The 55,916-nt window shown below is 64.9% G+C and carries 55 protein-coding genes (2 of these 55 only partly in view); 20 read left to right on the top strand and 35 right to left on the bottom strand.

Annotated elements, in window-relative coordinates; genetic code table 11:
* Together cydB and cydX are read left to right on the top strand one after the other, a co-directional pair.
* On the top strand, positions 1-321 hold the 3' end of the coding sequence (gene cydB / locus ALVIN_RS12485; RefSeq protein ID WP_012971682.1) for a cytochrome d ubiquinol oxidase subunit II. The gene continues 822 nt to the left of window position 1, outside the view; 321 of the gene's 1,143 nt are visible here — the last part of the coding sequence; its start codon lies beyond the left edge, outside the window; it ends in the stop codon at positions 319-321.
* Positions 322-402: 81 nt separating this feature from the next.
* On the top strand, positions 403-522 hold the full coding sequence (gene cydX / locus ALVIN_RS17190) for a cytochrome bd-I oxidase subunit CydX (protein ID WP_012971683.1): 120 nt from the start codon (positions 403-405) through the stop codon (positions 520-522).
* Positions 523-574: 52 nt separating this feature from the next.
* Here the strand turns inward: cydX and ALVIN_RS12495 are convergent, their stop codons facing one another.
* Genes ALVIN_RS12495 through ALVIN_RS12505 form a run of 3 tightly spaced genes read right to left on the bottom strand, consistent with a single transcriptional unit; the run spans position 575 to position 2,523 of the window.
* Positions 575-1,252, bottom strand: coding sequence for an OmpA family protein (locus tag ALVIN_RS12495; protein WP_012971684.1), 678 nt, complete (start codon positions 1,250-1,252; stop codon positions 575-577).
* A 17-nt stretch (positions 1,253-1,269) separates the two neighbouring features.
* A complete protein-coding gene (locus ALVIN_RS12500) occupies positions 1,270-1,716 on the bottom strand; it encodes a hypothetical protein (RefSeq protein WP_012971685.1) in 447 nt (148 codons plus the stop codon).
* 18 nt (positions 1,717-1,734) lie between these two features.
* A complete protein-coding gene (locus tag ALVIN_RS12505) occupies positions 1,735-2,523 on the bottom strand; it encodes a lytic transglycosylase domain-containing protein (RefSeq protein WP_012971686.1) in 789 nt (262 codons plus the stop codon).
* Between the two features lie 108 nt (positions 2,524-2,631).
* Here ALVIN_RS12505 and nth point away from each other — a divergent pair, with 108 nt between their 5' ends.
* The 4 genes from nth (at position 2,632) to sthA (ending at position 5,827) form a co-directional block, all read left to right on the top strand.
* Positions 2,632-3,270: an endonuclease III gene (gene nth, locus ALVIN_RS12510; RefSeq protein ID WP_012971687.1), complete on the top strand. Its 639-nt coding sequence runs from the start codon at positions 2,632-2,634 to the stop codon at positions 3,268-3,270.
* A 22-nt stretch (positions 3,271-3,292) separates the two neighbouring features.
* Complete coding sequence (locus ALVIN_RS12515; protein ID WP_012971688.1) at positions 3,293-3,727, top strand: DUF1841 family protein; 435 nt, start codon at positions 3,293-3,295, stop codon at positions 3,725-3,727.
* Between the two features lie 191 nt (positions 3,728-3,918).
* Positions 3,919-4,350 carry a host attachment protein gene (locus ALVIN_RS12520; protein ID WP_012971689.1) on the top strand — a complete coding sequence of 144 codons (432 nt, stop codon included), beginning with the start codon at positions 3,919-3,921 and terminating at the stop codon, positions 4,348-4,350.
* A 79-nt stretch (positions 4,351-4,429) separates the two neighbouring features.
* Complete coding sequence (gene sthA, locus ALVIN_RS12525) at positions 4,430-5,827, top strand: Si-specific NAD(P)(+) transhydrogenase (protein WP_012971690.1); 1,398 nt, start codon at positions 4,430-4,432, stop codon at positions 5,825-5,827.
* A gap of 69 nt (positions 5,828-5,896) precedes the next feature.
* On the opposite strand, the gene ALVIN_RS12530 is transcribed toward sthA, so the two are convergent.
* The 4 genes from ALVIN_RS12530 to ALVIN_RS12540 form a co-directional block, all read right to left on the bottom strand.
* On the bottom strand, positions 5,897-6,964 hold the full coding sequence (locus ALVIN_RS12530) for an HD domain-containing phosphohydrolase (RefSeq protein ID WP_012971691.1): 1,068 nt from the start codon (positions 6,962-6,964) through the stop codon (positions 5,897-5,899).
* Positions 6,965-7,120: 156 nt separating this feature from the next.
* Positions 7,121-7,282 carry a transporter substrate-binding domain-containing protein gene (locus tag ALVIN_RS17650; protein WP_263053323.1) on the bottom strand — a complete coding sequence of 54 codons (162 nt, stop codon included), beginning with the start codon at positions 7,280-7,282 and terminating at the stop codon, positions 7,121-7,123.
* A 137-nt stretch (positions 7,283-7,419) separates the two neighbouring features.
* Positions 7,420-8,268: a sensor histidine kinase gene (locus ALVIN_RS12535; protein WP_043795660.1), complete on the bottom strand. Its 849-nt coding sequence runs from the start codon at positions 8,266-8,268 to the stop codon at positions 7,420-7,422.
* 16 nt (positions 8,269-8,284) lie between these two features.
* Positions 8,285-8,947: a response regulator gene (locus ALVIN_RS12540; protein WP_012971692.1), complete on the bottom strand. Its 663-nt coding sequence runs from the start codon at positions 8,945-8,947 to the stop codon at positions 8,285-8,287.
* Between the two features lie 156 nt (positions 8,948-9,103).
* Between ALVIN_RS12540 and ALVIN_RS16680 the strand changes: the two genes are divergently transcribed.
* The 5 genes from ALVIN_RS16680 (at position 9,104) to ALVIN_RS12565 (ending at position 17,226) form a co-directional block, all read left to right on the top strand.
* Complete coding sequence (locus ALVIN_RS16680; protein WP_012971693.1) at positions 9,104-11,380, top strand: response regulator; 2,277 nt, start codon at positions 9,104-9,106, stop codon at positions 11,378-11,380.
* Positions 11,359-12,012 carry a response regulator gene (locus ALVIN_RS16685; RefSeq protein ID WP_012971694.1) on the top strand — a complete coding sequence of 218 codons (654 nt, stop codon included), beginning with the start codon at positions 11,359-11,361 and terminating at the stop codon, positions 12,010-12,012. The genes ALVIN_RS16680 and ALVIN_RS16685 overlap by 22 nt, the downstream gene beginning before the upstream one ends.
* Before the next feature lie 172 nt (positions 12,013-12,184).
* Positions 12,185-12,793, top strand: a complete 609-nt coding sequence (locus tag ALVIN_RS12555) for a hypothetical protein (protein WP_012971695.1) — start codon at positions 12,185-12,187, stop codon at positions 12,791-12,793.
* A 216-nt stretch (positions 12,794-13,009) separates the two neighbouring features.
* Positions 13,010-14,113, top strand: a complete 1,104-nt coding sequence (locus ALVIN_RS12560) for an efflux RND transporter periplasmic adaptor subunit (protein ID WP_012971696.1) — start codon at positions 13,010-13,012, stop codon at positions 14,111-14,113.
* Positions 14,110-17,226, top strand: a complete 3,117-nt coding sequence (locus ALVIN_RS12565) for an efflux RND transporter permease subunit (RefSeq protein WP_012971697.1) — start codon at positions 14,110-14,112, stop codon at positions 17,224-17,226. The genes ALVIN_RS12560 and ALVIN_RS12565 overlap by 4 nt, the downstream gene beginning before the upstream one ends.
* On the opposite strand, the gene serB is transcribed toward ALVIN_RS12565, so the two are convergent.
* From serB to rlmH, 8 genes are all read right to left on the bottom strand, one after another.
* Positions 17,227-18,447, bottom strand: a complete 1,221-nt coding sequence (gene serB, locus ALVIN_RS12570) for a phosphoserine phosphatase SerB (protein ID WP_012971698.1) — start codon at positions 18,445-18,447, stop codon at positions 17,227-17,229.
* Between the two features lie 7 nt (positions 18,448-18,454).
* The gene (gene pmbA / locus ALVIN_RS12575; protein WP_012971699.1) at positions 18,455-19,804 is read right to left on the bottom strand and encodes a metalloprotease PmbA; all 1,350 of its coding nucleotides are present in this window, start codon (positions 19,802-19,804) and stop codon (positions 18,455-18,457) included.
* An 83-nt stretch (positions 19,805-19,887) separates the two neighbouring features.
* Complete coding sequence (tldD, locus tag ALVIN_RS12580; RefSeq protein WP_012971700.1) at positions 19,888-21,330, bottom strand: metalloprotease TldD; 1,443 nt, start codon at positions 21,328-21,330, stop codon at positions 19,888-19,890.
* A gap of 78 nt (positions 21,331-21,408) precedes the next feature.
* Entirely contained in the window at positions 21,409-22,239 is an 831-nt protein-coding gene (locus ALVIN_RS12585; RefSeq protein ID WP_012971701.1) for a carbon-nitrogen hydrolase family protein, read from the bottom strand.
* A 146-nt stretch (positions 22,240-22,385) separates the two neighbouring features.
* Entirely contained in the window at positions 22,386-25,997 is a 3,612-nt protein-coding gene (locus ALVIN_RS12590; protein ID WP_012971702.1) for a YhdP family phospholipid transporter, read from the bottom strand.
* A 124-nt stretch (positions 25,998-26,121) separates the two neighbouring features.
* Positions 26,122-27,576, bottom strand: coding sequence for a ribonuclease G (gene rng / locus ALVIN_RS12595; protein WP_012971703.1), 1,455 nt, complete (start codon positions 27,574-27,576; stop codon positions 26,122-26,124).
* 115 nt (positions 27,577-27,691) lie between these two features.
* Entirely contained in the window at positions 27,692-28,300 is a 609-nt protein-coding gene (locus ALVIN_RS12600) for a Maf family protein (protein WP_012971704.1), read from the bottom strand.
* 8 nt (positions 28,301-28,308) lie between these two features.
* Positions 28,309-28,782, bottom strand: coding sequence for a 23S rRNA (pseudouridine(1915)-N(3))-methyltransferase RlmH (gene rlmH / locus ALVIN_RS12605; protein WP_012971705.1), 474 nt, complete (start codon positions 28,780-28,782; stop codon positions 28,309-28,311).
* Positions 28,783-29,011: 229 nt separating this feature from the next.
* On the opposite strand from rlmH, the gene tatA reads away from it, so the two are divergent.
* The 4 genes from tatA (at position 29,012) to ALVIN_RS12625 (ending at position 34,154) form a co-directional block, all read left to right on the top strand.
* Positions 29,012-29,287, top strand: a complete 276-nt coding sequence (tatA, locus tag ALVIN_RS12610) for a twin-arginine translocase TatA/TatE family subunit (RefSeq protein WP_012971706.1) — start codon at positions 29,012-29,014, stop codon at positions 29,285-29,287.
* A 47-nt stretch (positions 29,288-29,334) separates the two neighbouring features.
* The gene (tatB, locus tag ALVIN_RS12615; RefSeq protein WP_012971707.1) at positions 29,335-29,661 is read left to right on the top strand and encodes a Sec-independent protein translocase protein TatB; all 327 of its coding nucleotides are present in this window, start codon (positions 29,335-29,337) and stop codon (positions 29,659-29,661) included.
* A 135-nt stretch (positions 29,662-29,796) separates the two neighbouring features.
* Positions 29,797-30,975 carry an efflux RND transporter periplasmic adaptor subunit gene (locus tag ALVIN_RS12620; protein WP_012971708.1) on the top strand — a complete coding sequence of 393 codons (1,179 nt, stop codon included), beginning with the start codon at positions 29,797-29,799 and terminating at the stop codon, positions 30,973-30,975.
* Positions 30,972-34,154: an efflux RND transporter permease subunit gene (locus ALVIN_RS12625; protein WP_012971709.1), complete on the top strand. Its 3,183-nt coding sequence runs from the start codon at positions 30,972-30,974 to the stop codon at positions 34,152-34,154. Before ALVIN_RS12620 ends, ALVIN_RS12625 begins: the two co-directional genes overlap by 4 nt.
* 28 nt (positions 34,155-34,182) lie before the next feature.
* Here ALVIN_RS12625 and ALVIN_RS18335 read toward each other — a convergent pair whose 3' ends face one another.
* The 8 genes from ALVIN_RS18335 to ALVIN_RS12655 form a co-directional block, all read right to left on the bottom strand.
* Positions 34,183-34,275 (bottom strand): hypothetical protein, encoded by a 93-nt coding sequence (locus ALVIN_RS18335; RefSeq protein ID WP_176976571.1) that lies wholly within the window; start codon positions 34,273-34,275, stop codon positions 34,183-34,185.
* A complete protein-coding gene (locus tag ALVIN_RS12630) occupies positions 34,272-34,550 on the bottom strand; it encodes a UPF0175 family protein (RefSeq protein ID WP_012971710.1) in 279 nt (92 codons plus the stop codon). Before ALVIN_RS12630 ends, ALVIN_RS18335 begins: the two co-directional genes overlap by 4 nt.
* Before the next feature lie 950 nt (positions 34,551-35,500).
* Positions 35,501-36,832, bottom strand: a complete 1,332-nt coding sequence (locus tag ALVIN_RS12635; RefSeq protein WP_012969763.1) for an IS4 family transposase — start codon at positions 36,830-36,832, stop codon at positions 35,501-35,503.
* A 131-nt stretch (positions 36,833-36,963) separates the two neighbouring features.
* Positions 36,964-37,431, bottom strand: a complete 468-nt coding sequence (locus ALVIN_RS17655; protein WP_012971712.1) for a hypothetical protein — start codon at positions 37,429-37,431, stop codon at positions 36,964-36,966.
* A 183-nt stretch (positions 37,432-37,614) separates the two neighbouring features.
* On the bottom strand, positions 37,615-39,768 hold the full coding sequence (gene recG, locus ALVIN_RS12640; protein ID WP_012971713.1) for an ATP-dependent DNA helicase RecG: 2,154 nt from the start codon (positions 39,766-39,768) through the stop codon (positions 37,615-37,617).
* Positions 39,761-40,342, bottom strand: coding sequence for a Uma2 family endonuclease (locus tag ALVIN_RS12645; protein ID WP_012971714.1), 582 nt, complete (start codon positions 40,340-40,342; stop codon positions 39,761-39,763). The genes recG and ALVIN_RS12645 overlap by 8 nt, the downstream gene beginning before the upstream one ends.
* 56 nt (positions 40,343-40,398) lie before the next feature.
* Positions 40,399-41,475, bottom strand: a complete 1,077-nt coding sequence (gene mltB, locus ALVIN_RS12650) for a lytic murein transglycosylase B (RefSeq protein ID WP_012971715.1) — start codon at positions 41,473-41,475, stop codon at positions 40,399-40,401.
* A gap of 12 nt (positions 41,476-41,487) precedes the next feature.
* A complete protein-coding gene (locus ALVIN_RS12655; RefSeq protein WP_012971716.1) occupies positions 41,488-41,871 on the bottom strand; it encodes a RidA family protein in 384 nt (127 codons plus the stop codon).
* Between the two features lie 124 nt (positions 41,872-41,995).
* Between ALVIN_RS12655 and ALVIN_RS12660 the strand changes: the two genes are divergently transcribed.
* The 5 genes from ALVIN_RS12660 to ALVIN_RS12680 all read left to right on the top strand — a co-directional run bounded on the left by ALVIN_RS12660 (position 41,996) and on the right by ALVIN_RS12680 (position 47,990).
* On the top strand, positions 41,996-42,877 hold the full coding sequence (locus ALVIN_RS12660) for a phosphoribosylaminoimidazolesuccinocarboxamide synthase (protein WP_012971717.1): 882 nt from the start codon (positions 41,996-41,998) through the stop codon (positions 42,875-42,877).
* Positions 42,878-42,957: 80 nt separating this feature from the next.
* A complete protein-coding gene (locus ALVIN_RS12665; RefSeq protein WP_148217514.1) occupies positions 42,958-44,784 on the top strand; it encodes a SulP family inorganic anion transporter in 1,827 nt (608 codons plus the stop codon).
* Positions 44,781-45,458, top strand: coding sequence for an N-acetylmuramate alpha-1-phosphate uridylyltransferase MurU (gene murU / locus ALVIN_RS12670; RefSeq protein WP_012971719.1), 678 nt, complete (start codon positions 44,781-44,783; stop codon positions 45,456-45,458). Before ALVIN_RS12665 ends, murU begins: the two co-directional genes overlap by 4 nt.
* 74 nt (positions 45,459-45,532) lie before the next feature.
* A complete protein-coding gene (locus ALVIN_RS12675; RefSeq protein ID WP_012971720.1) occupies positions 45,533-46,951 on the top strand; it encodes a glutamate-cysteine ligase family protein in 1,419 nt (472 codons plus the stop codon).
* A 7-nt stretch (positions 46,952-46,958) separates the two neighbouring features.
* Positions 46,959-47,990, top strand: a complete 1,032-nt coding sequence (locus ALVIN_RS12680) for a M14 family metallopeptidase (RefSeq protein ID WP_012971721.1) — start codon at positions 46,959-46,961, stop codon at positions 47,988-47,990.
* 23 nt (positions 47,991-48,013) lie between these two features.
* Here ALVIN_RS12680 and lipA read toward each other — a convergent pair whose 3' ends face one another.
* The 12 genes from lipA to pufA (ALVIN_RS12735) form a co-directional block, all read right to left on the bottom strand.
* Entirely contained in the window at positions 48,014-48,988 is a 975-nt protein-coding gene (lipA, locus tag ALVIN_RS12685) for a lipoyl synthase (protein WP_012971722.1), read from the bottom strand.
* 43 nt (positions 48,989-49,031) lie between these two features.
* Complete coding sequence (gene idi, locus ALVIN_RS12690) at positions 49,032-49,604, bottom strand: isopentenyl-diphosphate Delta-isomerase (protein WP_043795663.1); 573 nt, start codon at positions 49,602-49,604, stop codon at positions 49,032-49,034.
* Positions 49,601-50,974 (bottom strand): RuBisCO large subunit C-terminal-like domain-containing protein, encoded by a 1,374-nt coding sequence (locus tag ALVIN_RS12695; RefSeq protein ID WP_012971724.1) that lies wholly within the window; start codon positions 50,972-50,974, stop codon positions 49,601-49,603. The genes idi and ALVIN_RS12695 overlap by 4 nt, the downstream gene beginning before the upstream one ends.
* Positions 50,975-51,030: 56 nt before the next feature.
* Positions 51,031-51,462: a secondary thiamine-phosphate synthase enzyme YjbQ gene (locus tag ALVIN_RS12700; protein WP_012971725.1), complete on the bottom strand. Its 432-nt coding sequence runs from the start codon at positions 51,460-51,462 to the stop codon at positions 51,031-51,033.
* Positions 51,463-51,547: 85 nt separating this feature from the next.
* Entirely contained in the window at positions 51,548-51,748 is a 201-nt protein-coding gene (gene pufA, locus ALVIN_RS12705) for a light-harvesting antenna LH1, alpha subunit (RefSeq protein WP_012971726.1), read from the bottom strand.
* Between the two features lie 89 nt (positions 51,749-51,837).
* Positions 51,838-51,981 (bottom strand): light-harvesting antenna LH1, beta subunit, encoded by a 144-nt coding sequence (pufB, locus tag ALVIN_RS12710; protein ID WP_012971727.1) that lies wholly within the window; start codon positions 51,979-51,981, stop codon positions 51,838-51,840.
* Positions 51,982-52,116: 135 nt separating this feature from the next.
* On the bottom strand, positions 52,117-52,251 hold the full coding sequence (gene pufA, locus ALVIN_RS17200) for a light-harvesting antenna LH1, alpha subunit (RefSeq protein ID WP_012971728.1): 135 nt from the start codon (positions 52,249-52,251) through the stop codon (positions 52,117-52,119).
* 83 nt (positions 52,252-52,334) lie between these two features.
* On the bottom strand, positions 52,335-52,481 hold the full coding sequence (gene pufB / locus ALVIN_RS12715) for a light-harvesting antenna LH1, beta subunit (RefSeq protein WP_012971729.1): 147 nt from the start codon (positions 52,479-52,481) through the stop codon (positions 52,335-52,337).
* Positions 52,482-52,656: 175 nt separating this feature from the next.
* Positions 52,657-53,808: a photosynthetic reaction center cytochrome PufC gene (gene pufC / locus ALVIN_RS12720; RefSeq protein WP_012971730.1), complete on the bottom strand. Its 1,152-nt coding sequence runs from the start codon at positions 53,806-53,808 to the stop codon at positions 52,657-52,659.
* On the bottom strand, positions 53,805-54,782 hold the full coding sequence (gene pufM, locus ALVIN_RS12725; RefSeq protein WP_012971731.1) for a photosynthetic reaction center subunit M: 978 nt from the start codon (positions 54,780-54,782) through the stop codon (positions 53,805-53,807). Before pufM ends, pufC begins: the two co-directional genes overlap by 4 nt.
* A gap of 16 nt (positions 54,783-54,798) precedes the next feature.
* Complete coding sequence (gene pufL / locus ALVIN_RS12730) at positions 54,799-55,635, bottom strand: photosynthetic reaction center subunit L (RefSeq protein ID WP_012971732.1); 837 nt, start codon at positions 55,633-55,635, stop codon at positions 54,799-54,801.
* A gap of 123 nt (positions 55,636-55,758) precedes the next feature.
* Positions 55,759-55,916: the 3' portion of a light-harvesting antenna LH1, alpha subunit gene (pufA, locus tag ALVIN_RS12735; protein WP_012971733.1), read on the bottom strand. The gene runs 37 nt beyond the window's last position; the window shows 158 of its 195 coding nt (coding positions 38-195); its start codon lies off the right edge, out of view — the gene reads right to left on this strand; the stop codon is at positions 55,759-55,761.

Raw genomic sequence — 55,916 nt, forward strand, 5'->3', positions numbered from 1 at the left:
GCGGGCATGGGGCTGGCCGTGCTGGCTTCGATGTCGAACCGGCCCGGCTGGGGGCTGGTCGCCAGCAGTCTGGGGCTGACCGGGATCATCGTCACCGCCGGCGCGGCCATGTTCCCCTTCATCATGCCATCGAGCACCAATCCCAACAGCAGCCTGATCGCCTGGGACGCGGTGTCGAGCCATCTGACGCTGACGGTGATGTTCTGGGCGGCGGTGATCTTCGTGCCGCTGATCCTGGCCTACACCACCTGGACCTATGCCAAGATGTGGCGGCGGGTGACGGTCGAGGAGATCCGGTCGCAGGATCATCTGGCCTATTGAACGGCCATCCCCTGTCGCCGGATCTCATTGGGATTCCGGCGGCAGGTTCAAGCCATCCGTTGATTCATCGAGGAACGAGCCATGTGGTACTTCTCCTGGATACTCGGCGTCCTGCTGGCGCTGGCCTTCGGCATCATCAATGTGCTCTGGTATGAGTCCGATCAGTGCCGCAGCACGGCCGACGACGACTGTCCAACCTGATCTGACGAAAAACGCGGCCGAAGCCGCGTTTTTCGTGTCTATCCGCCGCCCATCACCCCTGAGTGATCGGCATGATGAGGATGTCGACCCGGCGGTTGAGACGCCGCCCGTCCTCGGTTGCATTGCTGGCGATGGGCTGGTTCATGCCATAGCCGGCCGAATAGATACGCTGCGGCAGCACGCCGCTACGCTCCAGGTAGTACCCGACCGAAGCGGCACGCCGCTCCGAGAGCGTCTGATTGTAGGCCGCCGCGCCCGTGCTGTCGGTATGACCCGAGACGGCGAGCTGAGTCTTGCCGTACTTGCGCACGATCGCCGAGATCTTTTCGAGCGTGCTGTAGAAACCCGGCTGAATGCGATCGGAGTCGACCTCGAACGCGGTCGCGCCCGTCATGCCGACGAGCAACTGATGATCGGGCAGCTTCTGCACCCGGATGACGCCGCTGGCGATCTCAGGGGCGAGCTGGCGCTCGAAGTCGCGTTGCTGCTCCTCCATGTAGGAACCGACCATGGTGCCCAGCAGGGCACCGCCCACGGCACCGATCAGCGCCCCCTTGCCTGCGTCACCGCTCAGCGAGCCGATGATGGCGCCGGTCGCCGCGCCCGCCGTGGTACCGATGGCCGCGCCACGTCCGGTCTCGGTCAGGCCCGAACCATCGGCGGCACAGCCGGAGATGAGCGCGGCGGTCACGCCGGAGAGAACCAGTGTTCTGGCGTTCAGTCGAGTCATGCGGTTGCTCCTCTTGATTAAAGTTCGACCAGATCGGCGATGGATTTGTAGAAGAATTCCAGCCAGTCGTCGCGGTTGGCGAAGTCCATGATCGCGGGGCGCTGTCCGAGCGTGTCGCGCACGCAGGCGAAGACCGCCGAACCGTCGCGCTTGAGCATCACCTCGAAGGTGAGCGATCCATTGGGTACGGCCAGCTTCAGCCCCTGCGGGGCCGATTCGGGACCGATCCAGGTGATCAGCAGTCCGGCCACCCGATCGTCACGACGATCATAGTCGTCGGGCCAGATACGGCTGAGCACCGAGATGCGCACGAACTCGCCCTCGACGTCCCGGAAGGCGCGAACCAGGGGGGCGGCCAGCTCCGAGCAGGAGGCATGGAGTTCGCGCCGCCGGATGAAGTTGTCCTCGGCGCTCAGGGTGCTGTCCTGAGCGATCTGGCGCAGTTTTTGGAGCGTTGGATTCATACCCTGATTTCAGCAGCTTCAGCGAATGACGGTCGTATCCAGTTCGAACATGGGCTTGCTCTCGGGGCCGACGTCGTGGAGGGCCGGATTGAGATAGCGCACATCCAGCGTCGGCTTGACCTTGAGTGACAAGAGTGATGGGTCGAGATATTTTTTCAACAGACGCCGGGCCTGTCCGGTGTTGCGCACCCCGCGCAGTGTCTGCACCTGGGCGAGCGCGGCCTGAGTGGGCGCCGTCCCGCCATGGCGCCGATAGTGACGGATGACGGCCTCGGTATAGTTGAGCGTCTCCAGATAGGTGACGCGGCTGTTGGTGCGATCGACAACGCCCTCGCCGGCATTGTAGGCCATGATGACGCGCCCGTAGTCGTCGCTGTACTTGCGCAGCAGACGCTTGAGATGGCGCGTGCCGGTATTGAGATTGATCCGGGGATCGAACAGCGCCTCCACCGAGGTGACGCCATAGTCGGCGGCGGTCGGCGGCATGAGCTGCATCAGGCCCACGGCCCCGACCGGCGAGACGGCATGGGCATCGTAGTTCGACTCGGCGGCCACCACGGCACGCACCAGCGCCTCCTCGACGCCATGACGGCGTGCCACCTCCGGGATCATGGCCTGGACCTCGGCACGGCTCGGGCGCGGCCGGTTCGGCGGCGTCGGCCGGGCCGGACGCACGGGTTCGACCGCGCCTGGAGCCGCCGAATCGGCGCTGGCCTCGGTCACAGCTTCAGTCTCGGCGAAAACGGACAGCGGAACCAGAAGCACGAGCAGTGCGAACGAACAGCGGGCAATCGATTTTTGCTTCATCAGTTGCACGAGAAACCCGGCCCTCAGGGCGTGTGGGAGATGGCAGTCGACAGGACGAGTCGAGCCGATGATGACGCATCAAACGACAGTCACGCATACAATGCAACCATGAATGCCGATAAACGCCATCAAATCTTCGCTCGTCTGCGCAACGCCAATCCGACCCCCAGAACCGAGCTGGTCTATCGCACCCCCTTCGAGCTGCTGATCGCCGTGATGCTCTCGGCCCAGGCCACCGACAGGAGCGTCAACCAGGCCACGGCCGGACTCTTCGCACACGCCGACACACCCGAGGCGATCTTGGCGCTCGGCGAGGACGGACTCAAGGCGCACATCCGCGCCATCGGTCTGTTCAACACCAAGGCGCGCCACATCCTCCAGACCTGCGCGCTCCTGATCGAGCGGCACGGCGGCGCGGTGCCACGCGATCGGGCGGCCCTGGAGTCATTGCCCGGTGTCGGACGCAAGACCGCCAACGTCATCCTCAACACCGCCTTCGGCGAGCCGACCATGGCGGTCGACACCCATATCTTCCGGGTCGCCAACCGCACCGGACTGGCGCCGGGCAAGACGCCGCTGGCGGTCGAACAGGGGCTTCTGGATCAGGTTCCGGGCGAATTCCTGCATGATGCCCATCACTGGCTGATCCTGCATGGACGCTATGTCTGCACCGCGCGCAAACCGCGCTGCCCGCAATGCCTCATCGCCGATCTGTGCGACTATCCGGACAAGACCCCATCCAACTGAGTCCCATCCAGCGCCCGAGACCATGTTCAGCACCGACCGACAGACACACCGTCAGATCTTTCTCGAAGCCTGGCGCAAGGCCAATGCCCAGGAGCCGCTGGAGCCGCTCGAATCCCAGCTCGTCGAACTCATGCGCCGTCACCCGGAATATCTACCCTTCCTGGAGGACGGCGAGCGCGCGCTCGACCAGGACTTTCCGCCCGAACTGGGCCAGACCAATCCCTTTCTGCATCTGGGGCTGCATCTGGCCATCCTCGAACAGCTCAGTATCGATCAGCCGCGCGGAATCCGTGACAGCTATCAGCGTCTGCTCGCCCGACTCGGCGATCCGCATCAGGTCGAGCACGCGATCATGGAGTGTCTGGCCGAGTCGATCTGGCGCGTCCAGCACCATCGCCTGCCCTTCGACGAAGTGGGCTATCTCGACTGCATCGCCCGTCTGGAACGCCAAGGCTAGACGGCCGGCACCCATCGCGTCCCGAGCGGGGCGTCCACACAGCCCGCCTCCCCTGTTACACTCAGGGGCGGGGGGAACGGTAGGTCGACCGGCTCTCGCCCGAGTCGAGCCGGACTCGATCCGAGTCACCCCGTTCGAGCCACGTCCCGGCCCGTTGCACGGCTGGGCCCAACGCACGAGGAAGATGACCCATGCCCACTTGGATCCTGGTCGCGGACAACAGCCGCGCACGCCTCTTCGCCGCGGAAAAGCCCGCTGACCCACTCATCGAGATCAGTACCCTGGCCTTTCCCGAGGGCCGGCTTCACGAAGGCGATCTGACCACTGACAAGGCCGGACGCGGTCAGGCACTTGGTGCCGGCGCCCACGGCGTCAATGGCGAGGAAGGACACAAGCAGGAGAACGCCGAGCGCTTCGCCAGTCTGATCCGCGACGACCTGGAGGCCGCGCGCAATCAGGGACGCTTCGGCAAGCTCTACATCATCGCCTCGCCCGCCCTGCTCGGACTGCTGCGCAAGCAGCTCTCGGCGCCACTGCGCCAGCTCGTCGCGGGCGAACTCGACAAGAACCTGACCACCCAGACACCCGAGGCGATCCGCCGGCATCTGCCGGATTTCCTCTAAATCACCCGCCCCGTAGCCACGCGGGCAACTGAGGTGCCCGCGTGGCACGCCCGATTGAATCCAGAGAGAAGACGAACGCATGGCCAAGCGCGAATTCGACACCATCGTGATCGGCACCGGACCCGGCGGCGAGGGCGCCGCCATGAAGCTGGCCAAGGCCGGTCAGCGCGTGGCCGTCGTCGAGGCGCACCAGGCCGTCGGCGGCGGCTGCACCCACTGGGGCACCATCCCCAGCAAGGCGCTGCGCCACTCGATCCAGATGCTCGCCGACTACAGGCGCAACCCGCTGTTCCAGCACACCCAGCACCAGATCGAGGCCGAGTTTCCGGACCTGCTGCGCGCGGCCGACGGCGTCATCGACGCCCAGGTCCGCACCCGCTATCGCTACTACAGACGCAACCGGGTCGAGGTGATCTTCGGCCGCGCCCGTTTCATCGATCCCAACCGCCTCTCGGTGGAGCGCCCCGGCGGCACCCGGCTCGAACTGCGCGCGGAACATTTCGTCGTCGCCACCGGCTCGCGCCCCTATCGCCCGCCCGAGGTCGATTTCGAGCATCCGCGCGTGCGCGACAGCGACACGGTCCTGGCGCTCAGTCACACGCCGCGCTCGATCACCATCTATGGCGCCGGTGTCATCGGCTGTGAATACGCGTCCATCTTTGCCGCGCTCGACGTGAAGGTGAATCTGGTCAACACCCGCGACCGGCTGCTGTCCTATCTCGACGACGAGATCACCGACGCCCTGAGCTATCACCTGCGCCAGCAGGGTGTCATCATCCGCCACGACGAGACCCACGCGCGGATCGAGACCAGCGACAGCGGGGTGGTCCTGCACTGCACATCGGGCAAGAAGTTCAAGACCGACATCCTGCTCTGGGCCAACGGGCGCACCGGCAATACCCAGGACATGGGGCTGGAGGAGATCGGTCTGACACCCAACGCGCGCGGTCAGCTCGACGTCAACGCCAGCTACCAGACCGCCCTGCCCCACATCTATGCCGTCGGCGACGTCGCCGGACCACCGGCGCTGGCCAGCGCCAGCTATGACCAGGGGCGCTTCGTCGGCGCCCATATCGCCGATGGCCACTGCGACTGGTCGTTGATCGAGGAATTCCCCACCGGCATCTACACCGTGCCCGAGATCAGTTCGGTCGGACGCACCGAGCGCGAGCTGACCGCCGCCCAGATCCCCTACGAGGTCGCCCAGGCCGACTTCAAGAGCATCGCCCGCGCCCAGATCACCGGACACACGGTCGGCATGCTCAAGCTGCTGTTCCATCGCGAGACCCTGGAGATCCTCGGCATCCACTGCTTCGGTGAGCAGGCCGCCGAGATCGTGCACATCGGCCAGGCCATCATGTCTCAGCCCGGCGCCGCCAACAGCCTTCGCTACTTCACCGAGACGACCTTCAACTATCCGACCATGGCTGAAGCTTATCGGGTCGCGGCGCTCAACGGACTCAACCGACTGTTCTGAATCGAGCGGTCGTTGCGAAGTCGCGGCCACGGCCGTCGGTCCATCCCGGACCTCGCAACAGACCGCGAGTCATGAATCCTGATAACGCGCCCGGATCTCACGCAGCTCCGGTAGCGCCGACAGGAAGCTCTCGACCACGGCCGGATCGAACTGGTGGCCCGCCAGCCGCTCGATCTCGGCGATCGCTTCGTGTTCCGGCCAGGCCTTCTTGTAGGGGCGTTCGGCGAGGAGTGCGTCGAAGACGTCCGCCACGGCCACGATCCGCGCCTCCAGAGAGATCGACTCCCCCGACAGCCCTTGCGGATAACCGCCGCCGTCCCAGCGCTCATGGTGCGACAGGGCGATGTCGGCGGCCATCCGCAGCAGCGGCGACGAATGACCCGAGAGCATCTGCGCGCCGATCGTGGTGTGACGGCGCATGATGTGCCATTCATCGGAGTCCAGCTTGTCCTTTTTCAGCAGCACCCGGTCCGGGATACCGATCTTGCCGATGTCATGCATGGGTGCGGCGTTCATGAGCAGTTCGGCCTGCTCCGGGGACAGGCCGTGGCGCAGGGCGATGGCCTGCGCGAAGAGGCTCATGCGCACGATGTGCAGGCCGGTCTCGTTGTCGCGATACTCGGCGGCGAGTCCGAGCCGGCGGATGATCTCGAGCCGCGTCTCGTCCAACTCTCGGGTGCGCTCGCGCACCTTGGACTCCAGTTCGGCGTTCTGCTGACGGACGCGCTTGTTGAGTAGCCGAACCTGCAGGATGTTGCGGACACGGCTGGCGACCTCGGCCCGATCGAAGGGTTTGAGCAGGAAATCGGTCGCGCCTAATTCCAGGGCGCGGAGCTTGATCCTTGGATCGTGCTCGGCCGTCAGCATCAGCACCGGGAGATAATCGTCACCGGCTTCCACAGTGGACTGGATGGCTTCCATGATCTGAAAGCCATCCATGTACGGCATGCGCAAATCGAGGAGCACGATGTCCGTGTCCCGCTCACCGAGCAGATCCCTGACCCGGCGCGGATCGTCGGTGCCGCGGATGCGACTGTAACCGCTCGCCTTGAGCAGGCGCTCCAGCAACAGGATGTTGGGACGCTCGTCGTCGACGATGAGGATCTCGGCGTCGAAGAGATTTTGATCGAGATTCATGATGTGCTGAGTCCTCTCCAGTTCGGGAGCTGGTCCAGACAGCCGATGGCGCACAGATAGTCTTTGTCGAGACAGCCCTGGCTGGCACTGCGTCGTGTAGATCAGAATCCTCGACTTGGCGAATTCCATGGTCGCGGCCGGATCACCGACGATTCGCTAGGGATTATTGGCGGTGAAGAAGTCCTCGAAACAGGTGAACACGGTCGGATAATACTTCTGGACCATGCGGCTGTAGGTTCCATCCCGACGGGTCTGCTCCAGATAGTCGTTGAACGCCTCCCGAAGCTTGGGCGAGTCTTTGCGAAACCCGGCTCCCATCCGCTGTCCAGGTCGTGGGGATGAATTCGTAGCGCGGCCCCAGATGCTCGGCAAAGCCCTTGACCAGTTCGACATCCAGGCCGTCACCGAGCCCGGTGACGAAGTTCACACCGGAATCAGACGTCGCGGACATCGGTTTACTCGCGCGGCCGTGGCAGGAACACCCTAAATTCACTGCCCTCGCCCGGCGTGCTGCTGACCTCGATACGTCCACCATGGGTGCGGATGATGTCACGACTGATCGAGAGTCCCAGCCCCGTGCCCTGGCCGGCCGGCTTGGTGGTGAAAAAGGGGTTGAACACCTGTTCGAAATGCTCCGCCAGTATTCCCGCCCCATTGTCTGCAACACTCAGACACACCTCATCGCCGACACATCGGGTGCTGATGTGGATCTCGCCGAAGGTGCTGATCGACTGGGCGGCATTGAGGAGCAGATTCAGGATGACCTGATTGATCTCGCCGGGCTGGCCGTCGAGCCACGGAATCTCTTCGAGCGACTGAAAGACATTCGCCCGATACTTCAGCTCGTTCACCGCCACCTTGAGGGTGTCGCGCACACACTGATTGAGGTCGAACGGCTCGGCCTCGGGTCCGTCGACCCGGGCGAAGCTGCGCAGACTGGCCACGATCTCCCCAAGGCGCTGCACACCGTCGCGCGTGTCCGTGATCAAGGGCACGATGTCGTCGAGGATCGGTCTGAGATCCTCCCCGGCGAGCGCCTGCTCCAGATGCTCGCCAAGCGCGCCGTCCCCGCCCTTGTCCGCCGGGAGCATGTCCGCGACCACTTGCAGCACCGGCAGCAGCACCTGGAGATATTCCTCCAGCATCACCAGGTTGTTTTTGACGAAACCGATGGGATTGTTCAGCTCGTGCGCCACGCCGGCCGTCAGCGTCCCGAGCGCGGCCATCTTGCTCGAATGGAGGAGTTGCGTGCGTGTCTCGTCGATCTGCTGGTGCAGACGGCGCATTTCTTGATCGTCGTTCATCGATGTCGGGCCTGTATTACGCCTTGGCGTGCGCGGGCTGGAGTGAGGGTTCGTCGCCGACGGGCGGTTCGTGGGCGAGCGCCTGATCGGCCCGAGCCGCGAGCGGCAGCGATCGATTCGGTAGCAGCGCCTCGATCCGGCGTATCAGTTCCGCCGCCTCGAATGGCTTGGACAAGGCATCGTCGGCACCGGCCGCAACGGCCTGTTGCAGCCGCTCGTCGGGAAGCGAGGACAGAGCCAGGATCTTCAGTCGCGCCAGCTCCGAATCCTGGCGTACATAGTCCAGAACCTGGAAACCGTCGAGTCCGGGCATCCGCAGATCCAGAATCATCAACGCCGGCAAAAAGGCTCGTAGTGTGTCACCGGCCTGAAAACCATCCAGTGCCACCCGGACCTCATAGCCACTCGCACGCAGGAGGCGCGCAATGCTCTCGGCCATGCGCCGATCGTCCTCCACCACCAGCACGCGATTACCATAACCATGCAGCGCCTCGGGCAGCGGCATACCATGACGGTCGATGAAACTCAGGAAATCGATCAACCGCACGCGATTGTTGCCCCGCCCCGGCAGTTTGTAGGCCGGGAGATGACCCTTTTCGATCCAGCGGATCACGGTACGCAGGTTGACCCCGCAATAATCGGCGATCTCACCCGTGGTCAACGAGCGCATCTGTTTCATCTTGGTAGGGAACTCATGGTAGCTTGAAGCGCCACAGTGTGTCACAAGTGTCGCCATTGACGCAAATGACTAAAAACCTTAATCTGCCCAAGGATTTCAGCGACGACGATCACGCTACACATCAACATCAAACCTCGACCCTCGGGGGATATCGACTTGGAACGTTTGAACCTCAATCCGCCAAGCCAGGACGCACTCATCCTGATCGTCGACGATGACCCGCCCGCCATCGACGCACTGCGCCGAATCCTGCGCCGCGGGCGTTACACCAACGTCCTCGGCTGCTCCAGCGCCGCCGCTTCGCTGGATGTGATCGCACTCCAGCGTCCGATGCTCGTGCTGCTCGATCTGCACATGCCCGTCATGGACGGGTTTGCCGTGCTGGCGCACATCCAGCGTGAATACCTGCCCGAGGAGGCGCCGACGGTCCTGATCTTGACCGCGAGCGAGGATCGCGCCTCACGACTGCGGGCGCTGGAGTCCGGGGCGCGCGACTACCTGCTCAAGCCCTATGATCCGTATGAGGTACTGCTGCGGGTCCGCAACCTGCTCGCGATCCAGCGCCAGGGACGGATGCTGGCGAATGTCCTGGATTCGACGCCGTTCGCCATGCTCGCCCACGACGCCGCCGGACACTGCACCTATATCAATCGCAGCGCCCTGAACCTGCTGGGCTACGAGCGTACCGAGGCGATCATCGGCCAGGACGTTCGCGCTATCCTCCATGACCACACCAGCGACAGCGCGACTCCAGGCGAAACGGGTCCGTCCGGCAGCGAGCGATGGTGCCGGCGCGCAGACGGCACCATGCTCCCTGTGCGCTATTGGTCCTATCCGCTCAGCGGCGAGCGATCGACCGGCGAGTCACTGGTCACCCTGCTGGACCAAAGCGAACATCACGAATCCGAGCGACGCGCACGGCTCGCCGCCGAGAAACTCGAGACGGCCCTGCGTCAGGCCGACGAGGCCAACCTGGCCAAGAGCCGGTTCGTGGCTAACATGTCGCACGAGATCCGCACCCCCTTGACGGCGATCACCGGATTCGCCGAGACCCTCACCGAATCCGATCAGCCCCCCGAGGAATGCGAGCGGGCCGTGAATGCCATCATTCGCAACAGCCGCTACCTGATGGAACTGGTGAACAACATCCTGGATTTTTCCAGGATCGAGTCGGGGAAACTGCTCGTCGAGCAGATCGAGACACCCTTCGAGACCTGGATTCGGGAGATCGCGGCGTTCGCGATCGAGCGCGCGCGCGGCAAGGGGCTGCATTTCGACCTCAGCGTCGAAGCGCCCTGGCCACGCACACTCGTCACCGACCCGACACGCGCCAAGCAGATCCTCGTCAATCTGCTGAACAATGCCTTCAAATTCACCGAACAGGGTTCGGTGCGCCTGCATGTCGTGCTCGATCCTGAGCACGAACGACTCGTCCTCGAGGTGACCGATACCGGCATTGGGATCGAGTCCCATCGTCAGGAAGAGTTGTTCGAAGCCTTCGTGCAGGCCGATGCCTCGACCATGCGCCAGCATGGCGGCAGCGGCCTGGGACTGAACATCGCGCGCACCCTGGCTCGGTGCCTCGGCGGTGAGCTGAGCGTGCGCAGCGTGTTTGGGGTCGGCAGTCGCTTCACGGCCACACTGGCGACAGGTCCGATCGCCAAAGCCGACCTGGAGCACCGGCCGCTGCATATCACGAGCGATCAGGCCACCGAGACTCAACCGCTGGAAGCCCGGACACTGGTCCAGGATGTCCGGGTCGAGGGCGACATCCTGCTCGTCGACGATCATGCCGACAATCGTGATCTCCTCTGTCATCTTTTGCGCCAGATCGGCGCACGGGTGTTCACGGCTGAAAACGGACAGCAGGGATTCGAGCGCGCGCAGGGCCGGGATTTCGATCTGATCCTGATGGACATGCAGATGCCGGTGCTCGATGGCCTGAACGCCACACGCCTGCTGCGCATGAGCGGTTTCGATGGTCCCATCGTCGCCCTGACCGCCAATACGACCCTGGAAGACCGGCAGGCCGCGCTCGAAGCCGGTTGCAACGACTTTCTCACCAAACCGATCGACCAACGGTCTCTGCGCGAGACGGTCGTGCGTTATCTGTCACACAGCAACCGGCCACGGACGCCGGAACCCGAGTGTCCGGCCATCCGCGAGATACCCGGCTATGAGGAACTCAGCCAGCGATTCCGGCGCGAATTGCCGGGTTCCCTGGCGGCGATGCGGGCGGCGCGCGCAGGCGGCGATCTGAGCACGGTGGCAACCCTCGCCCATCAGCTCAAGGGTGTCGGCAGCAGTTTCGGTCTCGCGGAGACCACACGTCTCGCCGGCATCATCGAGACCAGGGCGCGATGCGGTGAGACGGAAGTGCTCCCCAGTCTGCTCAATCTGCTGGAAGAGTCATGCCAACAGAGTTCGAACTGATTCGGGTCGAGCCGGCCGATATCGATCTGGATCGGGCACTGACGTATGACGTGTTCAGAGCCGATGGGTCCCTGCTCGCCGCCGCCGGCACCCGCATCGATGACCCCTGGAAGATCGAGATCCTCATGGACGGGTGGCGCCGTGCCCCGGCCGTCGTGTCCGATGCGCTCAACCTCGATTCGCCACCACCCGTGACGCCCGTGCGGATCGCGCGACCACAACCGGCGGCCGTCCGCCCCATCAATCTGGCTCAGACAACAGCCCTGGTGGCCGACGACATGCCACTGGCCCGCGCGATGCTGAGCAACATCCTGCTCGCGCAGGGTATCGGGCGGGTCATCGTCGTCGAGGATGGCAAGAAGGCGATCAGCCGCTTTCTGGCAGACGCACCGAATCTTGTTCTGCTCGACATCGACATGCCCAAGCTCGATGGCCTGGAGGCTCTCAGACAAATCAAGGAGTGCTCGCCCGGCGTCTTCGCCTGTCTGGTCAGCTCCAACAGCACGCGCGTGAACGTGCAACTGGCCCGCGAGTTCGGCGTGGACGGCTTTCTGGTCAAACCTTACACACCTTTGAACCTGAAGCGCATCCTCGCACGTTATCGGGCACATTCGCCCAAAGGACCGCATTGAGCACAGCCTGACTCGCGGCTCGTTGACGCGACAGGCCGACATCGCTTCATGCAGACAGGCAGCCATTGATATTTCACAATTTTCTTATATACTAAAAATCCTTCCGTCAACGACGAAAAAACCAACAATCTTTTCGCTTGCCAACAACGTCTGTCTTTTCAAGGTGTGTCACATGTCCAAGCTGATCCAAACCGTCTCCGCCATCGCGCTCGCTGCCGCCACGACCACGGCCTTCGCCTGGTATGCCGCGCCCTATCAACCCGTCGCCCCGAGCGCCGAACAGCACAAGGCGCTGGTCGAGCAGCAGCAGGCCATGATGGAGCAGCACGACAAGGCCATGCGAGAAGCTTTCGAGGCGCAGCGTCAGTTCGCCGAGCAGCAGATGGCCTGGGCCGATCAGACTCGTCAGGCATGGCCCACCGTCCCGGCCCACCCATTCGCCACGACGCCCGAGTTCCCCGCGATGCCGGCCATGCCTGAGTTTGGTCAGTATCCGAACGCACCCGAGTTCCCCAAGGCGCCCGAGTTCGGCCAATACCCGGCCATGCCCGAGTCGATGGAGGCCCGTCTCAAGGAGCTCGACAGCCAGCGCGAGCAGCTCAAGCAGCGTATCGAAGAACGTCGCGAGGCCATGAAGCAGTGGAGCGAAGAGCGTCGCGCCCAGCACCCGCCCCGTCACATCGGCGAGCCACTGAACCGTGCCTTTCATGATCGTCCCTATCCCATGATGCCCCAGCACCAGGCGCAGGCTCCGTGCGAGCCTTCCTCCCAAACGCGCTAAAAAGCCGCATGCGGGGTCGAAGGATTGACCTGAAAGCGTGCATCTGAGACAACGAACGGCCCCATCGTCGATGGGGCCGTTTGCGTTTCGGCGACGCCGGGAACTCTCGATGGAGCCGGACGCCTAACGCCAGACGCCGCATCCGGTCCGAGGTCTCATATTATCCAGGACATCCCTTGGCGTGAATGCGAGACATCCCAGAGCGAGTCCCGATCGATGCCTGTTTTTTCGATACCGATACTGATTTCGACGCTGGTCTGGCTGGCCGCGCCGAACGCCTGGGCTTCAGGGCCGGGCGAGAAACCGACGGCCGTACCCGTGGTGGCGGCCGAGGCGCATGTCCAGCCGCTCAGTGAACGGGTCGAAGCCTTGGGCACGCTCCAGGCCGACGAATCGGTCGCCATCACCTCCCAGGTCACCGAGACCATCTCGGTGGTGCACTTCGATGACGGTCAGCGCGTGCGCGCAGGCGATCCACTGGTCGAGATGACCAGCGCCGAGGAGCATGCCCTGCTGGAAGAGGCTCGTGTGCGGACGCGTGAGGCCGAACGTCAGTACGAGCGAGTCAAATCGTTGGTAGCCCAGCGCTCGGCCTCCGAATCCCTGCTCGACGAGCGCAAGCGCGATCTCGATACGGCACGCGCCCTGCTCACTGCCATCGAGTCGCGCGTGGCCGACCGTTTCATCAAGGCGCCCTTCGACGGCGTGCTGGGCCTGCGCAACATCAGTCCCGGTGCTCTGGTCGAACCCGGCGCCCTGATCACGACCCTCGACGACGACCGGCTGATGAAGCTCGATTTCAGCGTGCCCAGCATCCATCTCGCCTCGCTTCAGCCCGGACTGGGCATCGAGGCCACGAGTTCGGCTTTCGGCGCCCGCGTCTTCAAGGGCGTGGTGCGCGGGGTCGACAGCCGGATCGATCCGGTCACGCGCTCGGTGCGGGTGCGCGCCATCCTGCCCAACCCCGACTTCACGCTCAAACCCGGACTGCTGATGCGCGTGGTGCTGCTGCTCGACCCGCGCGAGGCGCTCACCGTTCCCGAGGCGGCGATCCTGCATCGTGGACAGGAACACTTCGTCCTGCGGCTGTCCGAGGACGAGGCCGGAATCACCGCCGAACGGATCCGGATCCGGATCGGCACGCGCATTCCCGGCTGGGTCGAGGTGCGCGACGGACTGGCGCCGGGCGAGCGTGTCGTCACCGAGGGGCAGGAGAAGGTCAGGCCCGGCCAGCCGCTGCGACTCATTGCCGGCCCTGGCTCCAGCCCCGACGAGGCAGCCAAACCCCAGACGGACACCACACCGGGCCGGATGCCGTGATCCTCTCCGACCTCTCCATCACCCGCCCGATCCTGGCCAGTGTGCTCTCGCTGCTGCTGGTCGCCTTCGGACTGGTCTCGTTCGACCGGCTGCCGCTGCGCCAGTTTCCGGACATCGATCCGCCGGTGGTCTCGATCGACACCACCTATCGCGGTGCGGCGGCCGCCGTGGTCGAGACCCGCATCACCCAGGTCATCGAGGAGCGCATCGCCGGGGTCGAAGGCATCCGCACCGTCGAGTCGACCAGCGAGGACGGGCGTTCGCGCATCAGCATCGAGTTCAGCATCGACCGCGACGTCGACAGCGCCGCCAACGACATCCGCGACCGCGTCTCCGGCATCATCGATCAGCTCCCGAGCGAGGCCGATCCGCCCGAGATCCAGAAAGTCGACAGCAACGACGACGTCATCGTCTGGTTCAATCTCTCCAGCGAGCGGATGACGGTGCCCGAACTCTCGGATTATGCACGGCGCTATCTGGTCGACCGCTTCTCGGTGCTCGACGGCGTGGCGCGGGTGCGGGTCGGCGGCGAGCAGACCTATGCGATGCGCGTCTGGCTCGATCGCCATGCCCTGGCCGCGCGCGGACTGACGGTCGCCGATGTCGAGGACGCGCTGCGGGCCGAGAACATCGAACTGCCCGCCGGCGAGGTCGAATCGATCGACCGCCAGTTCAGCGTGCGCGTCGATCGCGCCTTCAACACCGCCGACGACTTCGCGCGCCTGGTGCTCAAGCGCGGCGCGGACGGCTATCTGGTGCGTCTGGGCGACGTGGCGCGGGTCGAGCGCGGCACCGAAGAGGAGCGCACGTTCTTTCGCGGCAACGGCAAACCCATGGTCGGCCTCGGCATCATCAAGCAGTCGACCGCCAACACCATCGCCGTCGCCCAAGCGGCCAAAGCGGAGGTGGAGCGCGTCAACCAGTCGCTGCCCGATGGCATGATCCTGAGCCAGAGCTTCGACAGCTCGGTGTTCGTCGAGGAGGCGATCGACGAGGTCTACAAGACGCTCGCCATCGCCATCGGTCTGGTGGTGCTGGTGATCTTTCTGTTTTTGGGCAACTGGCGCGCGACCCTGGTGCCGGCGATCACGGTGCCTGTGTCGATCGTGTCTACCTTCACCGTGCTGCTCGCGCTCGGGTTCTCGATCAACATCCTGACCCTGCTCGCGCTGGTGCTGGCCATCGGGCTGGTGGTCGACGATGCCATCGTGGTGCTGGAGAACATCCACCGGCGCATGGAGGAATACGGCGAGACGCGGCTGGTCGCCGCCTATCGGGGCACACGCCAGGTCGGCTTCGCGGTGGTTGCGACCACCATCGTGCTGGTCGCGGTCTTCGTCCCGATCGCCTTCCTGCGGGGTGATCTGGGACGGCTGTTCGCCGAGTTCGCCCTGACCATGGCCGCCGCCGTGGTCTTCTCCTCCTTCGTCGCGCTCTCGCTGTCGTCGATGCTGGCCTCCAAGGTGCTGCCGGCGGCGCACCGGCCCGAGGGCGGGCGCGCCGGTCTGAGCGAGGGCATCGACCGCCTCTTCCTGGCCATCCGTCGACGCTATCGACACCTGCTTGGCTTCCTGCTGCGCCGGCCCTGGATCATCCTGCTGGCGCTGGTCGCTACGCTCGGTGCAGCCGTCTGGCTGTTCGAGCGCATCCCGCAGGAATACACCCCCAAGGAGGATCGCGGCGCCTTCTTCATCCTGGTCAATGGACCCGAGGGTGCTTCGCACAGTTACATGAAGACCTACATGGAGGAGATCGAGCGCCGGCTCATGCCCTATGCCGAGAGCGGCGAGGCGATCCGGCTGCTGGTGCGCAGTCCGCGTGCCTTCTCCAATACGGCTACGTTCAACACCGGCATGGTCATCGTCGTGCTCGACAGTCATGCCAAGCGCCGCTCGGCCTGGGTCATCATGGACGAGATCCGCGCCAAGCTCGCCGACCTGCCGGGCGTGCGCGCCTTCCCGGTCATGCGTCAGGGCTTCGGCACGCGCACCAGCAAGCCGGTGCAGTTCGTCCTCGGCGGCGGGAGTTACGAGGAACTGGCGGCCTGGCGCGATACCCTGATCGCCGAGATCGAGAAAGACAATCCCGGACTCGTCGGACTCGACTGGGACTACAAGGAGACCAAACCTCAACTACGGGTCGAGATCGACTACGACCGTGCCGCCGATCTCGGGGTGACGGTCGGCACGCTCGGACGCACGCTGGAGACCATGCTCGGCTCGCGCCGGGTGACGACCTATCTGGATCAGGGCGAGGAATATGACGTCATTCTGGAAGGCGAGCGTCACGAGCAGAGTACTCCGACCAGTCTGGAGAACATCTATATCCGCTCGGCGCGCAGCGACGCCCTGATCCCGCTCGCCAGTCTCGCGCGCGTGATCGAAACCGCCGAATCGCCGGAACTCAACCGCTTCAACCGCATCCGCGCCATCACGATCGAAGCCAGTCTGGCCGAAGGGCTGGCACTCGGCGACGCGCTCGACTATCTGGAAACCAAGGTCCGCGAACATCTGCCCGAGCAGGCCCAGGTCGACTACAAGGGCCAGAGCCGTGACTTCAGGAACAGCGCCGCCGGCGTGCTGTTCGTCTTCGTGCTGGGGCTGATGGTGGTCTATCTGGTGCTGGCCGCGCAGTTCGAGAGCTGGATCCATCCGCTGGTCATCATGCTCACGGTGCCGCTGGCCATGGCCGGGGCGCTGTTCGGGCTATGGATCACCGGTCAGAGTCTCAATATCTTCAGCCAGATCGGGCTGGTGATGCTGGTGGGGCTGGCGGCCAAGAACGGCATCCTCATCGTCGAGTTCGCCAATCAACTGCGCGATCAGGGGCTGGAGTTCCGCGCGGCCCTGGTCGAGGCGAGCGAGACCCGGCTCAGACCCATCCTCATGACCGGCGTCACCACGGCGGCCGGGGCCATTCCGCTGCTGCTCTCCAGCGGCGCCGGCTCCGAGACGCGCGCCGTCATCGGTATCGTCATTCTCGCCGGTGTGCTGGCGGCGACGGTCTTCACCCTGTTCGTGGTTCCCGTGGCCTACGACCGGCTGGCGCGTCACACCGGATCGCCGGGAGCCGTCAAGCAGCGGCTGGAGCGTGAGATGGCTGATCAGCCTTAGCTAGGACAGGGCCTCGACATCCCGATCGCGCATCCCGAGCAGATAGAGGATGGCGTCGAGTCCGACCGTAGCGATGGCATGACGCGCCTGCTCGGTGACGATGGGCTTGGCATGGAAGGCGATACCGAGTCCGGCGATGGCCAGCATCGGCAGATCATTGGCGCCGTCGCCGACCGCGATCACCTGCTCCAGCCGAATGCCCTCGCGCGCGGCGATCTCGCGTAACAGCTCAGCCTTGCGCGCGCCGTCGACGATCTCACCCGAGACCTCGCCGGTGAGCGTACCGTCCCGGAATTCGAGCCGGTTGGCGTGAACATAGTCGATGCCGAATCGCCGTTGCAGATGCTCGGCGAAATAGGTGAAACCGCCCGAGAGGATCGCGACCTTGTAACCGAGCCGCTTGAGCGTGGCGATGAGCCGGTCGGCGCCCTCGGTGATCGGCAGACGCTCGGCGATTCCGGCCAGCACGGATTCGTCCAGTCCCTTGAGCAGCGCCATGCGCCGCCGGAAGCTCTCCTTGAAGTCCAGCTCGCCGCGCATCGCCGCCTCGGTGATGGCCGCGACCTCGGCGCCCACGCCGGCCGCCGCCGCCAGTTCGTCGATGACCTCGGTCTGGATCAGGGTCGAATCCATGTCGAAGCACACCAGCCGCCGGTTGCGGCGGAAGATGTCGTCCTCCTGGACCGAGATGTCGACGTCCAGCACCCGCCCGAGCGCCAGCAGGGCGCCATGCAGCTCGGTCAGGTCGGGCACGGCGCCGCGCACCGAGAGCTCCACCGACGCCAGCGCCGCCGGCAGACGCTCGCGCCGCGAGATGCGCCCGGTCAGGCGCGTGATGCGGTCGACGTTCAGCCCGCGCTCGGCGACCACGGCCGAGACGCGCGCGATGTGCTCGGCCTCGATCTCGCGCCCGACCAGGGTCAGGATATGGCGCGGCTGGCCCTGATCACGCACCCAGCCCTCATAGTCATCAGCCGCGATGGGCTTGAAGCGGATATCGAGCCCCAGGGTGTGGGCGCTGAACAGCAGCTCCTTGAACACCCCGCAATCGGTACCGGAACGCGGCAGCTCGACCAGCAGACCCAGCGCCAGAGCGTTGTGGATGGTCGACTGGCCGATGTCCAGGATCGGCACCTGATAGCGGGCGAGGATGGCGGTCAGGGCGGCGGTGATGCCGGGGCGATCCTCGCCGGTGACATTGATCAGGACGATTTCGCTCATGGCACGCTCATTCCCCGGCGATCGTCATGCGGTCGATCAGCCAGGAGCCGGTGCGGGTGCTGCCCGGAAAGTCGCAGTCGTTGCCGACCGCCACCAGTCCGGCGAACATCTGCTTGAGATTGCCGGCGATGGTGATCTCCTCGACCGGATACTGGATCTCGCCGTTCTCGACCCAGAAGCCGGACGCGCCACGCGAGTAGTCGCCCGTGACCGGGTTGACGCCGTGGCCCATGAGTTCAGTCACCATCAGCCCGGTGCCCATCTCACGCAGGAGCGCGGCGCGGTCCAGGTCGCCCATCTCGATGGCGAGATTGCGCACGCCCCCGGCATTGCCCGTGGTCGGCATCCCGAGCCGGCAGCCCGAATAGGTGTCGAGCACATAGGTCTGGAGCACGCCGTCGCGCACCAGATCCTTGGCGCGCGTGGCCACGCCGTCGCCGTCGTAGGGCGCGCTGGAGAGTCCGCGCAACAGATGCGGCTGCTCGTGGATGCGCACGAACTCGGGGAAGATGCGCTGGCCGAGATGGTCGAGCAGGAAGCTGGAGCGCCGGTAGAGGCTGGCGCCATTGATGGCCGAGACCAGACTGCGCAGGAGTCCGGTCGCCACCTCGGCACGGAACAGCACCGGCGCCTCGCGTGTGCCGAGCCGCCGTGCGCCGAGACGCGCCACGGTCCGTTCGGCCGCCCGTTCGCCGACCGAGCGCGCCGAGTCCAGATCAGCGGCGGCACGCGCCGTGGTCCACCAGTAATCGCGCTGCATCAGTTCACCATCCTGGCCGATGACGGCACAGTTGAGACTGTGGCGCGTGGTCGGATAGCCGCCGAGGAAGCCGTGACTGTTGCCGGCGACATGGATGCCGAGATGGGTCGAGAGACTCGCGCCCTCGGAGTTGACGATACGCGGATCATGGGCGCGCGCCGCGTCCTCGCAGGCGATGGCCAGCTCGATCGCCTGCTCGACCTCGATCGCCCAGGGATGACAGAGATCCAGGTCCGGGATCTCGGTGGCCATGAGTTCGGGCGGGGCCAGATGGGCGCAGGGGTCGTCCTGGGTGTGCTGGGCGATGGCGCGCGCGGCGCTGACGGCATCGCGCACGGCCGCCGGACTGAGATCCGAGGTGCTGGCCGAGCCCTTGCGGTGGCCGAAGTAGAGCGTGACGCCCAAGCCGTTGTCGCGGGTATGCTCGACCGTCTCGACCTCGCCGAGCCGCACCGCGACCTCCAGTCCGGCGCTGCCGCCGACCGAGGCTTCGGCGGCGCTGGCGCCCTGGCGCTTGGCTTCCTTGAGCAGGTCTTCGATGATCTGTTGCAGCCGGGCCAGACGCTCGGCGGTGTCCTCAGTGGTCAGGATGGGCATGATGGGAATCTGTGTTTGGGCTGGGTTCGGATCAGGTCGGATCAGGGCGAATGAGGCGGTTCGGCGACACTCACCGCCGCCTCCTACGCGCTGGTGCCGCCGACGGTGAGTCCGTCGATGCGCAGCGTGGGCTGGCCGACGCCGACCGGGACGCTCTGGCCTTCCTTGCCGCAGGTGCCGACGCCTTCGTCGAGCCTGAGGTCGTTGCCGATCAGGCTGACGCGGGTGAGCACGTCCGGGCCGTTGCCGATGAGGGTGGCGCCCTTGACCGGACGGGTGATGCGGCCCTTTTCGATCAGATAGGCTTCGCTGGCCGAGAACACGAACTTGCCCGAGGTGATGTCGACCTGACCGCCGCCGAAGTTGACGGCATAGAGTCCCTTGTCGACCGAGGCGATGATCTCCTCCGGGTCGCGCTCGCCGGCGAGCATGTAGGTGTTGGTCATGCGCGGCATCGGCAGATGGGCGTAGGACTCGCGCCGACCGTTGCCGGTGGGCGTGGTGCCTGTGAGCCGGGCGTTGAGCTTGTCCTGCATGTAGCCGCGCAGGATGCCGTCCTCGATCAGCACGGTGTTCTGGGTCGGGGTGCCTTCGTCGTCGAGATTGAGCGAACCGCGCCGTCCGGGCAGGGTGCCGTCGTCGACCACGGTCACGCCCTTCGCGGCAACCCGCTGCCCGAGGCGTCCGGCAAAGGCCGAGCTGCCCTTGCGGTTGAAGTCGCCCTCCAGACCATGACCGATGGCCTCGTGCAGCAGCACGCCGGGCCAACCCGAACCGAGCACCACGGTCATGGTCCCGGCCGGGGCTTCGACGGCATCGAGATTGACCAGCGCCAGCCGTACCGCTTCGCGCGCGAAGGCCAGCGCCCGATCCTCGACCAGGAAATAGCCGAGATCCGCCCGCGCCCCGCCGCCGCTCGAACCCTGCTCTCGCCGCCCGTCCTGCTCGGCGATGACGCTGACGTTCAGCCGCACCAGCGGGCGCACATCGGCGGCCAGGGTGCCGTCGTCGGCCAGCACCAGTACCGTGTCCTGCACCGCGACCAGACTGGCGATGACCTCGCGCACGCGCGGATCGGCGCGCCGGGCCTCGGCATCGACCCGTTGCAAGAGCGCGACCTTGTCGGCGTCGGGCAGGCTGTCGATGGGATTGAGCGGTTCGTACAAACGTTGGGCGACGGGGCGCTGACCGATCCGCACCCGCCCGTCCTGTCCGCCACGGGCGATGGCGCGCGCCGCCGTGGCCGCCTCGATCAGCGCCGGGAGCTGCAATTCGTCGGAATAGGCGAAGCCGGTCTTCTCGCCGCTGACGGCGCGCAGTCCGGCGCCCTGCTCGATGCTGAAGTTGCCGTCCTTGAGGATGCCGTCCTCCAGCACCCAGGATTGCAGCCGGCTGTACTGGAAATAGATGTCGGCCGCGTCCACCGCCGCACTGGTCAGATGTCCGAGCAGACGGTCGAGTGCGGACTCGTCCAGTCCGGCCGGAGCGAGGATGCTGTCACGGGCGATGGCGATGGGATCAATCATAGGTTCGATATTCGGCGGACTCTTGAATCAGTAGCGAGAAGGTTGGTGATCAGGCCGTTCACGGACAGACTTGCGGCCTCAGGCGTTGCATTTCAAACGCCGGTGATGGATGGTCGGGAAGCTGCGCCGCACCGAATCCAGGAATTCACGATCGATCGAGGCACAGACGAAGCCCGTTCCACGCGGCACCTGAGCCAGGATGGTGCCCCAGGGATCGACGATCAGGCTGTGTCCATGGGTCTCGCGACCGTTGACATGAAAACCGCCCTGAGCCGCCGCCACCACATAGGCCAGATTCTCGATGGCGCGCGCACGCATCAGCGGCTCCCAGTGCGCCTTGCCGGTGACGGCGGTGAAGGCCGAGGGCACGGCCAGGATCTCGGCGTCCTCGTCGAGCAGCCGGCGAAAGAGCTCGGGAAAGCGCAGATCATAGCAGACGGCCAGTCCGAGTCGTCCGAATGGCGTGTCGATCACGACCGGCTCGGTGCCGGGCTCGATGACCGCCGACTCGTGATAACGCTCGTCGAGACCCGGCAGGTTGACGTCGAACAGATGGATCTTGTCGTAGCGGGCGACCCGCTCGCCACGGTCGTCGAAGACCAGACAGGCCGCACGCACCCGGTCGGGCGTCTTGGCTTGCAGCGGGATGGTTCCGCCGACCACCCAGACGCCCAGTTGCCTGGACAGGCGCGACAGGAAGGCTTGCAGCGGCCCGTCGCTATCGGCCTCGCGGATCTCGAGCTGATCGCGATCCTCCTGGCCCATGAAGGCGAAGTTCTCGGGCAGCACCACCAGTTCGGCGCCCTCCTCCACCGCCTCGCGCGTCAGACGCTCCACCTCGAACAGGTTGGCGCTGACATTGGGGCCGGTCGCCATCTGGATGGCGGCAATCTTATGTTTTTCTTTCATGTGATGACTTCCAATTCCGCCCAGTCTGTGGCGCGGATGCCGGCCTGCGTCGCGGTCGGAGAGCGATCGCCGCTGTTGCGCGTGGAGGCCGTTCCGCTGATTTGTTGCAAAGATACCACCTGACCCGGTTCGCCGAAAACCGAGGCTCAGTGCTGATCGAGAAAATGATTGATCGCGCGCGGCGGTTCCTTGTCCCGGTTCTCGGTGTCGGACCCCAACTCCGTGCCGAGACCGCCGAGCGGCTCCCAACCGAGTCGTGTCCATTCCGGTTCGTTCCAGGAACCCGTGAGCCGGTACTCGTACCGGCCGAGCCGGTCGATGGTGTTGCCGGTGGCGCGATCGACCAGATAGACGGCCGCGCCCACCACCGGCCCGCCGGCCACCGCGCCGGCCAGGGCCACGCTCGACCCCAGCCTGGGTTCGACCAGGACGCGCTGATCGAGCTGCCGGCTGGCCAGATCCGTGCGACCTGTGATGCTCACCTTGGCGGCCGGTCCTTCGATCAGCACCTCGTCCAGCTGCGCCTGTCCCTGTCCGATCGCGATCCGTCCGGCCAGACGCTCGAAGCTGAAGCCCTGCTGGTGCAGATCCGAGAAGTCGAGCACCAGCCGGCGACCAATGGAGCCGATGTCGACGAATCCGAGCAGGCGCCCGACACCCGGCTCGACCTCCAGCAACCGCCCGGCACCGACCTCGATGTCCAGGACACCGGCGGCGCGCACCCAGGCAAAGCGCGACGGCCCCCCCGGCCAGCTCAGGCGCACGCGCGTACTGGCGGCACCGGCCTCGATCGCCGCCGGCTCGTCGAAGCCCGCCAGGACGCGCCCCAGATTCGGGGTCTCGGCCTTGAGATCGAGGCGCGTCTCGCCACCCTCGGGATTACGGACCCATTCGCCGACTCCCTCGACCGTCAAGAGTCCCGAACCGTCGAGACGCAGGTGCGGCAGGCGCAGACCCAGGGCGTCACGATGCAGAGCCAGATCCAGTGTCCCCAGCGGCTGTTCGCCCCAGTCGAGCCGTTCGACATGCAGATCGAGCGAGGGCAAGGTGCTGAAGGCGTCCGCACCGGGTTCGGCGCTCGAATCGGCTGGAGTCGGCGCGGCAGACTGGGGAGGCGTCAGGAGCGCCTTGAGGTCGAGCCGTTCGAGATCGAGTCCCAGCCGCCGACCGGCCACCGGATCGGCGGGACGAATCCGGCCGGCGACCTCGCGGGACGCCAGTTGCATCCGCCAGCCGGACGGTCCCGGTGCAGCCTTGAGTTCAAAGGCGTTGAGCGTGCGGCCGCCGACATGCAGACGCTCGATGTCGAACGCCACGCCCGCCAGCGCGATACCGCCCCGTCTGGCCGCCTGCTGGCCGAGCTGAGTCGCCTGTGTCCAGTCGCTCCAGGCGCCCAGATCCAGCGCGTCGAGCCGGCCGGCGAGCTGGAGTCCGGAGGCCGTGGTTTCCAGCTTGAGGGTGAGCGGCCGGCCCTTGAGTCTGGCCTTGACCTCGGAGGCTTCGATCCCACGCGCATCGAAGCGCACCGCCCCGTCCAGCCGCGAGAGCTGGATGGCCGTCCCGCGCAGGCCCAGTGCGGCCGGCTCCGGCCAGCTCAGAACGCCCGACACCCCCAGAACGCGCTGCGGCACCAATGGCAGATCGATATCCAGGACCAGTCGCGACCGACCGCTGACGTCGAGGATTTCGGCCAGTCCGCCCAGCTTGTCGGCGAGCGGCGTGTCGGCCAGGACGCGGCGTCCGTCCTCGAAGGGGCCGCGTGTCTCGCCGTGGATGCGCAGTGACTCGACGCCACGCAGATCGGGCAGATCGACCCGTCCGTTGCTGAAGTCGCTTTCGAGCAGACGCCCGCGCTCGACCCGGATCGACAGTCCCTGGTTGAGGAAATGCAGATGACCGGCGGCGGATTCGATCGCCGGCCAGTCCGGCTGATAATCCAGACGCAGATCCTCGAACACCAGTTTCAGCTCGAACCGGCCTCGACCTTCGCGGAAGGGATAGTCGGCGGGGGCGCCGCGAAAGAGCAGGTCGCCCTGGGTGACGCGCCCGGAGACGATGGACTGTTCCAGCCAGCTCACCAGACTGGGGTGCATGAGACCGGCCGGCAGATAGGGACGGACGTTGGCGCCATTGCCGTCCTGGAAGCGGGCGACCAGATCCAGGAAAGGCCGTCCGTCGGCGCCGGGCAGTTGCAGGTCCAGCTGCCCCTGTCCGCGCAGGTCGGCGTTTTTCAGGCTGAGTTCGGGGGCGGTGAGTGTCCAGCCGCCCTGCGATTGGCGCGCCCACTCCAGCCGTCCGGCGAGCCGGTCGAGCCGGAGCGGGCGATCGAAGGTCGGGTTGAGATCCAGGTCGAGTCGCTCGGTCTCCAGGCGCAGCTGGCCGCCGTCCTGATCGGCGGCGAGCGTCAGATCCAGACCCGCGAAGCCTGGCAGCGGCGCACGCTGATCTAGCCCGAGATCGGACAGGCTGGCCGAGACCTGCCAGCGCGGCGCCGTCACGGCATCCCTGTCCGCTTCGGTCTCGGTCAGGTCGAGTCCGAACGACAGGTCGCGCACCAGTCCGCGCGGGCGGCGTTCCAGCAACAGCGCCAGCGTCTCGGGCAGGCGCCAGGGACTCGCGCGTGCGAGCGTGCTCAGGTCGGCGAGGTCGAGGCGGCTCGCGCGCGCCTCCAGACCGAGCGGTGCGCCATCGGGCGCCAGACTCAGATCCAGGTTCAGGCCCGAGAGTCCCGCCCGACCGGAGCCGAGATCCAGGCCGGCGACCCGCAGCGTCCAGCCGTCCGCGCTGGGCTGGAGGCGCGCCTGGGCCTTCAGATGCCAGGCCGGGAAGCGATCCGGTGCCTCATCGCCCCGGCGCGGTTTCGCATCCTCGCGATCGCGCATCCCGAAACGCAGCCCCTGGAGATCGAGCCGTAGCGAGGACGGCGCAAGCCGGCCCTGTTCGATATTCAGCCAGGCTTCGATCATGGCCCGCTCGGTATCCAGGCGCCCGGCACGGGTCAGACCCGCCGGCAGCAGCAGACCGAGATTCCCCCCGTCCAGGCTCAGATAGCCCCGACCGCTCCAGGCAGCCGGATCGGACGGCGGCCCCTCCAGACGGGCCGACAGGCGCAGGGACGGACGGACGGGTCCGCCATCGCTCGGGTCTGGCGTTCGCGCGCGGGTCGCGAGCGGATCGGGCGGGACCGGGCGCGCGCGGAGATCCAGCCAATGCTGCTCCCCGGTATTGGCCAGGGTCAGGTGCACCCCGGTCAGACGCAACAGCCGTGACTCTCGGACGGCATCGCGCAACAGGATCTCGCTCTCGACCACATCGAGCCGGCCCTCGCGCCAAAAGCCTTCGAGCACCTGTGGATCGCCGCCGCCCAAGCCGTCGAGACCCTGGAGCCGAAACCGGCCCTCCGCCGTTCTTTCCACCGTCAAATGCGCGCCAACCAGGGTCAGCGCCTCGATCTGAGGCGAGCGGGTTCGCACTGAATCCCAGAGATCCAGATCCAGTTGCAGCGCCTTCAGACTCAGAGCCGGTGCGCCCGTATCCGGATCGCTCAGCTCGACCTGCTCCAGATTCAGACGTGGCCGGACACCGGCCAGACCCAGACGCAGGCCGGCGATCGACACCCGATAGCCCAGACGTTCGGCGAGCCATTCCGCGAGCGGTGCGCGATAGCTGTCGGGCAGGGACGGCGACCAGTACGCAAGCGCGACCAGCAGTGCCAGGAGCACTGCCGTCAGGAGCGACACGCCTTTCAGCAAGGTCATCGTGCGTGCGGGCCGGGACATGAGCGGGATATCAGCGCATCGTATTCACAGGATCACAGTGCGCGCCACCGTCGGCACCGATGGCGAATCGCGAACGCCGGAGTGTTCAGCGCATCTCTCCAACTCAGATCAGCACGACGTCGTACTGTTCCTGCGTATAGAGCGCCTCGGCCTGGAGCCGGATCGGACGGCCGATGAACTCCTCCAGCTCGGCCAGATGCGCCGACTCCTCGTCGAGCAGCCGGTCGACGACCTCCTGCGAGGCCAGTACCAGCAGGGTCTCGACCTCGAACTGACGCGACTCGCGCAGGATCTCGCGGAAGATCTCGTAGCAGGTGGTCTCGGCGGTCTTGATCGAACCGCGCCCGCCGCAGCAGGGACAGGGCTCGCACAGCACATGCTCCAGCGATTCGCGGGTGCGCTTGCGCGTCATCTCGACCAGACCGAGCGAGGAGACCTCGGTGATGTGGGTCTTGGCATGATCGCGGGCGAGGCATTTTTCGAGCGCGCGCAGCACCTGGCGCTTGTGCTCGTCCTCGGTCATGTCGATGAAGTCGATGATGATGATGCCGCCGAGATTACGCAGTCTGAGCTGACGGCAGATCGCCTGGGCGGCCTCCAGGTTGGTCTTGAAGATGGTCTCTTCCAGATTGCGATGACCGACGAAGGCGCCGGTGTTCACGTCGATCGTGGTCATGGCCTCGGTCTGGTCGATGACCAGATGACCGCCCGACTTGAGGCTGACCTTGCGCTGGAGCGCCTTGCGGATCTCCTCCTCGACGCCGTAGAGATCGAACAGCGGACGCTCGCCCTGGTAGTACTCGATGCGGCCCTGGATCTCGGGGATGTACTTGGTGGCGAAGGAGACGGCCTTGTCGACCATGGCGCGCGAGTCGATGCGGATGCGCTCGACCTCGGGTGTCACCAGATCGCGCAGGGCGCGCAGCGCCAGGGCCAGATCGTCGTGGACCAGACCGATCTGGTTGACGTGGGCGCACCGCTCCTTGATGCCGCGCCAGAGCTTGGCCAGAAAGGCCATGTCCTTCTCCAGCGCCTCTTCGCTCACGGCCTCGGCGGCGGTGCGGGCGATGAAACCGCCCTCGCCCTGATGGGCCTCGACATAGCGCAGCAGGATCTCGCGCAGACGGCGGCGTTCGTCCTCATCCTCGATCTTCTGCGATACGCCCGTGGTCGACACCGCCGGCATGCACACCAGATAGCGCGAGGCGATCGAGATGTTGGTGGTCAGACGCGCCCCCTTGGTGCCGAGCGGGTCTTTGACCACCTGGACCACGATCATGTCGCCCTCGCGCACCAGCTCATGGATCTGGTCGCCGCGCGACTCGCCGGGGGCGCCGATGATGTCGGAGGCGTGCAGAAAGGCCGCGCGCTCCAGACCGATGTCGACGAAGGCCGCCTGCATCCCCGGCAGCACGCGGCAGATGCGTCCCTTGTAGATGTTGCCGACCAGACCGCAGCGCTCGGCGCGCTCGATGATGATCTCCTGCACCACCCCGTTCTCGACGACCGCGACCCTGGTTTCGGGCGGGGTGACATTGATGAGAATCTCTTCACTCACTCGATGCGTCCTTCTGATAGCTGGATTCTTGAGACATTGAAACCGCAACGGTACGAAGGACGCAAAGCGCGCTGTCCAGGGATTTTCGCCCGGTGGCTTCGGAACCGGATGTCCTTCAGAGGGCGTCAGCGTTCGCGAGCAGGGCGATACCGGCGCGATGCAGCAGACATCCGGTCTCATACAGCGGCAGTCCCATGACGCCCGAGTAGCTGCCCTGGAGATCGGCGACGAAGAGCGCGCCCAAGCCCTGGATGCCGTAGCCGCCGGCCTTGTCGCACGGCTCGCCGCTGGCCCAGTAGGCCCGTTGCTCGCGTTCGTCGATGACGCGAAAACCGACCCGGCTCGTGCTCAGCTCGTACCAGACCTCACCGGCTCGGGCGAGCGCCACCCCGGTCAGCACCTGATGCGTCCGGCCCGACAGGCGCGCCATCATGCGCAGGAAATCGGGTCGGTCGAGCGGTTTTCCCAGGATCTCGCCGTCGACGATCACGGCGGTGTCGGCGGCCAGCACCGGGCGCAGGTCTTCGGTCGGAACCGCCGACCGGCCGGTCCGCGCCTTCTCGATCGCGATCCGCCGCACATAGTCCTCGGGCGACTCGCCCGGACCTGGAGTCTCGTCCACGTCCGCCTCGACCTGAGCGAAGCGCACGCCGATCTGGTTCAGCAACTCGCCCCGGCGCGGCGAACGCGAGGCGAGATAGAGCTGGTGGCTGGTCTCAGTCATGGCTCAGGTCATCCGGCACGATGATAGGGATGCCCCTGGGTCAGGCTCCAGGCGCGATAGAGTTGCTCGGCGAGGATGACGCGCACCAGCGGATGCGGGAAGGTCAGGGCCGAGAGCGACCAGCGCTCACGCGCCCGCGCCAGACACTCGTCCGACAGCCCGTCGGCCCCGCCCACCACGAGCGCCCGATCGCGCCCATCGGCCAGCCAGTCGCGCAGATGGCCCGCCAGCGTCTCGGTGCTCCAGGAGCGCCCGCGCTCGTCGAGCACGATCACATCCGCGCCCTTGGGGATCGCCTTGAGGATGCGCCGCCCTTCTTCTTCGCGCGCCTGGCGCACAGTGGTGGTCTTGGCGCGATGCACCGGGTCGATCTCGACCAGATGCAGGGCGCACTCGGGCGGCAGCCGCTTGGCGTACTCGCGATAGCCGTCCTCGATCCAGCCCGGCATCCGCCGGCCGACACATATCAGATGAATCCGCATACGACACTCGATTTCGATCACTCCCGACATCATCCCCCATCCCGGTGCCCGACGTAAACGCGCACCCGAGACCCGAGCGGGCGCTTTCAGCGTCAATCGGCTTGCGTTATGATCGCCGCTCCCGAATTTTCAAATCCCGTCTGCGTCGCAGTCTCGATCCACGCGCACGGACGGAACAGACAAGCATATCCCGAGGTCGGCTCACGACTGCGGGCAACGGAGAAACACGATGGGCGTCGGCGGCATCAGTATTTGGCAGCTCCTGATCATCCTGGTGATCGTGGTCTTGTTGTTCGGCACCAAGCGGCTGAAGAACATCGGCTCGGATCTCGGCGAGGCCATCCGCGGCTTCCGCAGTTCGATGTCGAATTCCGACAAGAGCGACGAGGACGACACCGGCGCGCGCGAGAATGGCGCCATCGGCCAGCCGAACGACGCGCGCCCGGCGGACTCGACCGCCCAGACACGCCAGAGCGACACCACGGCCAATCGCGATCGCACCTGATCGCCTCGCTCGCCAACCGGATGCTCGACCCTGCTGGACGGTGCTAGATGTTCGATGTCGGCTTTCAAGAACTGATCCTGGTGGCCATCGTCGCCCTGGTCGTGATCGGCCCGGAGCGTCTGCCGCGCGCGGCGCGCGTGGCGGGCAAGTGGGTCGGGCACGCGCGGCGCACGCTCTCCAACGTCAAACACGAGATCGATCGCGAGCTCAAGGCCGAGGAACTCAAGAAGATCCTCGACGAGCAGGCGCGACACAATCCGCTCGATACCATCCTGGAAGAGCCGGCGAAGACCACGCCCCGCCCCGCGACCACGACCGAGCCGCAGACGACGGCGAGCGGCTCGTCTCCGTCGAACGGCCCGCTCGCCAAGTAACGGCGCGAAAACGAGCGAGAGGCTTCCGGTCAGGAAGCTCCGGCTTTGTGACCGTTGCCCTTGTGCCGGCCCGCCGGACACCGCATCTTGTCGGGGTCGAGCCACCCTCAACCCCAACGAGCCCAGACCCGATCCATGCCGCGCCGTATCCTGCCGATCCTGATCCTCGCTCTGGGGGTCGGGATCTTCGTCGCCCTCAAGGCGACCCGCCCCGCCCCGCATCCTGTCCAGCCCAGTGAACGGATCTGGCGTATCGAAGTCACCGACGTCCGGCCCGCCGCCCATCATCCGATCCTGACGCTCTTCGGGCAGGTCGAGGCGCCGGATCGCATCCAGGCCGCCGCCCCCGTCGCCGGCCGGCTGCTGGAAGTCCGGGTCCGTGACGGCGAGCGCGTCGCCGCCGGCGCACTGCTGGCCCGGCTCGATCCGCGTGATCTGCAACCGCGCCTGACCAGGGCGCAAGCCGATCTGGAGAAGGAGCGGCTGAAGCTGGTCCATGACCGCCAGGCGCTGGAACAGGAACGCGAGATCCTGCGGCTGGCCCGGCAGGCGCTGGAGCGCGCCGAGACCGTGCAGTCCAAGCAACTCGGCTCGGCGTCGAGCGTCGATGAGGCGCGCGAACAATATGCCCGCGCCCAACTGTCCGTGATGCTGCGCGAGCAGTCGATCGCCGAGCATCCGGCGCGGCTCGCGTCTCTGGAGTCGGCCCTGGCCGAAGCCGAGCGCGATCTGGCGCGCGGGACCATTCGCGCCCCTTTCGAGGCACGTATCGGTGTGGTCGAGGCCGCCGCCGGCGATCAGCTCCAGCCCAACCAGACCATCCTGACCCTCTATCCGCTCGACGGGCTCTATGTGCGCGCCAAGGTGCCGGGCGTACACAGCGAGGAACTGCGCGCCGCGCTCACCAATGGCGAACAGCTGACGGCCACCGGCTCGCACGCCGGACGCCCGGTCACGGCCGTGCTCGAACGTCTCTCGGGCGAAGCCGACGCGCGCGGCGTCGATGCCCTGCTGCGACTTGCTCCCGAGTCGCGTCTGCCGCTGGGCGCGTTCGTCGAGCTGCGTCTGGAGCGCCCGCCCGCGCCCGACACCATCGCCCTGCCCTTCGCCGCGCTCCATGGCGGGGATCGCATCTTCGCGGTGCGCGACGGGCGTCTGCATGGTCTGCGCATCGAGCGCGTCGGTGAACTCGACACCGGCGCCGACGAGGGCCGGGTGCTGTTGCGGGTGCCCGAACTCCAGCCCGGCGAGCCGGTGATGATCACCCATCTGCCCAACGCGCTCGATACGCTCAAGGTCGAGATCGTCCAATGAGTACGAGTCTGATCGCGGTCTTCGTCCGCCACCGGCTGCTGGCCAATTTGCTGATGGCCGGAATGCTGATCCTGGGCGTCATCAGTCTGACGCGGATGAACATCCAGTTCTTCCCGACCTTCGCGCTCGATGTGATCTCGGTGCGCGTGGTCTGGAGCGGCGCCTCGGCCGAAGACGTCGAGAACGGCATCCTCATCCCGCTGGAGGAACGGCTCAAGACCGTCGACGGACTCAAGAAGCTCACCGCGACCGCCGCCCAGGGCATCGCCAGCCTGTCGGTCGAACTCCAGGAAGACACCGATCCGCTGCTGGCGCTCGATCAGGTGCGCCAGCGCGTCGACGAATTCCGCAATCTGCCCAAGGACGCCGAGACGCCCCAGATCAGCCGGATCTCGCGCTATGAATCCGTGGCGCGGTTGCTGGTCTCGGGGCCGAGTCTGACCGAGCTGCGGCCCTGGGTGCGGCAGTTCGAGCGCGAACTGCTGGCGCGCGGCATCGACCGCGTCGACATCTCGGGCCTGCCCGAGGAGCGCATCGCCATCGAGGTGCCGGGACGGGCGCTGGAGACGCTCGGCCTCTCGCTCGACGGCATCGGCGAGCAGATCGGACGGATCGCGCGCGACCTGCCGTCCGGCATCGCCGGCGAGGCCGACGGCGCGCGCGAGCTGCGCAGTCTGGAGCAGCGCCGCGATCCGCTCGCCTTCGAGGATCTGGCCATCGTCAGCGACGAACGCGCCCTGGTGCGTCTAGGCGACGTGGCCACCATCGTGCGCGAGGCGCGCCCGGCCAGTCTGACGCTGGCTCCCATCCCGGTCGGTCTGAACGCCGAGGCGCTGGCGGACAAGCCGGCGACCGTGGAACTCCTGGTGCAGCGCGCCGAGCAGGGGCATTCGCTCAAGGCCGCGCGTCTCTTCGACGACTGGCTCAACGACACCCGCCCGACCCTGCCGCCGGCCATCGAGCTGACGGTCTTCGATGCGCAATGGGAAGTCATCGCCGATCGCATCGATCTGCTGATCCACAACGGACTCCAGGGTCTGACCCTGGTGCTGATCATGCTATTCATCTTTCTGCCGGGGCGGGTCGCCTTCTGGGTGGCGATGGGCATCCCGGTCGCCTACATGGCGGCTCTGGCACTGCTGTGGGCCTTCGGCGGCACCATCAACATGATGAGCCTGTTCGGGCTGCTGCTGACGCTCGGCATCATCGACGACGACGCCATCGTGGTCGGGGAACACGCCGAGACGCGCTTCCGGCAGGGTCTGTCGCCCGCCGAGGCGGCGCTCAGCGGCGCCCAACGCATGTTCTGGCCGATCCTCGCCTCGGGTCTGACCACCATCGCCGCCTTCCTGCCGCTGATGCTGGTCGGCGGCATCATGGGCAACATCCTCGGTGACATCCCCTTCGTGGCCATCATGGTGCTGCTGGCCTCGCTGCTGGAAGTGTTCCTGGTCATGCCGATGCACCTGCGTTCGGCCTTCGAGCATCACAAGGACGCCACCGTGCCGCGCTGGCGCGAGCGGGTGAACGCCGGATTCGACCGCTTCCGTGATGGGGTCTACCGCCCCCTGGTGGTCTGGGCGCTGCACTGGCGCGGCGTGACGGTCAGTGTGGTCGCGGTGCTGATGCTGCTGGCCATCGGACTGCTGGCCGGCGGGCGGGTGTCGTTCGTGTTCTTCCCCACGCCCGAGTCCCAGGTGGTCTTCGCCAACGCGACCTTCGTCGCCGGCACACCGCGCGAACAGACCACCGCGTTCCTGGACGAGCTGGAGCGCGCGCTGATCGCGACCGACGAACAGTTCGGCGGCGGGCTGATCGAGTCGGCGGTCGCACGGCTCGGCGCAACGGTCGCGGTGGATGTCGGCGCGGGCGCCGGCGGCGATCAGCTCGCCTCGATCCTGGTGCAGCTCGTGCCTTCGGAGTATCGCGCGGTGCGCAACGAGCAGTTCCTCGCCGCCTGGCGTGCCAACACCCGGATGCCGGCCGGACTGGAGAGTCTGGTGATCTCGGCGCGTCGGGCCGGGCCACCGGGCCGCGATCTGACGATCCGGCTCATGGGCGACGAGGCCAACCGGCTCAAGTCCGCCGCGCTCGAACTGGCGCAGAGTCTGGAGAGCGTGCCGGGGGTCTCGGACATGGTCGACGACATGCCGTTCGGGCGCGAACAGCTCATCTATCGGCTGACGCCGGCCGGACAGGCGCTCGGGTTCACCACCGAATCGCTCGGACGCCAGTTGCGCGCGGCCTTCGACGGCTATCTGGCGCAACTGGTCCAGGTCGGACAGGACGAGCTGGAGGTGCGGGTGCTGCTGCCGCGCGCCGAGCGCGTCCGGCTCAATGCGCTGGAACAACTGCTGGTGCGTGCGCCGGACGGGCGGTTCGTGCCCCTGACCACGGTCGCGGCCTGGGAGACGCAGCGCGGCTTCGAGGCGCTGCGTCACGCCGACGGACGGCTCGCCGTCGAGGTCTCGGCCGACATCGACCGTGCGCTGGCCACGCCCGACAACGTCCGCGAGGCGCTGGAGCGCGATCTGCTGCCGCGTCTGGTGTCGCACTACGGCATCGACTACAGCTTCGAGGGCCGCGCGGCCGATCAGCGCGAGACGCTCGGTGACATGCGGCTGGGGCTGATCCTGGGGTTGGCGCTGGTGTATATGATTCTGGCGGCGGTGTTCGGGAGCTGGGGCTGGCCGCTGGTGGTGATGACCGCCATTCCGCTGGGTCTGGTGGGCGCGATCGGCGGGCACTGGCTGCTGGGGCTGGATCTGACGCTGCTGTCGCTGTTCGGGCTGTTCGGGCTGTCGGGGATCGTGGTCAACAATGCCATCATCCTGGTCAGCATGTATCACGAGCTGCGCGAGGAGGGGATGGAGGTTGATGAGGCGCTGGTGGAGGCGGCGGTGTCGCGTCTGCGCGCGATGCTGCTGACTTCGGCGACGACGGTGGTGGGGCTGGGGCCGCTGATCTTCGAGACCAGTCTTCAGGCGCAGTTTTTGATTCCGATGGCGGTGTCGCTGGCGTTCGGGGTGGGTTTTTCGACCATTCTGGTGCTGGTCTTCACCCCGGCGCTGCTGTCGCTGCATGAGAGTGCGCATGGGCGGCTGGCGGCGCTGTGGGGATGGTTTCAGGACGACACGAAATCGGATCGCTCAGGCAGACCATCGAGAACGGTAAGCTGAATAAACAGCGGGCTAAGGGGAGGCGATTCTACCCTTCACCCGCAATTTCGAGCACGGTCGAAACAAGCGCATCGGACAGATAGAGGTCGGAGGTGGAGAGCCGTTGCACATAGGGCTTCACGACTTCGATGAGACCTGCGCGTTTGGCACCGACGAAATCAGATACATCTCACGCAGGAGTTCGTCTCGCGAGGTGTCGATGACCGAAATGCGTTCGTTCTTGCAGGCGGTGATGAATGCATAGAGATCCAAGTCGGCTAGTTCGGCGGCCTTGGCTAGAGAGACGCGACTCTCTTTAAAGAGGGTCAGAGCGTAGGCCAGACGCATCTCTTTGGCTATGGCCTGCTCGGTTTGCATTCCAACGAAATCATTGGGAAGGTCGATGGCGATTTGCATTCTGGCCTCTACTCAAGCATCTTAATCTCTAAAGACCGCTAGCTTTTCAACGCCAGACCCAAATTTATCGGAGCAGGAGAAAATCGTCAGGCAATTAATTCAGCACAATTCTGTACCCAAAAACTACTCGACCCCGACCCCACTTGATTTAATAATTTTCCGCGGTTTCATAACGAATTTTTATTTGCATACTCAACATCTATTTTTACGCGAAGCGTCTAGCTAACGCTTAGCTAAGCCGGACTGGTTGAGAAAGAGCGAAACCGGCTTCGACTGGAGCACCGTGTTAGTGCGATATTAAACGTGGCCTGCCCCGGTTTTTCTAGTAGTTGTTGCCACTATCTTTTTCTTATTCCTTTAAATTTACTATTTCATTAGCAATGCGAAATTGGCTTGGGATAACGGCCAGACCGGGGCCAAGAGGCTAGCCCCCAGCGCCACTAATACTTCAGACACTGAACCAATAGCTAGACGCGCAACATTTTTGATTTTCCCCATAAAACTACCCTTCTTACCAAGATGACGGCTTGGCTCTGATGTTGTCAACACGTGATTTTTTATATACGCAAAAACCACTAACATTAAGAAAGGCACTGAGGACAAGACCAGCAAGGAGGGATTCGAACCCTCACCGTTACCCGTTAACCCAAATCAACTCCACATCTTCTTTTAGCCTAACGATGCAAATCAGCCGAGCCGTAAAGAGCTATAGAAACTGAAGGCATGACTGAATTTTATTTTTTATACTATCTACCTCAATACAGTACGAAAATTTTTATGTCATGCTAAGTCGTTTATTTTTCGCTCTTAGGTGTAAGTCCATCGCATTACACACAAGTCTGTAGGTTACTGATTTTTACAGAGCACGCTTCAGCCTGTGCTTCATGAAATTCAACAACTCAGAGATGAGTGTAATGCAATGGGTTAAGTCCATCTCATTACACACATCTTCATAAGTCATGAGATTCCCTGGCGAATTTGATTCCGGCGGCCACGTCTCTGATGCGCTGCAAACCGAGCCAAATGGTTTTTACACCGGGTTCGCCGTCGCCCTTGCGTCCGAGAAAACCGCCCTGGCGGGCGATCAAGCGCAGCACGTCGTTGAGTCGCGGGGGCTGCTTGGGTACGGGCTTCTTGGCCAGGATGTAGGCCGCTTGCCACTCCTCGGGTTCGAGCAGCAGCGAGGCCTCCAGGTCAGGCACCGTGCGTCCCAGGCGCATCAATCGTGCGATGCGCCATCCCACCACCAGAAACAGCGCGAAAGCGCGTTCCAAGCGCTCGACAGTGCCCAGTTGCAGGGCCTCGACCCGACAGCCTTCCTTGAGCACCAAGAACAGCAACTCGATTTCCCAGCGCGCCCGGTACCATTCGATCAGTTCGACGACGGCCTCGAGCGTGTCGGCTCGACGGTTGGTCAGCAGACGCCATTCGATCGGTTTGACGCCCTTGGGGGCCTCAATTTCACGCGCGATCACGCCGGTGACCTCAAGGTGACCTTGGCGCCGGTCCGAGAGGCTCACCCGCTGCGCATAGAGTTCCTGGCGCACCGTTCGGGCGGTGCGCCCGCGTCCAGGCGGCACGGTGAAGCGCACCTCCCCGAGCGGTTCAGTGTCCAGCACACGTCCCCACAGCTTCTGGCCCTCGCCACCGGGCAACGCGCGGTTATGCTTGGCGCGCAACAGCCAATCGGCGGGGGTTGCCAAATCCCGAGCGCGCACCATCAGGTCCAGTATGTCGGCCTCACGATCGGCCACATAGACCAGGCGGGTGTCGGGCAACTCCCTGGCCAGGTCCGCCACCCGTTCATAGCCTTCTTTCCAGCGCACACTCTCGGGGCCTCCCGGACGCTGGCCGTCGGCGTCTTTTGGCTCGCGGGCCCACATCCAGGCATCCAGGACACCCAACGGTTCGCGCTCGGGCGTCACCGCGTAGGTCGGATGCAGGTACATCCCGCGCTGGGCCTCGTAGCTCAAGGGACCAAGTCCTTTGATCGTCTGGCCGTTGAAGTCCAGCTCCGTGGTGTCCTGCAGACACAGCACCACCGGATAGGCCGCCATGCGCCTCTGCGTGCACTGACGATGCGGCTCAAGAATGTCGAGCCAGTCGTAGCGTTCACTGCCGAGAAACCGATAGGCCGCCTGCGTCTCCGCCCAGCCGTTGCAGGCCCCAGGAATACTCGCCGTCGGATGCTCGGCCAGGCGCTCGATCAAGTGGATCGCACGCCGGTCGCGGCGCGTGTCGCCCAGATCAATCGAGGCCAATTCTTCCGACGCCCAGCCCATCGTGTGCTCCAACATGTCTCAGAAAAAACAGTTCGCTATCGTACACTTAAAGTTCTGTGTAATGGGATGGGTTAAGTCGCACCGAAAACAGCATGACATAATGTGAGATTCTTGTATTGCACCGAGGCCATCTACATGAAGTAGATATCACTCTGTTTTAATGGCATACATATTGAGTGCGCTTCACTTGGGCATTCGCCGTTCTTGACTAGAGCACTCCAGAAAGAGTCATCAAACATACGATTTAAATACATGTATCTACATGTTACCACCAGCTTCGCACGATTCCAGCTTACTGATGAATAGGTCGAACCCCTTACGCCACAATGTGCTTCAAGCTCATAAAATGTAATTGGCGTCTTCGCCAGCCACTTCTCATCCAATAGTTTGCCAAGCGCCAAAACTTCTTCTTCAGTAACGTCAAACTGTTCGGAAAAAGGCTTGTGCCAATCTGCCGCTTCGTTAAATGCCGGAAATACACCAGACTCCCAAGCATAAATATATGCTGATGTAAATGGAGAATTATCTAGATCTGAGCGCCCAGAATTTAGAATATTAAAGCGCATTAGCTGAAAGAGAGATTCGTTCGTGGCTTCCATTTGACACCTCCTGATGCGGGTTAAAGATTACTCATTTCTTGTGGGGTTCTATACATGCCCTATCAAAGGCATAACAGCGTACTTAGACAACAATTGGGCCATCGAGTGCTAAACTGACTGCAACCCAAGACTAGCCCTCAACTTGACATCGAGTCAAGCATTTCAAGCACGCAAAAAGGTTTTTCAAACCCCACCATAATGCTCCCGCTCCCCCAGCCACCGATCAATCAACGGCGTAACGAGTTCGGGATACCCCACCAGCAGCCGATCCGCCGCCCGCTGCGCCTCGGCAATCAACGGCTGATCCCGCAACGGATCGGCAATCCGAAATTGAATACTCCCCGTCTGGCGCGTCCCCAACACCTCACCCGCCCCCCGAATCGCCAAATCACGCTCAGCGATTTCAAACCCACTGGTCGAATCACGAATGATCCCCAGCCGCTCACGCGCAATCGCCGACAGCGGCGCGTGATAGAGCAGCAGACAATGACTCTCCACCGACCCACGCCCAACCCGACCGCGTAATTGATGCAACTGCGCCAACCCCAACCGCTCCGGATTTTCAATAATCATCAAACTGGCATTCGGCACATCGACCCCAACCTCGATCACCGTGGTCGCCACCAGCAGATCCAGCGCCCCGGACGCAAACGCCGCCATCACCGCATCCCGTTCCTGGCTCTTGAGCCGACCATGCACCAGCCCGACCCGCAATCCCTCCAAACACGCGCTCAACTGACGTGCCGTATCCTCCGCCGCCTGACACTCCAGCACCTCCGACTCCTCGATCAGCGTACAGACCCAATACGCCTGACGCCCCGCCAGACACGCCTGACGCACCCGCTCGATGACCTCATCGCGCCGCGTATCCGGCACCGCGCGGGTGACGATCGGCGTGCGTCCGGGCGGCAGCCCGTCGATCACCGACAGATCCAGATCGGCATAGAGCGTCATCGCCAGCGAGCGCGGAATCGGCGTCGCGGTCATGATGAGCTGATGCGGCGCCCCGTCCTCGCCCCCGCCCTTCTCACGCAGTTTCAGCCGCTGATGGACGCCGAAACGATGCTGCTCGTCGATGATGACCAGCCCCAGATCCTGAAACGCCACGTCGTCCTGCAACAGCGCATGGGTGCCGACCACGATCGGCGCCGCGCCCGAGGCGATCGCCGCCAGCCGCTCATCACGCTCGCGCCCCTTGTGACGCCCGGCCAGCCACACGGGTTCGAGTCCGAGCGCACCGAGCCAGCCGCTCAGACTGCGATGATGCTGCTCGGCCAGCAGCTCGGTCGGCGCCATGAGCGCGGCCTGACAGTCCGACTCCAGCGCCTGGAGCGCGGCCAGCGCCGCCACCACCGTCTTGCCCGCGCCCACGTCGCCCTGGAGCAGCCGCTGCATCGGCCGTGACTGCGCCAGATCGGCCGCGATCTCGGCCACCACCCGCTCCTGCGACGCGGTGAGCCGAAACGGCAGACTGGCCCGCAAACGCTCGCGCAAGCCGCCATCGCCGCCCAGCACCGGCGCTGAGACACGCCGCTGTTCCAGCCGCATCCGGCGCAGACTCACCTGATGCGCGACCAGTTCCTCGAAGGCCAGCCGAGCGAAGGCCGGATGCCGGCCCTCGGTCAGATCCTGGAGCGATGTGCCGACCGGCGGACGGTGCAGAAAGGCCAGCGCCTCGGTCAGAGTCGGCAGGCCCAGGGGGTCGAGGATCTCGGGCGGCAGCAGTTCGGCCGGCGCGGTGCGTTCCATGAGCGCCAGCGCCTGATCGGTCAGACCGCGCCAGCTCGTTTGCTGAAGCCCCTCGGTCGAGGGATAGATGGGAGTGAGACAGGCGGCGATCGGCTCATCGGCCTCGGCGCGCAGAAGACGGTATTCGGGATGCACCATCTCCAGCGACTGCGGCCCCTGGCGCACCTCGCCATAGCAGCGCACCCGCTCGCCGGGCTTGAGCGCGGCGGCCTGCTGGGGTGAGAAATAGAAGAAGCGCAGCAGCAGCCCGGCGCCGAGCGCATCCCCGACCCAGACCTTGAGCGAGCGCCGCCGCCCCAGGCCGATGCCGGATTCGAGGATCTCGCCCTCGACCCAGGTCTCGACTCCGACTTCGATCTCGGTGAGCGGCGTCAGCCGGGTGCGATCCTGATAGCGCAGCGGCAGATGGAACAGCAGATCCTGAACCGTGCGGATGCCGAGCCGTTCGAGCCGCTCGGCGATCTTCGGCCCGACCCGATCGAGCGTGCGTGCCGGAATCCGGTCCAGCCCGCGATCCGACGACCGCCCGGCCTCCGGCGCCAAGGCGGCCGGATCGGACACGCCGTCGCTGACGCCGGCGTCAGGCATCGCGTCGTCTGTCCGGTGCCGGGACATCTTCATAGATCACATCCAGCGGCACCTCGTGATCGAGACAGTCGAGCCGCACCGCCCCTTCGGTGAGCACGTCCAGCGCCCAGCCCTGGGCGCGGCGATAGACCTCGACACGGCGCTGATGCTGATCGACGAGCAGATACTCCATCAGACTCGGGAGCGTCTGATAGGCGAGCAGCTTCTCGCGCCGATCGATGCGCGCGGTGGAGTCCGACAGCACCTCGACCAGCAGACAGGGACGGGTGCAGTAATAGGTCTCGCGGTCGTCCGGGTCGCAGGCCAGGATCAGATCGGGGTAATAGAAGATGTCCTGCTCGGCGATCTTGAGCCGGACCTTCATATCATTGGCGAAGAGCTGGCAGGACGTTCCGCGCAACAGGGGACGCAGATGCGCCACCATGTTGAGCGTGATGATCACATGCTGACGGCTGGCGCCGCTCATGGCGTACAGCTCGCCGTCGATGTACTCATGCCGGATGTCGGCACCGTCCTCGCTGGCCAGATAGTCCTCGACGCTCAGGCGCGATGCATGGGCAAGCGGTTGAGACATGGCAGACGCTCTCCGAGGCTAGACAGATTTGGCGCACCAGACACCCACAGCCGCGATCACCAGGTCGAACTGACCCGCGTCCCATCGGGTCCGCCCTTGCGCGAACGGATCGCCTGGGCGAGCTGGTGCACGGCCATGGCGTAATAGGTGCTGTGATTGTAGCGTGTAATGACGTAGAAGTTCTTGAGTCCCAACCAGTATTCATAGCCGCCCTTGGCATCGAGTTCGAGCAGACTGACGCTGCCGGTACGACCGAGCGCGCGCGTGGGCGTGATGCCGCGACTGGCGAGCTCGTTCAATCCATAGCTGGTCTTGAAGCCGGTCTTCATCGCGTGCGCGCTCGATGCCGACTGAACCTGTGCCGGCACTGCCACCGCCTCACCCGGCTGCCAGCCGTGGTGGCGGAAATAGTTGGCCACGCTGCCGATGGCGTCGGTCGGGTTCCAGAGATCGCGATCGCCGTCACCGTCGTGATCGACCGCATGATCGCGGAAGCTCGACGGCATGAACTGCCCCAGCCCCATGGCGCCGGCGAAGGAACCGCGCGGCGCGAAGGGGTCCAGGTTCTCTTCGTTCGCCATGATCAGGAAGTTCTCCAGCTCGCTGGTGAAATAGTCGGCGCGACGCGGATAGGCGAAGGCGAGCGTGGCCAGGGCGTCGATGATGCGCGTCTTGCCGGTGAAGCCGCCGTAGCGGGTCTCCACGCCGATGATGGCGACGATGTACTCGGGCGGAACACCATAGTGCGCGGTGGCACGCGCGAGCGCCGTTTCGTTGCGGCGCCAGAAGGCGACGCCATTGTTGATGGAGTCCTCGCCGAGGAACTTGGCCCGATAGCGCGTCCAGGCGCCGTTCGGACCAGTACTCTTGCTGGGCGCCTGCTGGTTCATCAGATCGATGATGGACTGCTGACGCCGCGCACCCGAGAGGATGGCCGCCGTGCGCTCGGGCGGATAGCCGTGCCGGCGCATGCGGTCGACGAAGGCGTCGACGCCGGGCGCTCCGGCAAAGTCGCCACGGACACCGAAGGACGCCGGTCTGGCGTCATAGGCCGAAGGATCGCGCGTCTGTGAGGTGCCGCAACCGACCAGCGGCAGGACTAACAGCCAGGGAAGAACTCTCGCTAGAAACATGATGGATCGACCTCACTCCAGAACCAGGATGGCGTCCATCTCGACGGCGGACCCCTTGGGCAAGGCCGCTACGCCGAGGGCGGCACGCGCCGGATAGGGTTCCTGGAAATACTCGGCCATGATCTGGTTGACCAGGGCGAAGTCGTTGAGATCGGTGAGAAAGACATTGAGCTTGACGATATCGCTCAGATCGCCGCCGGCCGCCTGCGCCACAGCGCGCAGATTGTCGAAGACGCGCCGGATCTGGGCGCTCATGTCGCCCTCGATCAGTTCCATGGTCTCGGGCACCAGCGGAATCTGGCCCGACAGGTAGACGGTCCGGTCGACGCGGACGGCCTGCGAATAGGTACCGATGGCGCGTGGCGCCTGATCGGTACGGATGATCTGTTTGCTCATAGTCTCAGTCTCTCCAGTATTGTCAGGACGCGAACAGCCGTCGCCGGCCGCGTCGGCAGTTGTTGGGCGCCGCATCGCCATGGCGGTTTATAATCTCAGCCTTATCGATTCCGGATCAACCGCCATGCCCGCTCTCTATCAATCCAATCTGCCCCATCTCGAACTGATCGCACGCGGCAAGGTCCGCGATCTCTATCGTATCGACGACGATCATCTGCTGGTCGTGGCCAGCGACCGACTGTCGGCCTTCGACGTGGTGCTGCCCGATCCCATCCCCGGCAAGGGTGAAGTGCTGGCGCGGTTGTCGCGCTTCTGGTTCGGACGCACGGCCGACATCATTCCCAATCATCTCACCGACATTCCGGTGTCCGCCGTGGTGACGGACCCGCAGGCGCTGGCCGAACTCGGCGACCGCGCCATGGTGGTGCGCCGCTTCAAGCCGCTGCCGGTCGAGGCCATCGTGCGCGGCTATCTGATCGGCTCGGGCTGGAAGGACTATCAGACCACGGGTTCGGTCTGCGGCATCGCCCTGCCCCCTGGTCTGCGACAGGCCGACCGGCTGCCCGAACCCATCTTCACCCCCTCGACCAAGGCCGAGCTGGGCGCGCACGACGAGAACGTCGACTTCGCGCACACCGTCGACCTGATCGGGCGTGAGCTTGCCGAACGGGTGCGCGATGCCAGTCTGGCCATCTATACGCGCTGCGCGGCCTATGCACTGGAGCGCGGTCTCATCATCGCCGACACCAAGTTCGAGTTCGGCCTCGACGACGACGGTCGGCTGTATCTGATCGACGAGGCGCTGACGCCGGATTCGTCACGCTTCTGGCCCGCCGACGACTATCAGCCGGGCATGAGTCCGCCGAGCTTCGACAAGCAGTTCGTGCGCGACTATCTGGAGACGCTCGATTGGGACAAGACCGCGCCCGGTCCCGCATTGCCCCCGGAGATCATCGAGCGCACGGCCGCCAAATACCGCGAGGCCGAAGAACGCCTGACAGCCTGAGACTCGCCAACCGGCGGAGCACGGCACCAATGGCTGTCTGGTGCCCGGCTCCGCTCATCCCAAGTCGTACCCCTTTCATCATGAACCGACTCCAGTCGCTCTTTCATAGGCTGCGGACGCAGCATCCGCTGACCACCGGCAAACAAGCCATCGGCGCGCTCGACTGGTCCTGGACCACGCCACACAAAGCCTGGCTGCCGCAAGTCACCGCACGCGATGTGCGCGCCGATCTGATCGCCGCCCTCACCGGCGCCATCGTGGTGCTGCCGCAGGGCGTGGCCTTCGCCACCATCGCCGGGATGCCGCCCGAGTATGGTCTCTACGCCGGCATGGTCCCGGCGATCATCGCCGCCTGGTTCGGTTCATCGCGTCATCTGGTCTCGGGACCGACCACGGCGGCCTCGGTGGTGCTGTTCTCGGCGCTCTCGACCATGGCCGTTCCCGGAACGCCGGATTACGTCATGCTGGCCCTGACCCTGACCTTCATGGTCGGTGTGATCGAGCTGACGCTGGGCTTTGCGCGCATGGGGGCGCTGGTCAACTTCATCTCGCACGCGGTGGTGGTGGGTTTCACGGCCGGCGCGGCCGTGCTGATCGCCGCCAAGCAGCTCAAGCACTTCTTCGGCGTCGAGATGGACAGCGGCGGCCATCTGCACGACATCCTGATCGAGTTCTTCGGTCATGTGCTGGAGATCAACCCCAGCGCGACCCTGGTGGCCCTGGCGACCCTGGGACTGGGCATCGTCTGCAAGCGCTGGCTGCCGAGTATTCCATACATGATCGTCGCCATGCTGGGCGGCAGTCTGCTGGCCCTCGGACTCAACGAGTGGCTGGGAGCGGAGGCGACCGGCATCGCCACCGTGGGCGCCCTGCCCGCGACCCTGCCGCCGCTCTCGGCGCCCTCGCTGACCCTGGAGCACATCCGCGAGCTGGCGCCCGTCGCGCTGGCCGTGACGCTGTTCGCCCTGACCGAAGCGGTCTCGATCGCCCGTTCGCTGGCCGCGCGCGGCGGGTATCGCGTCGACGGCAATCAGGAGTTCATCGGCCAGGGCTTGTCCAACATCGCCGGTTCCTTCTTCTCGGGCTATGTCGCGACCGGCTCGTTCAATCGCAGCGGCGTCAACTACGAGGCCGGCGCGCGCACCCCCCTGGCCTCGATCTTCGCCGCCTTCATGCTGATGGCCATCGTGCTGCTGGTGGCGCCCTATGCGAGCTATCTGCCCAAGGCGGCGATGGCCGGGGTGCTGTTCCTGGTCGCCTGGGGGCTGATCGACTTCAAGGAGATCCGCCACATCCTGCATTCGTCCAAGCGCGAGACCGGGGTGTTGCTGGTGACCTTCTTCTCGGCGCTGTTCCTGGATCTGGAATTTGCGATCTTCGCCGGCGTGCTGCTGTCGCTGGTGCTCTACCTGGATCGCACCTCCAAGCCGCGTATCGTCAGTCTCGCACCCGATCCGCGTCTGCCCAAGCATGCCTTCTCCAGCGATCCCGAAGTGGTCCAGTGTCCGCAGTTGCGCTTCGTGCGCATCGACGGCTCGCTGTTCTTCGGCTCGGTCGCCCATGTCGAGCAGTATTTCGACCGGCTGCGCGCCGAGCACCCTGCGCAGAAGCATCTGGCCTTGATCGCCAACGGCATCAACTTCGTCGACCTGCAGGGCGGTCATGCGCTGGTTGCGGAGGCCGAGCGACGGCGCCGGGACGGCGGCGGGATGTATCTGATCAACGTCAAGCAGGGCCTGTGGGAGTCGCTGGAGCAATGCGGCTGTCTGGAGGCCACGGGCGGGCGCAACGTCTTCCAGTCGAAGACGGCCGCCGTGCGGGCGATCTATCAGAAGCTCGACAAGACGGTCTGCGCGACCTGTGACAAGCGCATCTTCCAGGAGTGCAACGAGGCCAAGCCGGCATGAAGGCGATGATCCTGGCCGCCGGCCGTGGCGAGCGGATGCGTCCGCTCACCGACCGCACGCCCAAGCCGCTGCTGGTCGCGGGCGGCAAGCCGCTGATCCGGCATCACATCGATCGGCTGGCGGCGGCGGGTATCCGCGATCTGGTCATCAACCATGCGCATCTGGGCGCGCAGATCGAAGCGGCGCTGGGGGATGGCTCGGCGTTTGGAGTCGAGATCCGTTACTCGCCCGAAGAACAGGCGCTGGAGACCGGCGGCGGGATCTTCCGCGCTCTGCCGCTGCTCGGTTCCGAACCTTTCCTGGTCGTCAACGGCGATGTCTGGACCGATGTCGATCTCGCCGGACTCGCGATCGATGCTGGAGATCTGGCGCATCTGGTGCTGGTCGACAACCCGCCCCACCATCCAGAGGGCGACTTCACGCTGGTCGGCGACCGCGTCCGGAACGAGGGAACGCCACGCCTGACTTTCAGCGGCATCGGTCTCTATCGACCCCAACTGTTCGACGGGCAGAGGGCGGGCGCTTTTCCGCTCGCGCCGCTGCTCCGTCAGGCAATGGCCAACGATCGTGTCAGTGGTCGGCGCCATGACGGACACTGGTTCGACATCGGGACGCCTGAACGACTGGCCGCACTCGACGACTGGCTGAGTGCTGGTCGTACCCAGGCAGGCTAGACAAGCCGCGAGGACTACAAGCCTCGAAGTCCTCTGCCATACTCAGGACGAGTTCAAGTCGCTGAGGTCAGAGCATGGGGCAGGATATCGCGTCTTCGCGCTTCACCGAGCAGGATTTCGCTGAGTTCTCCAGGCGAGTCCGTGACGAGACTCGCATTCTGGAACAGTGGTTTGCCGAAGGCCGGCTGGATGATGGCGAACCCAGCGCCGGATTCGAGCTCGAAGCCTGGCTGGTCGATGCGGCCGGACATCCCGCCCCGCGCATCGAATCCGTGCTGGCGACACTGGACGATCCGTCGGTCGTCCCCGAGCTGGCCACCTTCAATATCGAGTTCAACGGCGCGGCGGCACACTTGCGCGGCTCGGCGCTCTCGACCCTGGCCCAGGATCTGCGCGCGACGCTCGAACGCACGACGCAGGCCGCCGGACGCCACGACTGCCGTCTGGGCTTGATCGGCATCCTGCCCACGGTCCGGCCCGAGGATCTCAGGCTCGACTTCATGACCCCGCGCGAGCGTTATCGCGCCCTCAACGAGCAGGTCTTCGCCCAGCGTCACGGACATCCGCTCCGGCTGCGGATCGAAGGACGCGAACGCATCGACCTGGAATGGTGCGACGTCATGCTGGAGTCGGCGGCGACCTCGTTTCAGATCCATATCCGGATCGGCGCTCAGGAATCGGCCCGCGTCTACAACGCCGCCAAGCTGATCAGCGGTCCACTGGTGGCCATCGGCGCCAACTCACCCTATCTCTTCGGCCGCGATCTCTGGGACGAGACCCGCATCCCGCTGTTCGAGCAGGCCGTCTCGGTCGGCGGCCCCATCCTGCAAGAGCGCGTCGGCTTCGGCTTCCGCTATGCACGGCACTCGCTCCTGGAGACCTTTCAGTCCAATCGCGACGACTATCCGGTGCTGCTCCCGCAGTTGATGGACGAGCCGCCCGAGCGTCTGGCGCATCTGCGTCTGCACAACGGCACCATCTGGCGCTGGAATCGTCCCCTGATCGGCTTCGAGCCGGATGGCCGACCGCATCTGCGGCTCGAACACCGGACGCTGCCCTCGGGACCGTCGGTCGCGGATCTCATCGCCAATGCCGCGCTCTATCTGGGGCTGATCGCACATCTGAGCCGCGAGCAGCCGTCACCCGAATCCAGGCTGGCGTTCGCGCACACCAAGCGGAATTTCTATGCCTGCGCCCGCGAAGGGCTGTCGGCCGACATCGGCTGGCTGGATGGTCGCCTGCATCCAGTGACCCAGGTACTCGCCGAAGCGCTGATCCCGCGCGCACGCCAGGGTTTGAGCGCTCTGGGTCTCGATCCGCCCGAGATCGACCACTGGCTCGGCCTCATCGAACAGCGTCTGGCAACGCGACGCACGGGCGCACACTGGCAACGCGATTGGGTCCGGCGGCATGGTGCGGATATGACGGGACTGACTCAGGCCTATCTCGAACAGCAGGCCAGCGGTCGACCCGTGCATGAGTGGAGCTTATGATTGAGCCATGCTACGCGAACTCGACTCACTGCCCGACGGACTTCTGGAGACCGACAGCCGGCGACTCGCCGAACGGCTCGGCGCGCCGACGCTCATCCATCTGCCCGGCGCGCGCGGACCGGCGCTCTTCGTCTCGGTGCTGCTGCACGGCAACGAGACCGTAGGCTGGGAGGCCGTGCGCGCGCTCCTGCGCGAGCGGCTCGAACGCTTCGGCGAACTCCGCCTCCCGCGCGCGCTGAGTCTGTTCATCGGCAACGTCAGCGCCGCCGCCGGCGGGGTACGCCGGCTGCCCGGCCAGCCGGACTACAACCGGGTCTGGCCGGGGTCGGAAGATCCCGAGACGCTCGAACACCGGCTCATGCGTCAGGTCGTCGACATCATGGCCCGGCGCGGGATCTTCGCCAGCCTGGATCTGCACAACAACACCGGCCTCAATCCGCACTATGCCTGCGTCAACCGGCTCGACGCGCGCTTTCTGCATCTGGCCCGGCTCTTCGGCCGCACCGTGGTCTATTTCATCCGTCCCACCGGCGTGCAGTCCATGGCCATGGCCGAGCTGGCGCCGGCCGTCACCCTGGAATGCGGCAAGGTCGCTGAACAGGCCGGGATCGACCACGCGCGTGAATTCGTCGAGGCCGTGCTGCATCTGAGCGAGATTCCGGCGCATCCGCTCCCGGCGCGTGAGATCGACCTCTTCCATACCGTGGCTCAGATCCGGATTCCGGAGACGGTCAGTTTCGGCTTCGATCCGAGCGATGTCGATCTGTGGCTGGACCCGGAGCTGGAGCGGATGAACTTTCGCGAGCTGCCGGTCGGAACGCCCTTTGCGCGGGTTCGCCCAGGTGCCGAGACGGCCCTGGACGTGATCGATGAACGCGGACGTGACGTCAGCGCACGCTATTTCCGGCTGGAGGATGGGGAATGGCGTCTGCGGCGCTGTCTCATGCCGTCCATGCTCACCCGCGACGAGACCGTGATCCGCCAGGACTGTCTGTGCTATCTGATGGAGCGCTACCAGCCGCCGACGGCGGCCGCTTGAGCGCCCCCCCGGCGCCGGATGATTCAGCGCACCAGATCGCCGGCCTGCTGGTCGGCGTGATAGGACGAGCGCACCATGGCGCCGCTGGCCACATTGGAGAAACCCATGTCCTCACCGGCCCGGCGCAGGGCGTCGAACTCGTCCGGCGTCCAGTAGCGGCGCACCGGCAGATGATCGCGCGAGGGCTGGAGATACTGCCCGAGCGTGAGCATGTCGCAGTCATGGGCGCGCAGATCGCGCATGAGGTCGAGCACCTCATCCTGGGTCTCGCCGAGTCCGAGCATGATCCCGGACTTGGTCGGAACCGAAGGATGACGGGCCTTGAACGCCTGGAGCAGTTTTAGCGAACCGGCGTAATCGGCCCCCGGACGCGCCTCGCGATAGAGACGCGGCACAGTCTCCAGATTGTGATTGAAGACATCCGGCACGGCGTCGCCTTCGAACTGATCGAGCGCCACCGACTCGCGACCGCGAAAATCCGGCACCAGACATTCGAGCCGGGTGTCGGGATGGCGCGCACGAATGGCGCGCAGACAGTCGGCGAAGTGCCCTGCCCCGCCATCGCGCAGATCGTCGCGATCGACCGAGGTGATGACCACATAGCGCAATCCCAGGAGCGCGATCGATTCGGCCAGATGCGCCGGCTCGTCCGGGTCGGGCGGCTGGGGACGACCATGGGCGACGTCACAGAAGGGACAGCGACGGGTGCAGACATCACCCAGGATCATGAAGGTCGCCGTGCCATGCGCAAAGCACTCGCCCAGATTCGGGCACTGGGCCTCTTCGCAGACCGTCGCCAGCTTGCTTTCGCGCAGCAGCTTCTTGATCCGCGCCACGCCGGGACCGACCGGGGCGCGCGCGCGAATCCAGCTCGGCTTGCGCAGCACGGGGGCGTTGGTCTCGACCTTGATCGGGATGCGCGCGAGCTTGTCCTGGCCGCGCTGGTGGGTATCGGGTGTGGCGCGCGAAGGCGCGTTCAGAGTATCCGGCGTTGACATGGCGTCCTGGTCGAGCGGCGGGGAGCCGCAAAAGCTGAGCGAATCAGTCGATCAGCATACGCTCGACGAGCAGCTTGAACCAGGGGGTGAACCACTCGGGATGTCGACGCAGAGCACGCTTGATCGCCGGCACCGCCATCCAGCGCCAGGCCCCGATCTCGGTCGGATCGGGACGCGGGGCTTCGGTGTGGACGCCGTAGAAGACGTGCAGATATTCGTGCTCGATCAGGCCGCTCGCCTCATCCTCGGCCCGGTAGACGAACTCGGCCCGTTCGTTCAGCGGCACGCGAATGCCGAACTCTTCCTTCAGCCGCCGCCCCGCCGCCATGGGCGTGGTCTCGCCCGGACGCGGATGACCGCAGCAGGTATTCGACCAGCGTGAGGCGAAGTGATACTTGCTGTCGGCGCGACGCTGCAACAGCAGCTCGCCCTCGGCATTGAAGACCAGGATCGAGAAAGCGCGATGCAGTTGGCCGAGCTCGTGCGGTTCGAGCTTGCCGGCGACACCGATGGGGCGATCCTGCTCGTCGACCAGAATCAGTTGCTCGACAGCGTCGCGTTGGGCGGCGCGCTCCAGATCACCCGCCGCCGGCAGGGGCACGATGTGAGTCGTCAACTGTCACCTCCAGCTGCATCCGGTTCGGATGCCTGCTCAGACGGCTGAGGCGATGCCGCTTGACCATGCGCCGGTTTGCCGAAGGCCGCGATCGCCGCACTCAGCTCGGGATGACGCTTGGCCCGTTCCTCCAGCGTCTCGCCGGCGACGATCGCCTCCCACGCCTGACGGATACTGGCCGCCCCGGCACGCGGTCCCATCGGGTGCCCGAAGACACCGCGTCCCGGCACGAAACCGAAATCGACCGTGCCGAGCTTCTCGTACAGGGGGCGCAGGGTACCGGCCCAGTCGCTGCCGCCCGGCACCGGCAGACTCGGCTTGATCGGCCCCATGGGTTCGAGACAGGCCGTCGCGCAGGCGCGCACCTCGTCGTCCGTCATGTGCATACGCGGACCGAATCCGGGCATGATGATGACGTCGTAGCCCGCCAACCGTTGCAGCTTGGTGAAGACACGGGTGTGGACACCGAAGCGCTCCAGCCGCGCGAAGGGCGCGATGAAGGGGAAATGCGCCATCAGCGGCACCTGGGCGTGCTTGCGCAGCATCCGCACCGCACTCAGCCCAGTCGGCATGGCATTGATCAGCAGCGCATTGGCGCCCCGCTCGACGGCGCGATCATGCAGCTCGACCAGCCGGTCGACCTCGTCGGTGATGTTGGCCAGATAGATCTTGGGCACCCCGGTCGCGGCCTCGGCCCGCCGCCGGGCTTCGCCCAGGAGTTCGGCACGCCGGTCCAGCGGGCACCAGTCGGTATCGGCCAGCATCTCGTCGTCCTTGGCGATATCCAGGCCACCGAGCCAGCTCTCGTGCCCCAGCTCGCTGAACGCCTCGGGCGGCAGGCCGATGTTGGGCTTGATGACGCCGAAGAAGATCGGTCGGTCATGGACCTGCAACCGCTCGCGGAGCCCCGCGACACCGAACTGCGGACCCTGGAAACAGGCCAGATAGCTCTCGGGAAACTCGATGTCGAGCAGCTTGACGATGGGCGCGCCGGGCGAGAAGAACGTCCCCTCGCCACAGATCGCACTCAGCAGGTTCGGCAGACGCGGACCGAAATTGCCGTGCGGATGGGCGATACGCAGGCGGCAGGCCGTGACAGGTGCATCCGAACCCGATCCCACGCCATAGCTGAATTCCGGACGCGCACCATCCAGGATCTGGAGATCGACCACGCGCGCGCCGAATCTTGGGCGCAGATCCTCGTCCGAGCCGACACGACGCCATTGCGCGGTCGACTGCTCGGAGCAGAAGTGCGCGGCGGCCAGCTCGGGATCACCGGAACATTCCAGATAGTAGTCGAGAAACAGATAGGCTTCCCGATCCAGGGACGCCTCGTCGGCGAAGAAGCCGGCCCAATCGCTTGCTGTCATGGAACGAACCGCGTGCAAAGAAAGGGAATCGATGGCCTTGCGATCATCGGCAACGGTCAGACGAGACCGGCGATCTGCACGCGCACCTGACGTTGCGGACGCGGCCCATCGAGTTCGATGAAGAAGACCGATTGCCACTCGCCGAGCAGAAGCCGGCCATCTTCGACCAGGATGGTCTCGGAGGCGTTCATGAACAGCCCGATGAGATGCGAGTGTGTGTTGGGACGACCATCGATCGGATCGATATCGTGCCGGTAGTGCGTCTGACCCGGCGGCGCGAGTCGCGTCAGGAAATCGAGCATGTCCTGCTGGAGCTTCGGCTCACGCTCGTTCAGGGCCACGAAGGCGGTCGTGTGCGCCGAGGTGATCGTCACCCAGCCCTGGCGGACGGGGTGTCGCGCAAACGCCTGCCGAACCTGCTCCGAGAGATCGATGATCTCGATCGGGGCCTGGGTGGTCAGCTGAATCTGCTCGACGTGGAAGTGCATCTCGAATCAGCGGCTATCCAACGAAAAAACGGGCGAGGGAGGAAGCGACACTCTCCCCGCCCGCGCATGCCCTCGACCGCTCGAATCAACGACCAGCCGGCAGAGCGGACATTCCGGCCGACAGGGTGACCGGAGCGTAATCCGGACCCAGCAGCCAGTCGAATTCTGGCGAACGCAGCAGCATGTAATGAATGAACAGAGCCAGCGCAAACAAAAAGGCGCCAAGCCCGATCAGGGCCATGCGCGGATCGAAGGCCAGCCAAATCTTGTACAGTTGGGGCATCATCGGGGGTTCTCCTGACGAATGAAACGGGACGCGGCGGCATGGGCCGCCCGCCTCCCGTCATTATCCGCGACGCGGCGGCAATCCGGCGATTACAGCCAGGGGCGCCACAGCCATGCCAGGATGTGAGCAATGATCACGATCCCAAAAAACATGGTCATGCTCTGGGTGAAGATGCCGTGGAACTCCTTAGCCTCTTCTTCGGTCAGCCCGGTCATGCTCTTCTGATCAGCCATTGAATTATCCTCACTTTGAATCAAGTTGGGCCTGTCGGCCATTACCGCGAATTTCCCCGCGGCCAGGATCGATTGGCAAGTCCGAGGCGGCTCTCAACCAGATCCCCGGAAACTTGCCGCTGCCCAAATTGGGACTTAGGAGCCGCTCAGCCAGTTGAAGGCTGGGCTGCTGAGCAGGATGAAGTGGATCAGCAGGCCCAGGACGAACAGGAAGCCGAACAGGGCAACCAGGGTTCTGCGGGGATCGAAAATCTGCCAGATCTTGTGCATGTTGATATCTCCGGTCTCTTACTGGTGGGCGGTGCTTGAGTCACAATCGCCCGTTCGCTCACGAACACTAATACCCTAGGCTATTACAGCCAAGGACGCCACAACCACACGAGGATGTGTGCAACGACGACGATCCCCGTGAACACGACGAAACTGGATACGAAGATACCATGGAATTCCCTTGCCTCATCTTCGGTCAGCCCAGACATCGAACGGTTTTCGTTAGCCATTGGATGATTCCTCGGTCAAACACTGCGACGGCTTCGACGATTGGGTCTCTAGCCATCCGGGACGACCGCGGACTGGACTGATGCGAGCCTCGCCGCGGGTCTTGCATTGGGTGCCGGCTTCCCTACCCCGGCACCTGGCGAGCATCCCTGCTCATCGGTTCGATCCTCTCTGGCCTTACAGCTGTTGCGGAGCCGGTGCGGCGTCCTCGACAGGTGCGGCGGCTTGCTCGACTGGAGCAGGCGCAGCCTCTTCCACTGGAGCGGCCTCGACGGCTTCGGCTTCAGCAGCCGGAGCTTCCTCGGTGGCCGGGGCGGCCTCGGCCGGAGCCGACTCATACAGCGCCGGGTAGTCCTTGGCCATCTGAGCACCATAGAGCGGCTTGTAAGCGCCCTGGTGGCAGGTCATGCAGCCGACCTTGAAGGGATCGCCGTAGGGCCCCTTGCGCGAGGCGGGCAGCGCGTCGTTGAGCGGCCAGATGTAGTTCTGGTTGATGTCGCGGACGTGACGGATGGCGTACCAGGCCGTCGTGCGCTGCGGCGTGCTCTGCTTCCAGTCGTAGAAGGATCGGCTGTTGTGGCAGAAGGTGCAGTTGACCCCGAGCGAGTCGGAGATCTGCATCATCAGGCCATAGGTCCACTCTGCCTGCTTGAGCGAGGTCGTGTTGCCTGCCGGCAGCGCCGTCTGACCGATCACCCGGATCTCGTTGGACTGATCCAGGAACGGCGTGTAGGGATCCAGCGGCAGTGCCGAGTAGGCGACCGTCGAGGAGGCATAGTTCTGGCCGGTCGGCGTCACGCCCGAGGGCTGGTTCGGACCCGGATCCGTCACCCACACATACTTCGGCACCGGGTTGCCACGGTGACAGGTGTAGCAGGTCACACCCGTCTCGGCAACGTGGTCCTTCCAGTTGCTGTTGGTTGCCCGAACCAGCTCGAACATCCGGCGCGACACCACTTTGGTGTAGATGTCGTCGGAGGCCCAGTTGCCGGGAACGTGGCAGTAGTTACAGCCTTCCTTCGGCGCCACCCAGGTGGTCACGGCGACCATGGTCCGGGTGAACTCAGCGACGCTCAGATCCTTCAGCACCTGGACGTTCTCATAGACGTCCGAGACACTGGGACCGCCCGGAGCAGCCGCCGGCAGCGACTCGACCGGCAGATTGGCCTTGATACTGGCCTCGAGCAGACGCGGATTGTAGTTCTGCTCCATGGCCACGCCGCGATAGCCTTTTTGCACCACTTCCGGTGGCGGACGCTCGCAGCCGAGCAGCACCACGGAGGCGACGACGGCGACAGCGGGCAGGGTCAGTTGCTTTCCGAGATTCATTGCGTCACCCCCGTAGCCGTGGCATATGGGTCTACAGCGGTCACGACCTCTGGATATGCCGGAGCCACGCCATGCTTGATGGCCCAGAGATACCAGTTCTCGACGACCGTTCCGGTCAGAAGGATGCCGATACCCGCCGTGATCACGGTCAGGACCGCGCACCACCAGGCCCAGCGATGGATGGATTCCATGGAGGCATTGAAGCCCATGGTCCAGCGCCAGAAGATGGCCGCACGCTCAGCCGCCGTACCACGATCGGTGATCTGATCGATCTCGCGATCACCACCGAAGCGGCTCACCGCCAGGATGGTCGCACCGTGCATGGCGAACAGCAGGGCCGAGCCATACAGGAAGGCGATCGAGAGCATGTGGAACGGGTTGTAGTACAGGTTGCCGTACCGGATCGAGAAAGCGGCCGTCCAGTCCAGGTGCGGGAAGATGCCGAAGGGCACGGCTTCCGCCCAGCTCCCCATCATCACCGGGCGGATGAAGCCCAGGCTCAGATAGAAGAAGATCGCGGCGGCGAAGGCCCAGGACAGATGCTGGCTCATGCCCAGGGCTTCAGCGCGCTTGTAGGTGCGCACCCACCACAGCAGGATCGACATGGTCAGGAAGAATCCTGCCATCAGCCACCAGCCACCCTCGGACAGAGGCGGAATGGTCAGGCCGTACTGCGGCGCCGGCGGTTCCAGACCCAGCCAGAAGAAGTGCTTGACGAACTGGATGATATTCCAGTCCACCGAGGCCAGCATGTTGAAGCCGATGATGAAGATGGCCATGAAGCCAAAGATGATCGACAGCGTGCCGGTGAAGCCGAGGTAGATCGGACCGATCTGCGCGTCACCGATCTTGCCGGCCCAGTAGGAGAAGATCGGCTTACCGATGCGCGGCAGGCTGCCCTTCGGCAACGGCACCCCAGGATAAGCCGGGGCACGCACCTGCACGGTCGTGAAGATATTTTGATATTCGGGCATTGTAGTCTCCTAGATCCTACCAGAGCGGGAGCTCAAGCCACCAGTTCCACCATTCCGGCCAACCGCGCGTCCAGAAGGGGCCACTGATCACGATACAGACCGCGCTCCAGAACACCGCGCTCAGGGCCAAGAACAGACCCAGACGATGGATGGCCAGTGCGCCGATGGAGTAGCCCACGATATCGCGGAAGAAGGTGTTCTCGTGCTCGCTGGTCTTGACTTCTTCGCCCTTCTGCGGATTGGTCACCGACAGGATCAGCGAGCCGTGCATCGACAGCGCCAAGCAGTTGGTGAAGAAGAAAGTGATGGCGAGCATGTGCGCCGGGTTGTAGTGGAAATGCAGGAACTGATACCCCACATTCGACACCCAGTCCAGATGGCTGAGGATGCCATAGGGGAAGCCATGGCCCCAGGCGCCCATCAGAATCGGACGCACCACGACGAGCACCAGATAGGCGCCGATCGCGAACGCGAACGCAAACGGAATATGGAAGCCGATACCGAGCTTGCGGCAGATCTCGACTTCACGGAGTGCCCAGGAGACGAACGCGCCGATGGCACAGATCGTGATGATCTGCCACAGACCGCCTTCAGTCATCGGGGCCATTCCCAAACCGTAACTCAGATCCGGGGGAGCAATGCTGATCTGCCAGATGTTATAGGTTTGGAGTTCGGCGTTTGGACCGATGGTTGCACCCCAGACGATCAGGAGCACACCCAACAATGCAAAGAAGAAGCCCGCGACCCCGAAGAAGCCGACATAGAACGGCCCCACCCAGAAGTCGAATAGGTCTCCCCCTATCAGCGTCCCGCCACGGACGCGGTATTTTCTCTCAAAACTGAGCATGGCCATCGTAATATCCTCTGCTGGGGAGGCACCATCGAGACGGCCGCCTCCTCTGAGCACTGTCGGTGGCGGGCGGGGTTCACCTGGCGGACGAACCCCACTGACCCGCCACCCCCGTCAAGGACGCGATTACCGTTGGGGAACGACAGGCGTCACTTGCTGGACCGTAGCGGCCGGAACGCCGTCTTCGAGCCAGTTGAATTCAGCGGTGCTCAGCAGGATCATGTGGATCGCGAGACCCAGAACGGTCAGGAAAGCGAAGACAGCGATCAGAATGCGGCGGGGAT

It is taken from the genome of Allochromatium vinosum DSM 180 (assembly GCF_000025485.1).
Taxonomy (GTDB): Bacteria; Pseudomonadota; Gammaproteobacteria; order Chromatiales; family Chromatiaceae; genus Thermochromatium; species Thermochromatium vinosum.

What these genes read in the sequence shown, in the direction of transcription:
- cydX (WP_012971683.1), top strand. Translation starts at nt 403, where the DNA reads ATGTGGTACTTCTCCTGGATACTCGGCGTCCTGCTGGCGCTGGCCTTC.
- ALVIN_RS12495 (WP_012971684.1), bottom strand. Translation starts at nt 1,252, where the DNA reads ATGACTCGACTGAACGCCAGAACACTGGTTCTCTCCGGCGTGACCGCC.
- ALVIN_RS12500 (WP_012971685.1), bottom strand. Translation starts at nt 1,716, where the DNA reads ATGAATCCAACGCTCCAAAAACTGCGCCAGATCGCTCAGGACAGCACC.
- ALVIN_RS12505 (WP_012971686.1), bottom strand. Translation starts at nt 2,523, where the DNA reads ATGAAGCAAAAATCGATTGCCCGCTGTTCGTTCGCACTGCTCGTGCTT.
- nth (WP_012971687.1), top strand. Translation starts at nt 2,632, where the DNA reads ATGAATGCCGATAAACGCCATCAAATCTTCGCTCGTCTGCGCAACGCC.
- ALVIN_RS12515 (WP_012971688.1), top strand. Translation starts at nt 3,293, where the DNA reads ATGTTCAGCACCGACCGACAGACACACCGTCAGATCTTTCTCGAAGCC.
- ALVIN_RS12520 (WP_012971689.1), top strand. Translation starts at nt 3,919, where the DNA reads ATGCCCACTTGGATCCTGGTCGCGGACAACAGCCGCGCACGCCTCTTC.
- sthA (WP_012971690.1), top strand. Translation starts at nt 4,430, where the DNA reads ATGGCCAAGCGCGAATTCGACACCATCGTGATCGGCACCGGACCCGGC.
- ALVIN_RS12530 (WP_012971691.1), bottom strand. Translation starts at nt 6,964, where the DNA reads ATGAATCTCGATCAAAATCTCTTCGACGCCGAGATCCTCATCGTCGAC.
- ALVIN_RS17650 (WP_263053323.1), bottom strand. Translation starts at nt 7,282, where the DNA reads ATGGGAGCCGGGTTTCGCAAAGACTCGCCCAAGCTTCGGGAGGCGTTC.
- ALVIN_RS12535 (WP_043795660.1), bottom strand. Translation starts at nt 8,268, where the DNA reads ATGAACGACGATCAAGAAATGCGCCGTCTGCACCAGCAGATCGACGAG.
- ALVIN_RS12540 (WP_012971692.1), bottom strand. Translation starts at nt 8,947, where the DNA reads ATGAAACAGATGCGCTCGTTGACCACGGGTGAGATCGCCGATTATTGC.
- ALVIN_RS16685 (WP_012971694.1), top strand. Translation starts at nt 11,359, where the DNA reads ATGCCAACAGAGTTCGAACTGATTCGGGTCGAGCCGGCCGATATCGAT.
- ALVIN_RS12555 (WP_012971695.1), top strand. Translation starts at nt 12,185, where the DNA reads ATGTCCAAGCTGATCCAAACCGTCTCCGCCATCGCGCTCGCTGCCGCC.
- ALVIN_RS12560 (WP_012971696.1), top strand. Translation starts at nt 13,010, where the DNA reads ATGCCTGTTTTTTCGATACCGATACTGATTTCGACGCTGGTCTGGCTG.
- serB (WP_012971698.1), bottom strand. Translation starts at nt 18,447, where the DNA reads ATGAGCGAAATCGTCCTGATCAATGTCACCGGCGAGGATCGCCCCGGC.
- pmbA (WP_012971699.1), bottom strand. Translation starts at nt 19,804, where the DNA reads ATGCCCATCCTGACCACTGAGGACACCGCCGAGCGTCTGGCCCGGCTG.
- tldD (WP_012971700.1), bottom strand. Translation starts at nt 21,330, where the DNA reads ATGATTGATCCCATCGCCATCGCCCGTGACAGCATCCTCGCTCCGGCC.
- ALVIN_RS12585 (WP_012971701.1), bottom strand. Translation starts at nt 22,239, where the DNA reads ATGAAAGAAAAACATAAGATTGCCGCCATCCAGATGGCGACCGGCCCC.
- ALVIN_RS12590 (WP_012971702.1), bottom strand. Translation starts at nt 25,997, where the DNA reads ATGACCTTGCTGAAAGGCGTGTCGCTCCTGACGGCAGTGCTCCTGGCA.
- ALVIN_RS12600 (WP_012971704.1), bottom strand. Translation starts at nt 28,300, where the DNA reads ATGACTGAGACCAGCCACCAGCTCTATCTCGCCTCGCGTTCGCCGCGC.
- rlmH (WP_012971705.1), bottom strand. Translation starts at nt 28,782, where the DNA reads ATGCGGATTCATCTGATATGTGTCGGCCGGCGGATGCCGGGCTGGATC.
- tatA (WP_012971706.1), top strand. Translation starts at nt 29,012, where the DNA reads ATGGGCGTCGGCGGCATCAGTATTTGGCAGCTCCTGATCATCCTGGTG.
- tatB (WP_012971707.1), top strand. Translation starts at nt 29,335, where the DNA reads ATGTTCGATGTCGGCTTTCAAGAACTGATCCTGGTGGCCATCGTCGCC.
- ALVIN_RS12620 (WP_012971708.1), top strand. Translation starts at nt 29,797, where the DNA reads ATGCCGCGCCGTATCCTGCCGATCCTGATCCTCGCTCTGGGGGTCGGG.
- ALVIN_RS12625 (WP_012971709.1), top strand. Translation starts at nt 30,972, where the DNA reads ATGAGTACGAGTCTGATCGCGGTCTTCGTCCGCCACCGGCTGCTGGCC.
- ALVIN_RS12630 (WP_012971710.1), bottom strand. Translation starts at nt 34,550, where the DNA reads ATGCAAATCGCCATCGACCTTCCCAATGATTTCGTTGGAATGCAAACC.
- ALVIN_RS12635 (WP_012969763.1), bottom strand. Translation starts at nt 36,832, where the DNA reads ATGGGCTGGGCGTCGGAAGAATTGGCCTCGATTGATCTGGGCGACACG.
- ALVIN_RS17655 (WP_012971712.1), bottom strand. Translation starts at nt 37,431, where the DNA reads ATGGAAGCCACGAACGAATCTCTCTTTCAGCTAATGCGCTTTAATATT.
- recG (WP_012971713.1), bottom strand. Translation starts at nt 39,768, where the DNA reads ATGCCTGACGCCGGCGTCAGCGACGGCGTGTCCGATCCGGCCGCCTTG.
- ALVIN_RS12645 (WP_012971714.1), bottom strand. Translation starts at nt 40,342, where the DNA reads ATGTCTCAACCGCTTGCCCATGCATCGCGCCTGAGCGTCGAGGACTAT.
- mltB (WP_012971715.1), bottom strand. Translation starts at nt 41,475, where the DNA reads ATGTTTCTAGCGAGAGTTCTTCCCTGGCTGTTAGTCCTGCCGCTGGTC.
- ALVIN_RS12655 (WP_012971716.1), bottom strand. Translation starts at nt 41,871, where the DNA reads ATGAGCAAACAGATCATCCGTACCGATCAGGCGCCACGCGCCATCGGT.
- ALVIN_RS12660 (WP_012971717.1), top strand. Translation starts at nt 41,996, where the DNA reads ATGCCCGCTCTCTATCAATCCAATCTGCCCCATCTCGAACTGATCGCA.
- ALVIN_RS12665 (WP_148217514.1), top strand. Translation starts at nt 42,958, where the DNA reads ATGAACCGACTCCAGTCGCTCTTTCATAGGCTGCGGACGCAGCATCCG.
- murU (WP_012971719.1), top strand. Translation starts at nt 44,781, where the DNA reads ATGAAGGCGATGATCCTGGCCGCCGGCCGTGGCGAGCGGATGCGTCCG.
- ALVIN_RS12675 (WP_012971720.1), top strand. Translation starts at nt 45,533, where the DNA reads ATGGGGCAGGATATCGCGTCTTCGCGCTTCACCGAGCAGGATTTCGCT.
- ALVIN_RS12680 (WP_012971721.1), top strand. Translation starts at nt 46,959, where the DNA reads ATGCTACGCGAACTCGACTCACTGCCCGACGGACTTCTGGAGACCGAC.
- lipA (WP_012971722.1), bottom strand. Translation starts at nt 48,988, where the DNA reads ATGTCAACGCCGGATACTCTGAACGCGCCTTCGCGCGCCACACCCGAT.
- ALVIN_RS12695 (WP_012971724.1), bottom strand. Translation starts at nt 50,974, where the DNA reads ATGACAGCAAGCGATTGGGCCGGCTTCTTCGCCGACGAGGCGTCCCTG.
- ALVIN_RS12700 (WP_012971725.1), bottom strand. Translation starts at nt 51,462, where the DNA reads ATGCACTTCCACGTCGAGCAGATTCAGCTGACCACCCAGGCCCCGATC.
- pufA (WP_012971726.1), bottom strand. Translation starts at nt 51,748, where the DNA reads ATGATGCCCCAACTGTACAAGATTTGGCTGGCCTTCGATCCGCGCATG.
- pufB (WP_012971727.1), bottom strand. Translation starts at nt 51,981, where the DNA reads ATGGCTGATCAGAAGAGCATGACCGGGCTGACCGAAGAAGAGGCTAAG.
- pufA (WP_012971728.1), bottom strand. Translation starts at nt 52,251, where the DNA reads ATGCACAAGATCTGGCAGATTTTCGATCCCCGCAGAACCCTGGTTGCC.
- pufB (WP_012971729.1), bottom strand. Translation starts at nt 52,481, where the DNA reads ATGGCTAACGAAAACCGTTCGATGTCTGGGCTGACCGAAGATGAGGCA.
- pufC (WP_012971730.1), bottom strand. Translation starts at nt 53,808, where the DNA reads ATGAATCTCGGAAAGCAACTGACCCTGCCCGCTGTCGCCGTCGTCGCC.
- pufM (WP_012971731.1), bottom strand. Translation starts at nt 54,782, where the DNA reads ATGCCCGAATATCAAAATATCTTCACGACCGTGCAGGTGCGTGCCCCG.
- pufL (WP_012971732.1), bottom strand. Translation starts at nt 55,635, where the DNA reads ATGGCCATGCTCAGTTTTGAGAGAAAATACCGCGTCCGTGGCGGGACG.